The following is a 56,471-nucleotide window of genomic DNA, read 5'->3' as shown; positions in this document are numbered from 1 at the left end:
TCGTCGGCGCAAGGTTCGCCACCCTGCTGGCCCAGGTCCAGTCCGCTGCGCGAGAGCTCTCCCGGCTCGCCCGGCAGGACCCGCTGACCGGGGCGCCGAACCGGCGCAGCTGGGACCACGCGCTGCGCCGCGCCACCGACCGGGCCCGCCGGGACGGCCGGCCGCTCAGCGTCGCGATGCTCGACCTGGACCACTTCAAACGGTTCAACGACGAGCACGGCCACCTGGCCGGCGACACGCTGCTCCGCGAGGCGTTCACCGCCTGGCAGGACCACCTCGGCCCCGAGCACGTCATCGCCCGGTACGGCGGGGAGGAGTTCGCGCTGCTGTTCCCCGGGACCGACGTCTCGCAGACCCGCCGGCTGCTCACGCGGCTGCGCGCGGTCACGCCCCGCCAGCAGACCTTCTCCGCCGGGGTCGCGCGCTGGGACCCCCGGACCCCACCGACGACCGCCCTGGACGCCGCGGACGCCGCCCTGTACGAGGCCAAGCGCCGCGGCCGGGACCGGGTGGTGGTCGCCCGGACGTCGACGGACGACGTCGGCGAGCCGCCACCGTTCGAGATCGTCGTCCAGCCGGTGGTCGAGCTGGCCACCGGCCAGGTGGTGGGGTACGAGGCCCTCCCCCGGTTCGCCGCCGACGAGGACGCCAGCACCGCCGTCGCGGCCGCGCACGAGGCCGGCTACGGCGACCTGCTCGAGGCCGCGGTGCTGGGCGCCGCGCTAGCCCTCTCCGGCCGGCCGGAGGGCACCGACCTGTACGTCGCCGTCAGCGCCTCGGCCGTGGACTCGGCCCGGTACCACGAACAGCTGCCCGACCGCCTCGACGGCGTCGTCCTCGGACTCACCGCGGACGACGACGTCGTGGACTGGCCGGCCCGTGCGTCGCTGCTCGACGACCTGCGCCGTCGCGGGGCCCGCGTGGCCGTGAACGGCCTGGGTGACGGCGCCGGGGACCTGCAGCGGTTCCTCACCGTCCGCCCGGACGTCGTCCGGCTCGCCTCCCCGCTCGTCGCCGGCGTCGCCGGCGACCCCGGTCGGCAGCGGCTCGTGGCGGCGGTCGCGCGACTGGTGGCCGAGTCGGGTGCGGCGGTCTGCGCCGACGGGGTCGACACAGCGGAGGACCTCGCCGCCCTGCGTGCCACCCGGGTGGCGCTGGTGCAGGGGGACGCGCTCGGCCGGGCCGCGGTGCACTGGGCCACCGGGCGCGCGCGGCAACCGGCCGCTCAGGTCGGCCCCGGACGGGACGGACCGGTCCTAGCATCGGGCACGTGACGGCGGGACCCGGCCAGCGTCTGGTGAGCGAGCGTGCGGTGGGCGAGCGTGCCGTGGGCGAGCGTGCGGTGGGCGAGCTGCGCGCCGCCCTCCCGGCCGACGTCGTCCTGACCGACCCGGCGAGCACCGACGCCTACCGGCGGGACCACGCCGGGTTCGGCCCGGCCGGCGTCCCGCTGTGCGTGGTCCGCCCCACCTCCACCGAGCAGGTGCAGGAAGTGCTCCGCTGGGCCACCCGGCACCGGGTCCCCGTCGTGCCGCAGGGCGCGCGGAGCGGCCTGTCCGGTGGGGCGAACGCCGTGGACGGGTGCGTCGTCGTCTCGATGACCCGGATGGACCGCATCCTCGAGATCGACCCCGTGGACCAGGTGGCGGTCGTCGAGCCGGGCGTCGTCAACGCGGTGCTCTCGCGAGCCGTCCTCGAGGAGGGGCTGTTCTACCCGCCCGACCCGTCGTCGTGGGAGATCTCGACGATCGGCGGCAACATCGCCACCAACGCCGGAGGCCTGTGCTGCGTCAAGTACGGGGTGACCACCGACTACGTCCGCGGCCTCGACGTCGTCCTCGCCGACGGGCGGCTGCTGCGGACCGGACGACGGACGGCGAAGGGCGTCGCCGGGCTGGACCTCACCCGCCTCGTCGTCGGCTCGGAGGGGACGTTGGGTGTCGTCACCCGGGCCACGCTGTCCCTGCGCCCGGCGCCGCCGCCCGCCCTCACCGTCGCGGCCGTGTTCGGCGCCGTCCCCGCCGCGCTGGCCGCCGCCAACCGGATCATGTCCAGCGGCCTGTCGCCGTCACTGCTGGAGTACCTCGACGCGACGACCGTCGCGGCGGTGCAGGCCCTTCGCGACATGGGGCTGCCGCCGGACGCCCGCGCGATGCTCATCGCCCAGTCCGACCGGGCCGGGCTCGCCGAGCAGGACGTCGCCGAGATGGGACGCATCTGCGCCGACGAGGGCGCCGTGGACGTCGCGGTCGCCTCGGACGCCGAGGAGTCGGCGCTGCTGCTGACCGCCCGCAGGATGGCGATCACAGCGCTGGAGCAGATCGGCACGCTGCTCGTCGACGACGTGGCGGTGCCTCGCGCCAGGCTGGCCGACCTGCTCGCCGGTCTGGAACGGATCGCCGGGGAGCGCGACGTCCGGATCGCCTGCCCGGCGCACGTCGGCGACGGCAACACCCACCCCACGGTCGTGTTCGACCCGACCGACCCCGCGGCGGCCGAGCGGGCGCAGCTCGCGTTCGCCGACGTCATGCGGCTCGGGCTGTCTCTCGGAGGAACCATCACCGGGGAGCACGGCGTGGGGCAGCTCAAGCGCTCCCTGCTGCGCACCGAGCTCGGCGAGGTCTCCCACGACCTGCAGCGGAGCATCAAGGACCTGTTCGACCCCCTCGGCATCCTCAACCCCGGCAAGGCCCTCTAACCCCCGGCCCACTCCCCCGTGATCATGCAATCCCGCCACCCCACCCACCCCTTCCGTGATCATGCAATCCCGCCACGCCGTCCCTTCCGTGATCATGCAATCCCGCCACCCTGCAGCGTCACCAATTGGCTGCACAATGCTGAGTTGACGGCACGACACGCCGGAAAACTTGAAAGAAATCCAGCATTCTGCTGACGGACGCCGAGGCCTCCCCGCGAGTCCACCGGCTCACCTGGGTTGGTTGTCAGTTCCAGAATGATCCGACCGAGGCTACGGAGTGCGGCACGTACGGAATCAAGGCGTGGTCACCCCGGAGCCACCCGTGACGAGCTCGTCACGCGCCGTCCGCAGGAGGACAGCGTCCCGAGCAGCGGGACGTATGCGCCAAGACACTCGGCGGCGGGGGCGGACGCCGCAAGAAGCACCTGAGTCCCCTCCGGCCACTCAGGCAACCACGCCGCAAATGAGCAGGACCGAGAGCGTCTGACCATCACACTACAGAAACGTGCAGCATTTTACGATGCAAAGGTCGGGTACGGGTGGCGGAATTGCATGATCACGACGGGAAGGGGGTGGCGGGATTGCATGATCACGACGGGAAGGGGGTGGCGGGATTGCATGATCACCGAGGGGGCGGGCAGGGTGGCGGGATTGCATGATCACGGGGGGGGTGGGAAGGGGGTGGGAACGTGAAGGGCCCCGTCCGGCGGGGGGGACGCCAGGACGGGGCCTGTCCCGGGTCAGCGACCCGGGGAACCGAGGCCGGGGGGTCAGCCTCGGAGCTCGGGGACTCTCAGTCGCCCACCTTACCGGCAGCGGCCTCGGTCGCCTCAGCCGCGGCCTCGGCGGTCTTGGCGGCGGACGTCGCGGCGCCCTTGGCGGCCGTCCTCGTCGCGGCGGCGCGCTTGCGAGTAGTCCTCGCCGTGCGCTTGGCAGCGGCCTGGGTGCCCGTGGTGCCCGTGCGCGTGGTCCGCCGCGCCTGCTCGGTGGCCTCGCCGGCCTCCCGGGTGGCGGTCGTCACCGTGGCCTTGACGGCGGTCTCGACGTCCTCGGCGCCCCGACGCACTGTCGTCACGGCGGCCTTGGTGCGGGACACCGCCGTCTTGCCCTGGGCGAGCAGCTCCTGGGTGGCCCGCTGGCGGCGAATACGCTCGACGAGCCTCTTACCGCGCTCGGACAGGCCCTCGTAGGCCTCCTCGACCCGTCCCGCGGCCTCCAGGCCCTTGGCGACCGCGAACGTCGGCGCGTGCTGCACGCGGTCGGTCACCTTGCTGACCTCGAGCTCGGCCCGGACCTTCGCAGCGCGGGCCTGCGCCTCGCGCAGCCGCTCGACGGCCAGGTCGGTGACGCCTACGACGGCGTAGCCGGTGTCGGCGGCGGTCTTCTTGATCTCGTCGGTGATCGCCATGTCAGTTTCCTCCTTCGGACGCCGGACGCTTGGCCGGCGTGCGTGTACGGGTGGTGGCCGTCTTCGTCGGGGTCCGCTTCGTCGCAGCGCGCTTCGCCCCGGTCCGCGTCGTCGCAGCCGGTTTCGGGGTGACCCGCTTGGTCCCGGTTTGCTTCGTCCCGGTCTGCTTCGTCGGGGTCCGCTTCGTCGGGGTCCGCTTCGTCGGGGTCCGCTTCGTCGGGGTCCGCTTCGTCGCCGTCGCCCGCCCGCCCTGCTGCGTGGCAGCCGCTCCGGCCAGCGCCTCGTCGACGGCCTCGACGACGCCCTGCGACGCAGCACCCTCCCGCTCGTTCTCGGTCCGAAAGGTCGTGTAGATGTCGAGCAGGACCTGACGCTGTCGCTCGGTGAGGTGAGGGTCGGCGAGCACGGCGGTCTCCACCTGGATCCGGTCGCCGTGGTCCTCGAGCAGGCCGGCCCGGACGTAGAGCGCCTCGGCGGAGATGCGCAGCCCCTTCGCGATCTGCTGCAGCACCTCGGCACTCGGCTTGCGCAGCCCGCGCTCCACCTGGCTGAGGTACGGGTTGGACACCCCGGCGGCCTCAGCGAGCTGACGGAGGGACAACTTCGCGGACTCACGCTGCTCCCGCAGGTAGTCACCGAGCTGCTCGGTCACCCTCATCGCCGACATGCCCCCATGGTGCTACCTGTAGCAAGCAAATGCAAGCCAGCAGCAAGCACGACCGCGGTCAGCGCGTGCTCCCTTCGTGGGCTCACTGGCTGCGCACCGGGCGCTACCGACCGACGATTGGCGTCATCGCGGCATGGCCGGTCGGACCACGGTGCCGGGATGCTCGACGAGCAGGGCCGCGAGCCCCCCGCGCCACTGTTCCCCGGCAGGGCGCGGGGGTCTCGCACACCACAGCCGCACACCACAGCCGCGCACCGGACGCGTCTGCCAGGATTCGCCGCATGACCGGCACGCTCATCACCGTCGCCCCGACGGGGGCCGAGGTCGACAAGGCCCAGTGGCCCCAGCTGCCGACCACCCTCGAGGAGCTCGTCGCCGAGGCCCAGGCATGCGAGGCCGCCGGGGCGGCGATGGTCCACGTGCACATCCGGGACGACGAGCACCGCCCCACCCTGGACCTCGGCCGCCTGAAGGCCACCGTCGAGGCCCTCCGGGAGCAGACGTCCCTCGTCGTCCAGCTGTCCACCGGGGGAAGCGTCCACGACAGCCTCGACAGCCGCCTGCGGGTGCTCGACGCACTGCCGGACTCCTGCTCTCTGACCTGCGGCAGCGTGAACTTCGGCGACGACGTCTTCCTCAACCCCTGGCACCTCATGTCGGACCTGTACGTCCAGGCCCGGGAGCGGCAGATCGTGCCGGAGTTCGAGCTCTTCGACCTCGGTCACGTCGCCTCGCTGCGCCGCCTCATCGACACCCACGGCCTGCCGTTCGGGGGGCGCGTCCACGTCGACCTCGTCACCGGCGTCCCTGGCGGGATGCCGGGGACGACGCAGGCGGTGGTCGCCGCGGTGCAGATGCTGCCGCCGGAGGTCACCTCCTGGTCGGCCACCGGGATCGGACGCAGCCACCTGCCGGTGATGGCGGCAGCCCTGTCGCTGGGCGGGCACCTGCGGGTCGGCATGGAGGACAACCTGATGTACGACCGCGGCCGGCCGGTCGCCGGCAACGTCGAGCTCGTCGAGCGGGCAGCCCGGCTGTCCACCGAGATGCAACGACCACCGTTGTCGACGGACGAGGCGCGTACTCTGCTGGGTACCACCGACCGGAGGGGAACGTCGTGAGCGACGAGGTCACACTGGCTCACCGCCGCCTGGACCGGGTGCTGCAGCCCGGTCTGGTCGAGCGTGCCGGCTCGCTGGAGGACGCCGAGCTGCTGGCGCTGCGGGCCGAGGCGGCCGAGGAGGAGGACGAGCTGTCCTACCGTCGCCGTCTCCTGCAGGGCCGGCTGGACCTGCTGCGCGCCGAGCTCGACCGACGCCGCCACGGCACGGGCCACGCCGTCCGCGGGGGCAGTGACGCTGAGCTCGTCGCCGCGCTCAGCGCCGTCCTCGTCGACCGGGCACGCCGCAGCTCAGGGGCCCACCTCGCCGAGCCACGCCCGTCCACTGCGCCGCGGCGCCGCCGCGCCGACGAGGTGGCCGTGGACGACGTCCACCTCAGTCAGCCGGCCGACCTGACCGACGACGAGCTCACCGGCGCGGTCGAGCAGCTCGCCGCGCTGGAGAGGCATGTCTCGGCGGTCCGCCGCGAGGTCCAACAGGTCGCCGACGCCCTGGACGCCGAGGTGGAGCGCCGGGTCTCCGTCGGCGCCCTGTCCGCCGCGGACTGAACCACCCGGGGCACTGAACAGCCCCGGGCTACCATCGGCACATGCTCGAAGCCGTCTTCACCGCCCTCCTCGTGCTGGCGTCACTCGTCATCGGCTGGTTCGCCGTCTACACGGTGTACAAGCTGTACAAGGGCCAGAGCTGACGTGCCGATCGAGATCGGGCCGGACACGCCCCCCGCCCTGGTCCCCCTGGCCTGGCTGATCGGCCGCTGGGAGGGCGCCGGCGTCGTCGGCTACCCGACGATGGAGGAGCACCGCTTCGGGCAGGAGGTCGAGTTCTCCCACGACGGGCGGCCGTTCCTGCACTACCGCTCGCAGGCCTGGCTGCTGGACGACGACGGCAACCAGGTCCGGCGGCTGGCCTCCGAGACCGGGTACTGGCGGGTGCCGCAGCCGGCGGACGACGGTGCCCACCCCGAGCAGGCCGACCAGCCCGGCACCGAGATCGAGGTGCTGCTCGCCCACCCGACCGGGATATCCGAGATCTACCTCGGCCGGGTCCAGGGGCCGCGCATCGATCTCGTCACCGACGTCGTGGCGCGAACGAGCACGGCCAAGGAGTACACGGCGGCGCAACGGATGTACGGCCTCGTCGACGGGGACCTCATGTGGGTGATGGACATGGCGGCGATGGGCCAGGAGATGCAACCGCACCTGTCGGCCCGGCTCAAGCGCGTCTGACCAGCCCCAGCCATCCGCACAAGGCCTCCACCGGCCCCACCGTGGCGACGAGCCGGCGCTCGACCTGCCCCGCAGCGGCCGACCGGGTCGCCCAGCCTTGGGCGATTCCCGCCGGTCGTCGACCTGCCTCCATGTCCCCGCACTGCAGGTGGGCACCGGCCTGTCGCGCGCCGTCCGCACCCGCGAGTCCACCCGGACGGGTGACCCGGACAACTGCGCCCAGTACAGGTCGGCGGGTTCGGTGCCGATACCGGCGGGCAAGAAGGACGAGGTGGTCGGGTATGCCGAGCAGGACGGGGGACGTGCCCGTGCGGGGACCTGCCGGTGCGCTGGAGCGCGTGGGCGACTTCGGGCCGCTGCACCCGCTTGTGATGGTGGCGCACGGGCGCTACCTCGCCGGGGACCACGAGCAGGCTGCCGCTGCCTGTGCCCGGCTGCTCCCGGTCGCGCGCCTCGCCGGCGACGAGCGGACCCAGCGCTACCTGCACTACCTCGCCGCCATCGTCGCCCAGGAGCTCGGCCGGCTCGACGAGGCCGAGGAGCACGTGCACGCCGTGCTGGCCGGACCGGCGGACCCGCCGGACGCGCTGTGGCGGGCCAAGGGCCTGAGCCTGCTCGCCGAGGTGGACCTCGAGCGCGGTCACCCGGCCGAGGCCATGGTGTGACTTTCGACGGCAGATGGCGGGATCTGCGGGGACTAAGTGGCGGTGTCGGCCGGGCGTGCGGCTCCGGGAGCTGCGGTGAGTTCCTCGACAGCGCGCGCCGGTAGAGGCTGGTGCGAGCGATGCCGGTCTTGGCGACGATCTCGGCGATGGAGTGGCCGGTTTCGCGGAGGTGGGCGGCGTAGGCGATCTTGTCCGCGTCGACCACCGAGGTCAGAGCGGCGCACGCGCTGCCCCCTCCCCGCCGTCGGTCGGCGGCAGCCGGCCGTTCGCGAACCCGACGTCGTTCAACCCGTGGGTGCGCACGTCGAAGTACGGCATGCGGTTCCATCCCGTACTGGAGTACTGGCGTCTGCATGCAGGGATGGACCTGCGGGCCTACTGCGGCACCCCGCTGTACGCCGCAGCGTCCGGCACCGTGGAGTGGGCCAAGCCACGCAGCGGTTTCGGCAACCAGGTGATGATCAACCACGGCTACTAGAACGGCTCGTCGCTCATGACCAGCTACAACCACATGACCAGCTTCGCCGTCAGCGGCGGACAGTCGGTTCAGCAGGGTCAGCTGATCGGATACGCCGGCAACACCGGACTGTCCGGTGCACGCCACCTGCACTTCGAGACCTACCTCAATGGCGCGACGACGGATCCCGAGCCGATGCTGAACTAGGGCACCGTGCCCCGTCGCGCTACTGCGTCACGAAGGTGGTGAAGAAGACGTCGATGACCTCGCCGTGGTAGTCCGCCTGCAGCACAGCCGCGAGCTCGGCCTTCAGTGCTGCGCGTCCCTCGGCGCTGCTGACCTCCTCGATCGTGCGCCCCGAGAAGAGGGCGATCGTGCGGTCCAGGGCGATCGACGGGTCGATCTCGTCCTCGACCTCCACCGTGAGCTGTAGACCCAGGCCGACCATCAGGTAGCGGCCACCGGCCAAGTTGAGGCTGATCGGCTCGAGCTCCTGAACGACACCTGGCTCCGGCGCCGGCGGCTCGCTAGCCGCGCCTCGCTCGGCGCTGGCACCAGGACCCAGGAGGAACCAGTAAACCGCCCCGGCACCAAGGACTGCGGCGATCACCAGGAGGACGATCAGCTTCTTGCTGCGCCGGGCTGGCGATCCAGCGGCGCTCGACGGCTCGGCCGGTGCCGGTGCTGCGTCGGTTCGGGCGCCGATCTTCGGCTTGTTGGCGATGACGCGCTGCTCAGTCACATTGTGGCCGTATCTCTCGTCGGACGGCTCCACGATCACCGCCGAGCCCGTCCACCACATCGGCATGGCACCGCATGAAGTGAGCAGAGCGACGAAGCAGGTCCTCGTGGCAACTCGTACTACGCTCGACCGCCCAAGCACACCTCGAGACAGCGATTCCGCCCGTCCCCTGCCGGCGCGCCGCTGGGGCTAGCGCAACTCAATCACGAGAGTGACCACGTACCCCGCGACGATCAGCGCGAATGCGACGAGCGGCAGCACCAGACCGAGCCGAGAGGACCGACTTCTCGCTCCAGCCTCATCTTCATCGTTCATGAGTGACCGCCGGACGACGTCGACTTGGCCGCGCAGACGACTCCAGGACCGGGACGGCAGGTGCAGCAGCATCGTCGGAGCGCATACCAACGTGTGCGTTCCCGCCCGGCTCCGCGCTGCTGTCGTCGTCGCCCTCCGAGGGTTCCGCAACGGACCCGCGACCGGACTCCGACTGCTGCTGGCGGTCAAGCGCCGCCTGGGCCACCCGCTCGTTGCGGTCCGCGCTAATGATCTTGCGCATCGCAAACCAGAAGATCAGTCCGACTCCCACGCTCGGGGTCAGGGCACCGAGAACCTCGAGCACCTGCTGCATCGGCGACTTGACCCCCTTGATCGTGTCCCGGGGAGTGGTGTAGTTCGTTCGCGTGCTGCTCTGCGTCGCGGGTAACTATGCCGTCTTGATCGCGGTGCTCGCCTCCTTGATCGGTCGGGTGGGAAGTGCGGTGGGCTCGGGCGGGTTGAGCATCGCCATGGTGGCTTCGGACAGGTAGCGGCGGTCGGTGACCTGCCACTCGTCGTGGGCCTCGATCAGGACGCAGGCCGACAGGCGGTGCAGGGCGGCGGCGTTGGGGAAGATCCCGACGACCTCGGTGCGGCGTTTGACCTCCCGGTTGAGGCGCTCGAGGGGGTTGGTGGACCAGATCTTGCGCCAGTGGGCCTCGGGGAAGTCGGCGAAGGCGGTGATCTCCTCGCGGGCCGCGCGCAGCATGTCGGCGATGGCCGGGAGCTGGGGCTCGAGCATGGCCGCGACGGTCTCGACCTGCTCGCGGACCAGGGGCCCGGTGGGTTGGGCGAAGATCGTGCGGACCGCGGCGGCGACCATCTCGGTGTTGCCCTTGGTGACCTTGGACAGCACGTTGCGCATGAAGTGGACTCGGCACCGCTGCCAGGTCGCGCCGAACAGGATCGCCTCGATGGCGTTCATCAGGCCGCGGTGGTGGTCGGAGACGACCAGCTGGACCCCGCCCAGGCCGCGGTCGCGCAGCCCTCGCAGGAAGTCGGTCCAGAAGTCCTCGGTCTCGCTGTCCCCGACCGCGCTGCCCAGCACCTCCCGGCGCCCGTCGGCGGAGACCCCGGTGGCGATCACGACTGCCTGGGACACCACTCGGCCGCCCACGCGGGCCTTGCAGTAGGTCGCGTCCAGGAACACGTAGGGGAAGGTGACGTGGTCCAACGGCCGGGTGGCCCAGGCAGCCACGTCGGCGTCGAGCTGGGCGCAGATCCGGGAGACCTCGGACTTGGAGATCCCCGAGTCCACCCCGAGGGCCTCGACGACGTCGTCGACCTTGCGGGTGGAGACCCCGTGCACGTATGCCTCCATGATCACCGCGTGCAGGGCCACGTCGATGCGCCGGCGGGGGGCCAGCAGCGAGGGGAAGAACGAGCCCGTGCGGGTCTTGGGGATCTTGACCGTCAGGTCACCGGCCGTGGTCGCCACGACCTTCTCCCGAGTCCCGTTGCGCTGGGTGGTCCGCTCGGGGGTGCGCTGATGCAGGCCGGCACCGATGTGGGCGGTGGCCTCGGCGTCGACCAACGCCTGCAGCATCGCTCCGAGCATCAGCCGCATCAGGTCGCCGCCGTCGGCGGCGCGCAGTGCTTCGGACAGCTCGAGCAGGGCAGACTGGTTCAGGGTCATCGCGTGATTCCTCTTCTATGAGTCGCTTGGTCGCTTCTCACAGAGCCTCACGCGGTGGCCCGCTCACGTGATGGACCGACACGGCCACCAAGATCACGAACCCGAACTACACCACCCCACGGGACTCACCCGACGGGCCCGAGGACCTGACGACGCCCTACGGAACGCTGGTCGTCGCCAAGGTGCTGCTGACCGGAGGCCTGGCGCTCCTCGGCCTGGTGCATCGTCGGGCCGTGATACCTCGCCTCGGGCCGACAGCGTCGGGCCGAGCACCCGGGCTGTTCTGGCGCCTCGTGGCCGTCGAGCTCGCGGTCATGGGCGCTGTGTCCGGTGTCGCGGTCGGGCTCGGCAGCACCGAACCACCCGGCGCCGTGACGGCCAGCGGTAACCTCACCCCGGCCGAGGTCATCACCGGCCATCCGCTGCCGCCGGCCCCGACCGTCGAGCTGTGGCTGACGTCCTTCCGGTGGGACCTGATCATCGCGGCCGGCTGCGCCAGCGCCCTGGTCGTCTACCTGCGGTGGGTGCGCCGCCTGCGTGCTCGCGGGGACCGGTGGCCGCTCACCCGGACGGCGTGTGCCGTCACGGGGCTCGTGCTGCTGGGGTGGGTGACCTCTGGTGGCCCGGCGGTGTACGGGCACGTGCTGTTCAGCGCGCACATGATCCAGCACATGGTCCTGGTCATGGTCGTACCGATCTTCCTGGCCCTGTCGGCGCCTGTGACGCTCGCCGCACGTGCTCTTCCGGTGCGGCACGACGCCTCCTGGGGGCCCCGGGAGTGGCTGCTGCGACTCGTCCACTCGCCCTGGGCGCAGTTCTGGTCGCACCCGGTCGTGGCTGCGGTGAACTTCGCCGGGTCGATGGTGATCTTCTACTACACGCCGGCGTTCGAGTACGCCCTTCGGTGGCAGATCGGAACCGTGCTGATGGTGGCGCACTTCACGCTCGCCGGTTACCTGTTCGTCAACGCCCTGGTCGGCATCGACCCGGGCCCCCGGCGGCCCGCGTTCCCGATCCGCCTCCTGCTGCTCTTCGCGACCATGGTGTTCCACGCGTTCTTCGGCGTCACCTTGGTCATGCAGGAGACCCTCCTTGTCCCTGAGTGGTTTGGGATGCTGGGTCGACCGTGGGGGCCGTCCGCCCTGGACGACCAGCGGGCCGGTGGCGCGATCGCCTGGGGTATCAGCGAGGTGCCGATGCTCGCCCTGGCCATCGGGATCGCCCTTGCGTGGACCAAGGACGACGAGCGCACCGCGAAACGTCTGGACCGCGCCGCGGACCGCAGCGGCGACGCCGATCTGGCCGCCTACAACGCGATGCTCACTCGCATGGCCGAGCGCGCCGACGCCACCGACCCCGGGGGCACGGAGCAACCTGGGTCCCCCAAGCGCTCGGCGGGGACGCCGGTCGATTGAGCGGCTACCAGGTCAGGTCCGAGCACTCGTGCTGCTGCTGAGCCGTTTCCACCTGGAGCGTGGCATGGGCGATGCCGAAGCGATCACGGAGAACGTCCCGGGCACCGGCCAGGACCGCGGCGTGATCCGCGCCGCTGCTCGCGACGAGGTGAGCGGTGGCGACGTTCATCCCGGAGGTCAGCACCCACAGGTGAAGGTCGTGGATGGCGCTCACGCCGGGCACGGCGCTCAGCTCTCGGCTGACGGTCTCCGGGTCGATGCCGACGGGCGCGTGCTGGCCGAGTACCGCGAGGACCTGCCGCCCCAGCGTGATCGCACGCACGATGACGAAGACGGCGATCGCCAGCGCGACGACGAGGTCCCAGACCGGCCGCCCGGTGGCGATGATCAGGACACCGGCGACCATGACGCCGACGGAGCCCGCAGCGTCGGCCACCACCTCGAAGTAGGCGCCCCGGACGTTGAGGCTGTCCTTGGACCCGCTGCGCAGCAGCAGCATGGAGACAAGGTTGATCACCAGGCCCACGAAACCGACCACGAGCATCACGCCCGAGGGCAGGGACGGGTCCTCGCCGATCCGGCTGATCGCCTCGACCACCACGTACACCCCGACACCGAGCATGATCAGCACCGTCAGGCCGGAAGCGAACACTTCCGCGCGGTACGAGCCGTAGGTTCGCCGCCCCGTGGGGTCGGGGCGGGTGGCGATCCGGGTGGCGAGCAGGGCCGCCCCCAGTGCCACGACGTCGGCGGCCATGTGCCCGGCGTCGGAGATCAGCGCGAGCGAGCCGGAGACCAGCCCCGCTGCCAGCTCGACCGCGAAGAACGTCGCGGTCAGGAGGAACGCTCCGGCCAGGCGGCTGCGGTAACGCCCACCAGCGTGCTCCGCGACGGGGCCGTGACCGTGCCCGGCGCCCATCAGCGGCTGCCCTCGTGTCCGGTGTGCTCCCGGCACACGTCCAGCAACATCCGCACGTGGGCGTCGGCCAACCGGTAGTACACCCGTCGGCCCTCACGCCGGTTGTCCACCACCCCCGAGGCCCGCAGCAGACGCATCGTCTGGGACACCGACGCCTCAGGGACCTGCACCGCCGCGGAGATGTCGCACACACACAGCTCACCGGCCTCCAGCAACGCATAGAGGATCTTCGTGCGCCGTACGTCACCGAGGAGTCGGAACAGCTCGGCAAGCGACCCTGCCTCGGCGTCGTCCGGGACGCTGGCGCGGACCAGCGCCACGCGTTGCGACTGCGGATCGCCACCGATGCAGCCGTCCAGCGGCAGGACCCGACCCATGGGCATCTCCTCATCTGCGCGGATCTTCAGATAACGTCACCCTAGCGCGCTGTGGTCGCCCTCGCTTCGCGGCCCGGACGATGGCCTGCAAATCCATCTGGCCGTCGGAAGGAAGCGCACAGACTCGGAGGAGGAGCGGGTGCAGGACGACCCGGGCGTCACGGGGCCGGTGTGGCTGCCGAGCGCACCACCGTCCCTGGAGACGATGCTGGCCCCTACGCTGCAGCCCGTGCCGGTCCTTCCGGTGCTGGCCGCGGTGCTGCTGGTGCTGTACCTGGCGGGCGCGTGCCGGCTGTGGCTGCGAGGGCGGCGCTGGTCGATCGGTGCGACCATCTCGTTCACGGTGGGCTGTGTGGTGCTGGCGCTGGTGACCGGTGCGGGCATCGAGGGGTACGGGCTGCGGCTGTTCTCGGCGTTCATGTTCCAGCAGCTGACGTTGATGATGCTCGTCCCGCCGCTGCTGGTGCTGGGGCGCCCCGGCACGTTGCTGCTGCGCGCGACACCGCACCGGGGGGTGGGCACGGTGGTGCTGGTTACGGCGCGCCGGGCGCTGCGCAGCCGGGTCAGTCGGGTCGTCCTGCACCCGGCGGTGATGGTGCCGTTGTTCCTGCTGGCGTTCTACGGGTTGTACCTGGCCGAGCTCGCCGACCCGTTGCTGCGCACCTGGACCGGGCACCTGGCCCTGGAGGTGGGGTTCCTGGTGGCCGGGTTGCTGTTCACGGTGCCGGTGCTGTCCACCGACCCCTTGCCGATCCGGCAGACGCATCATGGGCGGGCACTGGACCTGGTGCTGGAGATGCCCCTGCACGCGTTCTTCGGGGTGATCGTTATGATGGCCACTGCGCCGATGGTCCCCTTGTTCGCTGCGCCGCCGGCCGGCTGGGGGATCGATCCCCTGCGGGACCAGCAGCTGGCCGGTGGGCTGGCCTGGTCCTACGGGGAGGCGCCGGGACTGCTGATGCTCCTGCTGATCGCCAGCAGGTGGCAGCGCAGCGACACCCAGCGGTCCAGGGCGCGGGACCGGCAGATCGACCGTGACGGCGGCGCCGACGCCGAGCTCGAGGAGTACAACGCCTACCTCGCGCGCTTGAACGGCTCGGGGCCCTCGGGGGCGCCACCTGCACAACTGTGATGGTCGAGATTCACGGGACCGTGGCATCGGACGTTGTCGACACCGCGGTGGTGGTCTTCTCGACGATGTCCTGCCCGAGCCGGACTCCGACGTAGGCCGCGACGGCCATCAGCACGAGGAACCCGACGATCAGGCGCCACTCCAGCCACGAGGGCCACACGCGGGTGACCCACACCCGGCCCGGCACCCGCAGGGCTCGCACCCGCTGGGCCCGCACCCGCAGCGTCGGGGCGTGGTCGTCGGCCGCGGGGAGCCGCCGCGGGAAGGGGCGGCGGCTGCGGTCACGGCCGGGTCGTCGACTGCCTGCCAGCGCACCGCTGACGACAGCGGCCGCCGCCAGGACGTAGACGGCGGTCTGCGGCGTGGTGCCCAGTCGCGCCGCCGGGGTGAGCGTGCTGCGCAGCGGCAGCGAGGCGATGAGCTCCTCATCGGTGAACAGGCCGGTGCGTGCGACGACCGTTCCGTCCGGCCTGATCATGGCGCTGACGCCGACGGTGGAGACCTGGACGGTTGACCTGCCGTGCTCCACCGCGCGGAAGCGGGACATCGCCAGCTGCTGGGTCGACTCCGGAGTGCGCCCGAACGAGGCGTTGTTGGTCGGGATGACGATCAGCTCTGCCCCGTCGAGGACCCCTTCGCGGATGAGGTCTGCGTAGGCGACCTCGAAGCAGATCCCGGTGGCCAGGCGCACGTCACGTCCAAGCGCGTCGATCCACACGTCCATGACGGCGGGGTCGCCGCCGGCTGCCATGTCCGTGGCGACCCGGTCGACGAGCGGAGTGAGCTGGCGGAAGAACGCGCGGAAGGGGACGTACTCCCCGAAGGGCACCGGGTGCTGCTTGGCGTAGGCGTCGCCACTCCCCGCACCGGCGGTCCAGGTGATGATCTCGTTGTAGCGGATGTCCTGCCCTTTGGGGAACCGCTGGGTCCCGAGCAGCAGTGGGGCGCCGACCGCTGCGGCGGCGCGGTCCACGGTCGAAGCCTGCGCCGGGTCGGTGCGGGGGTCGATGTCGGCGGCACTCTCCGGCCACACCACCAGGTCCAGCTGGCGCCCTCCGGCGGTCGCCGCGAGCCGCTCGGTGCCTTCTGCGTGGTTGGCCGTGACGTCGCGGGCCTGCTCGGCCCAGTCGGCGCCCTGCTGCGGGACGTTGCCCTGGACGGCTCCGATCAGCAGTGAGCCGCTCTCCTGGCCGGCGTTCAGGGGAAGCAGGCCCGGGGCGCCGACCAGGAGCGCCGCAGCGAGCAGCGCCCGAGCCGCGGCCGTCACCGCAGTGCGGCGCAGGTACTGCAGCGCAAGCGCCATCAGCGCCCCGGTCGCGGCGACGATCGCGGAGACCAGGACCTCCCCGCCGTAGGGCGCGAGTCGCAGCACGGGCGCCTCGGTCTGGGAGAAGGCCAGGAAGCCCCACGGGAAGCCCCCGAACGGCCAGGAGCCGCGGACCTGCTCGATGGCGACCCACAGCACGGCTGCGGTGGCTGCCTGGGCGAGCGGGCGGCCGGTGATCCAGACGGCTCTGCGCGCGTAGGCCCACAGTGCGCCGAAGGCGGCGACGTACAGCGCTTGGAACACGCTGAGCGCGACCCACGGCAGCACCGATCCGGTGGCCTGCAGTGCCCAGTGCACCAGCGGCAGGAAGAAGGCCAGGCCCCAGACCAGGCCGATGCCTGCGGCGCGGACCGGTGGTGCGCCGCGCATCGCCAGCAGCAGGCACGCCATGCCGGCGTAGGCCAGCGGCCACCATCCCCGGTCAGGAAACGCGAGACTCGTCGCCCAGCCACCCACGCCTGCTCCGACCAGCGCCAGCCCGGGCGCCATGCGGCCAGGTGGCAAGGCGCCACCGGCGCGGCGTTGCGCCTCGATGCGCTCGACCCCCCGGACGGGAGCGGCGTGAACACGAGGGTCCCCACCGGCCGCAGCAGCTGGACCAGACCCCCTGGCCGAGGAGGAGGCTCCGTAGGATCGTGTGCTCACCGGCGCGTCCCGGTTGGGTCGTCCCCCACCCTCCGGCTGCGCACCGGCATCGGCCGCTCCTCAGACGCCGGCATAGGAGTGCAGGCCGGTGATGAACAGGTTCACGCCGACGAAGTTGAACAGGAATGCGGCGTATCCGGCCAAGGCGAGCCACCCGGCCTTCCTTCCGCGCCACCCGGCGGTGGACTGGGCGTGCAGGTAGGCGGCGTAGAGCACCCAGGTGATGAAGGCCCAGGTCTCCTTGGGGTCCCAGCCCCAGTACCGACCCCAGGAGTCCTCGGCCCAGATCGCGCCGGCCAGCACGGCGAACGTCCACACCGGGAAGGCGAACACGTGGGCGGTATGAGCCACGCGTTCCAGGGCGGCGGCTGCGGGCAGTCGCCCGGCGTAGCCCCGGGTGGCCTCTCCGTCGGCGTCGCGCGCGGCAGCGTGGCGGCGCAGCAGGTACAGGCCGGTTGCGGCGGCCCCGACGGTGAAGACGCCACCGGCGATGATGGCCGCCGCGACGTGGACGACCAACCAGTAGGAGTTCAGCGCCGGGACCAGGTCCCCCGCGGGGGTGTACAGCACCGTCACGGCAAGCCCCAGGCACAAGGTGACCAGCGCGAGGATCCACACACCCAGGTCCCGCACCGGCTGGCGTCGCAGGAACACCAGATAGGCGGCCGTGGCGGCCAGTGTGGCGGCGGCCGTGAACTCGTACATGTTGCCCCACGGCGCGCGGCCCGCCGCCAGGCCCCGGGCCACGACCCCGGCCAGGTGCAGCACGAACGCGAGCGTGGTCAGTGCCGCAGCGATCCGCTCCGTGCGACGCGCGGCTGCATCGCGGATCCCAGGCGGGGCCGCGGAGGCCGGCGACTGGGGGGCGAGCACGGCGCCATGTCTGCCGGCGGCGACCGGCTCAAGGCGAGGCGCGTCGTCCGCTGCCGGGCGAGATCGGCGCGCGGCCTGGTAGGCGTAGGCGAGCATCGCCAACGCGTAGACCGCGATGGCGCTGTAGATGAGCCGGTCGCTCAGCTCGGCCAGGAGGGTGGGGGTGGGCATCTTCAATCCTCTCGGTCGTGCGGGGCAGTGCCGTTGCCGGCCGGTTCGGCGCCTGGCAGGGCGGCGAGCAGCGACGAGAGCTCGCCGGGGACCGGCTCACGTCGGGTCAGGGCGTAGCTGGCTGCCTCGACGGTCACGGGGCCGCCTGCGGACGCTGCGGTGACACGGACCCAGACCCGGCGTCGGCGGACCGCCAGTGAGGCCGTCAGGCCCAGCAGGAGGGCGACCGCGGCGACCAAGGAGAGCTCCTTGCCGGGGTCGTAAGCGATCTGAAAGTTCGCGAACCGCGAGACCGACTCGAACGTGAGGGTCCCCTGCCCGTCGGGCAACGTCATCGACTCACCGGGTCGCAGAGCGCGCGCAAACGGCTCGCCCCCGTCCATGACCTGGCTCAGATCGGTCTTGTCCAGGCGGAAGACCGACTGCGGTGCGCCGTCGCCCAGACCGAGGTCACCGGTGTAGGCGGTCAGCAGCAGCTGGGGATCGACCAGGTCCGGGTACAGCGATCGAGGCCCGGCCTCGGGGTCGACGGAGGCAGTGGGAAGGAAGAACCCTTCGAACCCCAGCTGGGTCGGCTGCCCGTCTGGGACCTTGATCACGCCCTCGGAGGACAGGTTTCCGTCGAAGGGCACGAACACCACCGGCCCGGAGAACACCGTCTGACCGCGGCCATCGGTGACGCTGACCACCGGGGCGTAACCGTGGCCAGTGAGGAACATCTTGGTCCCCTCCACCTGCAGCGGGTGGTTCACCTCGACGGTGACCTTCTGCGCGTCGCCGCCGGGCGTGCGCAGCACAGTCAGGTCGGCCTGGAACTCCCGGGCGCTACCGCGTTGGGGGCCGGCCGTCTCGAACCTGGCGGTGAAGTCGTCCAGCGTGACCGAGAACGGACTCAGCGTCTCGGCGTCAGTCAAAGGCCCAGGGGTGAACTCGTCGTACTGCAGCCGCGTGTTCGTGAAGGAAGCACCTTCCACGACGATCACCCGGCCCTCGAAACCGAAGAGCGACCCGATCGCGACACCGAAGAGCAGCACCAGCAGCGACAGGTGGAACACCAGGTTGCCGGCCTCGCGCAAGTACCCCTTCTCTGCCCGCACGGAATCGTCGTCGACAACGACGCGGAACCTCCGTGCCCTCAGGTGAGACGCGGCCGCCTGCAGGACCTGCGCCCGTTCGGCGGCCACGGTCGTACGACGGTGGCCGTCCAAGCGCGCGAGATTGGTCGGCGCCGGTGGGGGTTCGGCGCGTGTCGACCGCCACAGGCGCGCGGCGCGCGGCAGGACGCATCCAGTCATGGACACCATGAGCAGTAGGTAGATCGCGGCGAACCAGGGCGAGGAGTACACCTCGAAGAACCCCAGCCGGTCCAACCACGGACCTACCACCGGGTTGTCGGCCACGAAGCGGGTCACGGCGCCGGGATCGAACGCGACCCCCCGCTGGGGAAGCAGCGACCCGGGCACGGCGGCCAGGGCCAGAGCCAGCAAGAGCAGCACCGCGGTCCGCATGGACGTCAGCGTCCGCCACGCCCACCGGCCCCATGCCCGCAGCCCCTGCCCCGTCGGGCGCGGTGGCATCGCCATCACCCCAGTGCGCGCCGCCTCCTCAAGACGGTCACTGACCGCAGCATCCTCGAGCGCGTCCCCGATTGGCCGGGATCCTGCGGCCTCGGCGACGGCGCTGCCGGGCCAGGCGTCGATTGGCTCGGTCACTGGCCCGTCGACACGGCTTGCCGCGCGTCGAGCATGTCGTTGAGTACCGCGAGCTCGGCGGTCTGGGAGCTGACGATCGCCTGCGCCAGACGACGGACGTCGTCGTCCTCGACCAGGTCGAGCGCCGCCTGAGCCATGGCCACGCCGCCTTCATGGTGCGCCACCATGAGCCGCAGGTACAGCACCTCGGCGTCGACCCCTCCTGCGTCGGCGAGCCTGCCCAGGTCCGCATCGCTCGCCATCCCGGGCATAACCGTGTCGGACCCCGGCGCCGCGGTCGCGTCAGCACCGTGCTCAATGGGCCCCATGCCGGAGTCGGTTTCGCTCATCCATTGCATCGGCGCGGCCAGGCTGGCCTGCGGCATGTCCCACTGCTCCAGCCAGCCGTACATCTGCCCAGCCTGCTGCTGCTGGGTGAGCATGATGTCCAGCGCCAGGGACCGGACCTCGGGGTCCTCCGTGGCGTCACGCACCATGGTGGACATCTGCACCGCCTGGGCGTGGTGCGCCTGCATGTCGCGGGCGAACCCGGCCTCGGCTGACCCCTCGGCCGGCTGCGGGACAGGTTCCCCTCCACTGGTGAGGGCCGAGCCGGCGACCAGGCCGGCGACTCCGACTACGGCGGCCACGAGGATCACCACCGCAGCGGTCGGGATCCTGCGCGGCGCGGTAGCGTTCTCGCTCATCAGGCGTCCACCCCACCGGTGCACGGCGCACCTGGCTCCGGTGTCTGCTCACCCTGCTGGTACTTGACCAGGAACTGCTCCAGGCGCGGGTCATCCGCCGTCTCCAGCGCCAGCTGGGTCCCCCAGGCGCTGGCCACCACCGGCTCCTCGGGCAGCCCATCGAACGGACTGAGCAACACGTACGCGTTGCCGTCGGCCAGGTCGGCCAGCCGCTGCACCTGCTCGGCCGGCAGGTCCGAGCTGTAGGTGATCCACACGGCACCGTGCTCCAAAGAGTGCACCCCGAGCTCGCTGGGGATCGGCTCGGTGTACGTCCCGCAGTTCGCCCACGTGCCCGCGTGGTCGCCACCGACCGGAGGCGTCTGCTCGTACTGCACCGGCTGCTGGACGTGGCCGGCTGACAGGTCGCTGAAGGTCGCGACGCCTTCGATCTCCCCCGAGGCCGCGTCGGCGACTTCGGCGGCGCGCCGCTGCTCGCCGACGAGCACGATGGTCGTCGCTCCGATGAGGACCCCGGCCACGAGCACGCTCGTGCCGGTGATGACCGCCGTGCGGCGGCGTTCGGCGCGCCGCTGCTGCTCGCGGATCTCGGTCAGCCGGGCAGCGCGTTCAGCCGCTTCCTGCTTACGGTTCACCATCAGTGGGCGCCTTTCGTTTGTCGACGTCGTTCACAGAACTGTGGTGTAGCCCGAGATCGTGGACTGCAGGCCGCGCATGAGGTGGTCCCACACCCCGGTGGCCAGCAGCAGACCCGTGGTGATGAGAATGACCGCACCAGCGCGTTTGATCCCCACGGTGTGCCGGCGGGCCCAGTCGGTCGCGGTCAGTGCCCGGCGCATGCCCAGACCGACCGCGATGAACGGAAGGCCGAGACCGGCGGCGTAGACGCCGGCCAGCACCGCCCCCCGCCCGGCGCTGGCCTCGGTGAACGCCAAGGTCTGCACCGTGGCGAGGGTCGGGCCCAGACACGGTGTCCAACCCAGCCCGAAGGTGACACCCATCAGCGGGGCGCCGACCAGGCCCGACTTGGGACGCAGCCGCGGCAGCATCTGGCGCTGGGATCGGGGCAGCCAGCCTGCGAAGACCAGCCCCATGACCACGACCACGACGCCCAGGACACGGGTGAGCACCGCTTGCGAGGACTGCAGCGTCGCGCCCAGACCGCCGAAGAGGGCCCCGTAGGCGACGAAGACGGAGGCGAACCCCAGGATGAACAGGGCAGTACCCGCCACCACCGGACGTCGCCGCGTCGCGACGCCCTCATCGAGCAAGGGGCCGCCAGCGACGTAGGACACGTACCCGGGCACCACGGGCAGCACGCACGGGGACACGAAGGAGACCAGCCCCGCCAGGGCCGCGACGGCCATGGCCGCCAGCATCGGGCCGGTCGCGACCAGGTCCTGGACCGCGCTCACGACGACCCAGGGGTCGGCTCGGCCAGGACCGTGTCCACCAGCGCGGTCAGGGTCGACTCCTGCACCGCGCCGAGGACGCGCGCCGCCGGCCTCCCGTCACGGTCCAGGAGCAGGGTCACCGGGACCCCGGCTCCGGGGAGGTGCTCGGCCAGGCTCAGCAGGGCCTTTCCATTGCTGTCGTCGATGCTCGGGTAGCTGATCCCGTAGCTCTCCTCGAACGCGATCGCCGCGGCCGAATTGTCGCGCACGTTGATCCCGACGAACCGCACCCCCTGGTCCGCGTACGCAGCCGATGTGGCGGCCAGGATCGGTGCCTCCTCACGGCACGGCGCACACCACGAACCCCACACGTTGATCACCACGACATCACCGCGCCATGCGGCGATGTCGATCGCCTCACCAGTCAGCCCGGTTCCCGACAGCGTCACCGGTTCGCCTCGGTCCTCGGGCGCGTACTCCGTCACCGTCCTGTTGCCCGCAGCCACCGAGGGCCCTTCTGCCGCCGCGTCTTGGCCAGCCGACAGGAAGCCGGTGAGCTGGACCGCCACCACGCCTGCAGTGACGAGGACCAGGACCAGGAGGATCACCCGCGGGCCGGTCAGTGGCCGGCGCGGCCGTGCCCGTGCGGGCGATCCCTGGACCGGAGGTCCGCCGGCCGCGGTCGGCTCATCCACGAGCGGTGATCAGCTCGGACGGCTCCGCCCACAGACTCTCACCCGGTGCGGCGACGCCCAGGGCGTCCAGTAGCGCCGCGCCCTGGGAGGTCAGCCGGCACATGACCAGCTTGCCGTGCCGGCGGGAGGTCACCAGGCCGGCGCGGCGCAGAACGCGCAGGTGGTGCGAGACCAGGTTCGGCGCGGCGCCGACGACCCACGCCAGATCGCAGACGCACAGCTCGGCCCCGAGGGCCAGGGCCGTTGCCGTGCGAAGGCGCACCGGGTCCGCCAGTGCCTTGGCAGTAACCGCCATCGCCTGGGAGCGGTGCGCCTTCGGCAGGGCTGCGCGGACCGACTCGGCGCGCGCCACGTCCAGGCACAGCAGGTCGCACGCCTCGGCCGTCATGCGGTCATGGTAGCGAGCGTTGATGTGAGCACCGGCCGCCGATCGTGCTGGTGGTCAATACCGACGCGAGGCCCGCGCGAGTGCCACTCACCCGATCCCGCTCGTGCCGTCCCCGCTCGGTGTTGCGGGTGTCGGGTGGCGCAGGGTGACCAGCACCAGCAAAGCGACGCCGGTGACGATGGCGGTGTCGGCGATGTTGAAGGTCGGGAACCACCCGCTGTGCAGGTAGTCGGTGACGACCCCGTCCCCGGCCCGGTCCACGACGTTCGCGATCGCCCCACCCAGGACCAGGGCGAGGGCAGGCAACCGCCCGCGCGAAAGAGCGGCGCCGGTCCGCCAGGCGACCACACCGACCGCAGCGGTGACGAGCGCGGTGATAGTGAGCACGAGCCAGGTCGGGACGCCAGCCCCGACGGAGAATGCCACCCCCGCGTTGTAGGCCAACCTCAGCTCGACCGGACCCAAAGGGATGACCCGCTCCTGCAGCGAACCCACTGCCCAGGCCTTGACGCCCAGGTCGACAGCGGCCAACGCAGCAGCGCCCAGCCCTGCCGCCAGGCGCCGCCGCGTCGGGCTGGCCAAGCCCCGTTTCTCCTCCCTTGCGGTGCCAGCGGTCACCGCGTAGCCAGCGCCGGACGCTCGACGGCCGCAGCAGTCCCCGTGATGGCCTGCGGCAGTGGGCGAGGGCGGCCTGCGCGGACGCCGTTGGCGATCACTACGACCTCGGCCACCTCGTGCACGAGGACCACGGCGGCCAGGCCCAGGACACCGGTCAGGGCCAGGGGCATGAGCACGATGATGATCGCGAGGGACAGGCCGACGTTCTGGAGCATGATGCGCCTGGCCCTGCGGGCGTGGGCGAACGCCTGGGGCAGGTGACGCAGGTCCTCACCCATGAGCGCGACGTCGGCGGTCTCGATCGCCACGTCGGTGCCCATCGCTCCCATCGCGATGCCGAGGTCGGCGGTCGCCAGGGCGGGGGCGTCGTTGACGCCGTCGCCGACCATCGCGGTGCGGCGCTGGGTGCGCAGCTGGGCGACCAGTGCGGCCTTGTCCTCCGGGCGCAGGTCCGCGTGGACCTCGTCGATGCCCACTTCGCGGGCCAGGGCGGTCGCGGTCAGGGTGTTGTCGCCGGTGAGCATGGTGACGTGGTAGCCATCGCGGCGCAGCTGGGCCACGACCTGCGCGGCCTCGGGCCGGAGCTCGTCGCGCACGGCGACCGCGCCGAGCACCGTGCCGTTCTCCTCGATCAGGACGGCGGTCGCGCCGGCCTGCTGCATCCGCTCCACCTCAGCGGCCAACGACCCGGCGTGGACCCAGCCCGGTCGCCCGAGCCGGACCGGCCGACCCTCGAACGTCCCGGTGAGGCCCGCCCCCGGGACGGCCTGCACGTCGCTGGCAGGGCTGACCGCGGGGACGGCGGCCAGGATGGCCCGTGCCAGGGGGTGCTCGCTGCGTGCTTCGAGGGCGGCCGCGACCTGCAGGACGCGCTCCTGGGTGCGGCCGGGCGCGGCGACGACGGCCACGACGGTAGGGGCATTGCGGGTCAGGGTCCCGGTCTTGTCCAGGGCGACCCCGCGGATGGCACCGAGGGCCTCCACGGCCGCGCCGCCCTTGATGAGCACACCCTGCTTGGAGGCGGCCCCGACGGCGGCGACCACGGAGACCGGCACGGAGATCGCCAGGGCGCACGGGGACGCTGCGACGAGCACGACCAGGGCCCGCTCGATCCACGTGCCCGGGTCGCCCAGCAGGCTGCCGACGACGGCGATGAGCGCCGCGGCGATCATCACACCGGGCACCAGCGGCTTGGCGATGCGGTCCGCCAGGCGTTGGGCTTCGCCCTTGCGGGACTGCTCGGCCTCGACGATCCGCACGATCCGCGCCAGGGAGTTGTCCTGCGCGGTGGTGGTCACCTCCACCTCGAGGACGCCGGATCCGTTGATCGACCCCGCGTAGACGTTCTGCCCAGGTCCGGCCTCCACGGGCACCGACTCACCGGTGATCGCCGAGACGTCCAGGGCGGTGCGACCGGTGCGGATGATCCCGTCGGTGGCGACCCGCTCCCCGGGCCTGACCACCATCAGGTCCCCCATGCCCAGCTCAGCCGGAGCCACCGCGGTCTCTGCACCGTCGCGCAGCACCGTCGCGGTAGCGGGCACGAGGTTCAGCAGCGCCCGCAGGCCGCGGCGGGTGCGGGCCAGGGAGTACTCCTCCAGGCCCTCGCTGATGGAGAACAAGAACGCCAGCGCGGCCGCCTCGGCGACCTCACCGAGCAGCACCGCGCCGATCGCGGCGATCGTCATCAGGGTCCCGACGCCGATCTTGCCCTTGACCAGTCGCCCGATCGTGCTGGGGACGAACGTCCACCCGCCGACCAGCAGCGCCACCCAGTTCAGCACCGTCGCAACGGCGGACTGATCCCTGGACCCTGCGACCAGGCCCGCCACGAGCAGCACGCCGGCGACGGCGGCGAAGCGGAGCTCGCTGACCTCCCACAGCCGCTCGGCCTCGTGCTCCTCGGCTTCCTCGCCGCCGGGGGTGGTCTCGTCGTCGCTGCAGCCGCAGGCGTCGCTCATCGTGCACTCTCCTTGGCGATCGGGTCAGAGGTGGTGGGACTTGCGTAGGTGGGGCACAAGGCCACAGCGTTGCCGGTCGCGGCCAGCAGGCCCTCGGCCACAGCGAGAAGGTCCATCAGCTCCGGGCGGGTCAGGTGGTAGACCGACGCGCGTCCCTGCGCGCGGTAGTCGACCAACCCGCAGTCCCGCAGGCAGGCCAGGTGTGAGGACACGGTGGACTGGCTCAGGCCCAGCTCGGTGCACAGGTCCACGACCCGCGCCTCGCCCCTCGCCAGGCGGCGCACCAGCGCCAGGCGCGTCGGGTCGCCCAGGCCTCGGAACAACGCCCCTGCGGGCGCGAGCTCGGCCCGGCCACTTACATCAGGACTTGCGGTGATCATCGGCATGGGTCGATGCTAGCGCCTATCGGGTGTGGGTTCGACCCGGTCGGGCTCTGGAGGCTGCTGTGTCCGATCTATCGGCCGCCCCGGCCACAGCCGCGAGTAGCGCGCGGGCCTCGCACCGCAACCAACCGAAAGGCCCCTCGAAGGACTTGGCCGTAGCCGTCCTGCAGGCCGTCGGTCTGTTCCTCGTGACCAACATCGACGACATCATCGTGCTCTCACTGTTCTTCGCCCGCGGCGCCGGCGCCCCAGGCACCACCGCCAAGATCGTCGCCGGGCAGTACCTCGGCTTCGGCGCCATCCTCATCGCCTCCGTCCTGGTCGCACTCGGTGCCAACGCCTTCCTGCCTGAAGACGCCATCGCCTACTTCGGACTCATACCCCTGCTCCTGGGCCTCTACGCCGCCTGGCGGGCCTGGCGTGGCCGCGACGACGACGGTGACGACCCGGGCAAGGCCGTCGCCGTCTGGACCGTCGCAGCGGTCACCTTCGCCAACGGCGGCGACAACATCGGCGTCTACGTCCCGGTCTTCCTCACCGTCGGCCCCGCCGCGACCGCCGCGTACGCCGTCGTGTTCCTCGCCCTGGTCGCCGTGCTCGTCCTGGCCGCCAGGTACGTCGCCACCCGACGACCCATCGCCGAAGTCCTCGAACGCTGGGAACACGTCCTGTTTCCCCTCGTCCTGATCGGACTGGGCATCGTCATCCTCCTCGAGGGCGGCGCCTTCGGGCTGTAGAGCCGTTGGCCGTTCCCGGTGGCGGCGGAGAAGGTCATCGTCGGCGGGCGATTGCCGGTCACGGTTCTCGGCCGCCCCCTGGCCTGCTGCCGATGCGCGGACGGCGGTCGCGGCTCAGAGGTACCGACAGACGTCGGTCGGGTCGCAGGCCCCGGGGTCAGGTGCGGCGGCGGCGTCTCGCAGCTCGGTGACGTTCTCGCGGAGCGCCTGAAGGTCCGCGATCTGGCGGTCGAGCTGGTGGACGCGGCTGTCGAGCAGCTCGCGGACGTGGTGGCAGGGCGCCGCACCGGCGTCTCGTACGTGCAGCACCTCTCGGATCTGGGCCAGGGTCAGGCCGGCGGCCTGACCCTGGCGGATGAAGTTCAGTCGCTGGAGGGTCGCGGGCTCGTAGTCGCGGTAGCCGGTGGTGGTGCGCTCGGGCGCCGGGAGGAGCCCTGCCTGTTCGTAGTAGCGCAGCGTCTTGGTCGTGGTGCCGCTCGCCTGGGCCAGCTCTCCGATGCGCACGTCTTGTCCTCCCGCCACCCTGCCGGTCTTGACCTTCCAGTGCGCTAGAAGGTCCAGGCTGGCACCTGGACCGGGACCGACGACGAAGGATGTGGCATGAGCGCGGGCTATGACGTGGACCTGGCGGTGGTCGGCTCCGGTGGTGCGGCGATGGCGGCTGCGATCACCGCTCGGCAGGCTGGGCACACCGTGGTCCTGATCGAGCGCGGCGTTCTCGGTGGGACCTGCGTGAACATCGGCTGCGTGCCGTCCAAGACGCTCCTGGCGGCCGCCGGCGCCCGACACTCCGCCCTGACCAATCCCTTCGACGGCGCTCCCACGTCCGCAGGTGGCGTGGACCTACGAGCGCTGGTTCACCAGAAGGACGAGCTGGTCGAGCGCATGCGCAGTACGAAGTACGCCGACGTCGCCGCCGCCTATGCGTTCGAGGTCGTGCCTGGGCACGCCAGGTTCCTCGATCGCGACACGCTCGCGGTCGACGGCGAGCCGCTGCGCGCCCAGGCGTACGTGGTGGCCACCGGGGCCGCGCCGGCGGTGCCCGAGCTGGCGGGTCTGGACAGCGTGGACTGGTTGACGTCGACGACGGCCATGGAACTCGAGCAGGTGCCGAGGTCCCTGGTGGTGATCGGTGGCGGCTACGTCGGGCTCGAGCAGGCGCAGCTCTTGGCCCGTCTCGGTGCGAGGGTGTCCCTGGTCGGGCGCGTGGCCCCCCGGGCCGAGCCGGAGCTGGCCGAACGCCTGCGTGCGGTCTTTGCCGAGGACGGCATCGGTGTCCTCGAGGAGCACGCCGTCGCCGTCTCGGTCGACGGAGGCGAGGTCGTCGTACGGGCCGCCTCGGGTGCTGCCGTCCGCGCAGAACGGCTGCTGATCGCCACCGGTCGCACGGCCCGCACCGACGGGCTGGGGCTCGCCGCAGCCGGCGTCGACGTCGACGAGCGGGGTTTCGTCGTCACGGATGAGTTCCAGCGCACGACCAACCCGCGCGTCTACGCCGCAGGCGACGTGTCCGGTGCCCCGCAGTACGTCTACGTCGCCGCCGCCGCAGGCCGCGCCGCCGCCACCAACGCACTGACCGGCCCGGACGGTCCTGGGGCGCGGGTCGACTACACCGGCCTGCCCACCGTGGTCTTCACCAACCCCCAGCTCGCCTCGGCCGGGCTGAGCGAGAAGGAGACCCTCGAGCGCGGCCACGACTGCAGGTCCCGAGTACTGAACCTCTCAGAGGTCCCGCGCGCCCTGGTCAACCGCGACACCCGAGGGGCCGTGAAGATCGTCGCCGACGCCACAACAGGCAAGGTCCTGGGGGTGCACGCCCTCGCCGACGGTGCCGGCGAGATCATGCTCGCCGCGACCTACGCCATCAGAACCGGCATGACGGTCGACGACCTCGCAGACACCTGGGCGCCCTACCTGACCATGGCCGAGAGCCTGCGGATCGCCGCAGGGCTGTTCCGCAACCATTTGCCGACGTCCTGCTGCGCCTGACCGGTCCAGCGCCCTCGACGCCCCCGCTGTCATTCCGGCCGCGCTATGTGCTGACCGCACCAAACCCGGCACTGTCGCCCGCGACCCGGATGCTGTGGCCAGCTTCGGCCCCATGCCGCCGAGCTCAGCCACACGCCCGGTTCTACACCTGGCGGCGGCTGGGCGCTCTGGGCCGCCCGCCGTTCCGCGCTGAGCCGAACCAGGCGCTGCCGCCGACCGTCTCACGCCATCGCCGGAAACGAACGATTCCGCTACACGCGCCGGAGGGCCGGGCGGCGCGCGTCGTCGACGAGGCGCCTGATGTAGCGGAACTGCGTGCCGAAAACTACGGCGCGATACTTCCCGTGTCGGACGGGTTTCGCTACGGTCGACGCGTGGGGCATCTCCTGGGGTACGCGCGCGTGTCGACAACCGATCAGGACGCGTCGCTGCAGGTCGATGCGCTGACCAAGGCCGGGTGCTACCGGGTGTTCGTCGACACCGGCTCCGGGTCGCTGCAGCACCGGCCGGAGCTGGACAAGCTGCTGGACCAGCTGCGCCCGGGGGACACCCTGGTGGTGTGGCGGCTGGACCGGCTCGGCCGGTCGATCCGCCACCTGATCGACCAGCTGCAGGTCCTGGCCGACCGCGGCGTGGGGTTCCGGTCGTTGCAGGAGACCATCGACACCACCTCCCCAGGCGGACGGTTGGTGTTTCACGTCTTCGCGGCACTGGCCGAGTTCGAGCGCGACCTGATCCGAGAGCGCACCAACGCCGGCCTGGCGGCCGCTCGTGCTCGGGGCCGCAGCGGTGGGCGGCCGTCGGCGTTGTCCGCGGACCAGGTCCGGGCGGCCCGACGGATGTATGAGCAGAAGGACATGACCGTCGCCCAGATCGGGCAGGTGCTCGGCGTCTCCCGCACCACCATCTACCGGGCCCTGAACCGCGCGCCCGCCGCAGCGGCCCCGTCACGACGAGCCACGAGCGCCGTGTAGGCCGGCCGTGGACGCGGACGGGCGGTGGCGGATCCTGCGGCTGCATGTCGAGGACCAGGTCCCGCTCGCCGCGCTGGCCCGTCACCACGGCCTGGGAGTGCGCACGCTGGAACGCTGGCATGCCCGCTACCGCGCCGGCGGCCTGTCGGCCCTGGGCCGAGTGCCGCGGGCGGACGCGGGCGGGCATCACCTGCCGGCGGACCTCATCGCGCTAATCGAAGGGCTCGGGCTGACCCGGCCCCGCCCACCGATCGCCGCGATCCACCGGACGGTGGTGAAGGTCTGCGCCGGCACCGCGTGGCCGGTCCCGTCCTACGGCGTCGTCCGGTCGATCATCACCGCCCTGGACCCCGGCATGGTCACCCTCGCCCTCGAGGGAGCAGGCTCCTACCGGGACAAGTACGAGCTCGCGTTGCGGCGGACGGCCGACCGCCCCAACGCGATGTGGCAGGCCGACCACACCTTGCTGGACATCGTGCTCGTCGGCACGGACGGCAAGCCGGCCCGGCCGTGGCTGACCGTCGTGATGGACGACTGCTCCCGCGCGATCTGCGGCTACACGGTCTTCTTCGGTGCGCCGTCAACGATGCACACCGCCCTGGCGCTACGGCAGGCGATCTGGCCCAAGGCCGACCCCCGGTGGCCGATGTGCGGCATCCCCGACCTGTTGTACGTCGACCACGGGTCGGACTTCACCAGCGACCACCTGGCCCGCACCGCCGTCGACCTGCACATCCGCCTGATCCACTCCGCCGTCGCGCGACCCCAAGGGCGAGGCAAGGTCGAGCGCTTCTTCGGCACGGTCAACACCGAGCTGCTCACCACCCTGCCCGGACACCTCCACAGCGGCGCGGAGCGCTGGCCCGCGCCAGCCCTGTCCTTGGCTGACCTCGACGCCGCCGTCGGGGCGTTCGTCCTGGACTACAACGACCGCGCCCACGGCGAGCTCGGCGTCTCGCCGCGGTCGGCGTGGATCGCCGACGGCTGGCTGCCACGCCTTCCCGACAGCCTCCAGGCGCTGGACGGGCTGCTGCTGACCGTGGCCCGATCCAGGACGGTGCGCCGCGACGGCATCCACTTCCAAGGCATGCGCTACATCTCACCGACCCTCGCCGGCTTCGTCGGCCGCCCCGTGGTCATCCGCTACGACCCCAGAGACATCACCGAGATCCGCGTCTTCGACCACGACCAGTTCCTGTGCACCGCCGTCGATCAGGAACACCACGCCAAGCAGATCAGCCTCAAGGACGTCCAGGCCGCCCGCAACGCCCGTCGCCGCGCCCTGCGCCGAGGCATCAACGAGCGGATCGCCGTCGTCGCCGCCCACACCCCCGACGCCCCTGCCAGGCCCGTGCCGCCGCGCGTGCCGACCGTGGCGCGGCTCAAGGTCTACAAGGAGGACCTCAGGTGAGCGAACGCTTCATCGTCACCAAGGAGCACCGCCGCTTCACCGAGTTCGCCGACTCCGTCCGGCGCGGGCGCACCATCGGGCTGTGCTTCGGGCCGGCCGGGGTCGGCAAGACCGTCTCCGCACGCCGCTACGCCCACTGGGACCAAGCCCACGAGCTGCTCACCGACTGGGGCCCGCGCTGCGATGACGACGCCAAGATCTACGCCGCGCTGGCCAAGAACCGCACCGCCCTGTACACCCCCGGGGTCCTGACCACCCCGCGGCTGCTGCGCGAGGACCTGGACCGGATCATCACGCGCACCAGCATCTGCATCCAGCAGCACGTCGAAGCCCCCGACCGCATCCCCTTGGACCGGTGGGGCACCCGGCGCACCACCAACTACGTCCAGCTCGTCATCGTCGACGAGTCCGAACGCCTGAGCCCCACCGCGCTCGAGCTCCTACGGGACCGCTACGACCGCGACCAGATCGCCCTGATCCTCATCGGCATGCCCGGGCTGGAGAAGCAGTTCAGCCACTACCCCCAGTTCTACAGCCGCGTCGGCTTCGCCCACCAGTACCGGCCCCTGAGCACCGACGAGATGCTCTTCGTCCTCCAACGCCACTGGCGCTCCCTGGGCAAGACCCTCAACCCCGACGACTTCACCGACGCCCAGACCATCGCCGCGATCAGCCGCATCACCCGCGGCAACTTCCGCCTCCTGGAGCGACTCTTCCCCCAGATCGAACGCGTCCTGAAGATCAACGAGCTGCAGACCATCACCAACGACGTCGTCGAAGCCGCCGCCAGCACCCTCGTCATCGGAGTCAACTAACCGTGCCCCTGAGCGGCTGAAGACCGCCGCCACTCACCGGAGAAAGTCACACCATGGACCGGATCGCGGCGGCGACCCGGCTCGTCGAGGGCGCCCCGCTGACCTACCAGCACCTGTCCGCGACCCAGGCGATCGGTCTGGCGATGCGCCGGCTGCACCTGTACGAGCAGTCCGACGCGATGCAGATGAGCCTGGTGGGGCACCCCGGCGGCGGCCTGCTGCTGGACGCGATCGTGCTCGCCCAGGCGGCCCTGACCCGCACCCTGTGGGGTGTCGTCGTCGAGCTCACCGGTGACCACGAGCAGGCGCGTGCGCACTACCTGGTCAGCCTGAGCCGGGTGTACCGGCTGCGGCGCCTGGCCCGGCGCCTCGGCCACGACGAGCTCGCCCGCCGCGCGGACCTGCACGAGGGCGTCCTCCGCCACCGGCTGGGGGACGCCGACGGGGCCTGGTTGCTGCTCACGACCAGCTGGGACGGCGTCCCGCCGCGCGAGACCCTGCCGGAGACCCGGCTCGGGCACACCGCACTGGCTCTGCTGTCGGCCGAGGCCGGGGACGGCGAGACCGCGGCCGGGCACGTCGCCGCCGCCCGCGGGGGCACGACGGACGACGTCCTGCTGGCCTGGGCGTTCGCCGTCGCCGCGCAGGTCGCCGCCGCGGGCGGGCCGCTCACGGCGGCCGCCACGGAGTGGCGCGAGCTGGCCCGGTACGCCATCGGGGCGCTGCTGACCGACCGGACCGACCGCTACGAGTCGCTGCGGCACCGCATTCTGCTGGCCGAGCTCTCCGAGCAGAGCGCGACGGCGGTGGCCAGCGCCCGGCTCGACCCGTTGACCGGGGCGGGCAACCGGCGGCTGCTGGAGGACCGGCTGGCCGCCGGCGGCCGCTACAGCGCGGTGTTCGTCGACATCGACCACTTCAAGCGGGTCAACGACGAGCACTCGCACGCCGTCGGCGACGCCGTCCTGGTGCGCCTCGGCGAGCTGCTGCGCCGGCACTGCCGCGCCGACGACCTCGTCGTGCGCTACGGCGGGGACGAGTTCGTCGTCCTCGTGCCCGGGGAGCAGCGGGACGCCGAGCGGGTCGCCACCCGGGTGCTGGCGGCGGTGCGCTCGCAGGACTGGGCGGACTTCGCCGAGGGGCTGCGGGTGAGCGTGTCGATCGGGGTCAGCCGGCAGCGGTCGGTGGGCAGCGCGCTGCGGTGCGCCGACGGCGCCCTGCAGCAGGCGAAGCGCCGCGGCCGGGACCGGGTCGTCGTGGCCGCCGAGACCGGTCCGCGGGAGCCGTCACCCGAGGCCGGCTGAGCCCGACTCGAGCACGACTCGAGCACGACTGAGCCCGGTTGAGCGGCTCAGGCGCCGACGAGGACCTCCTGCGCGGCGGCGACCCCGTCGACCGTGAGCACGGCGTCCACCGGGGTGGAGCGCTTGACCAGCGCCAGCGCGACCGGTCCGAGCTCGTGGTGACGGGCGCTCGACGTGACGAACCCGACCGCTCGCTGCGGGCCGAGGACCTCGCTGCCGCGGGGCGGCAGGTGGTGCCCGGAGCCGTCGAGGTGCAGCAGCACGAGCCGCCGGGGCGGACGGCCCAGGTTGTGCACCCGGGCGACCGTCTCCTGCCCTCGGTAGCAGCCCTTGCGCAGGTGCACGGCGGTGCGCAGCCAGTCCACCTCGTGCGGGATCGTGCGGTGGTCGGTCTCGAACCCGAACCGCGGCCGGCAGGCGGCGACCCGCAGCGCCTCCGCCGCCCAGGTGCCGGCCAGGTCCCAGTCACCGACGTGGTCGACGAGCCGGTCGCGGGGCACGAGCACCTCCCGCCACGGCCGGGTGGCGCCGGGGTGGGCGTCGTCGTCCACCGGGTTGTACCGGGCGCTCACCGGCCCGGTCCGCGGCCACGGGTCCACCCAGGCCAGCGGCTCCCCGGGCGCCGACTCCCGGCGCACCGGCTCGCCGAGCACGGCCCACTGCGCGGTGACGTCGGCGACCTGCACCCGAAGCATGAACCGCATGGAGTCCAGCCAGCCGGCCAGCGCCGGCGCGGTGCCCGGTTCGACGGTGATCCACGTCGTCTCCCCGTCGTCGACGAGGTGCAGGGCGTGCTCGACGTGCCCCTTCGGGGACAGCACGAGGTCCTCGACGCTGGCGCGCGGGGGGAGGTCCGCGACGTGCTGGGTGGTCAGCGAGTGCAGCCACGACAGCCGGTCCGGCCCGGTGACGGTGACGACGCCGCGGTGGGACAGGTCGACGAAGCCGAGCCCCTGCTCGAGCAGCCGCTGCTCGCGCACCGGGTCGCCGTAGTGCCAGGCGACCCCGGCGTCCGGGCCCTCTCCCTCGACGGCGCCGTGCCGGTCGAGCAGCGGGCTGCGGTACTGGGTGGTGGTCTCGGTCACGTCGTCCTCAGCGTCGGGGGGACAGGTCGGATTCCCCGGGGGCGGGCCCGGGCTCGTGGGCGGCGGCGCAGTCGCTGCACAGCCCGTGCAGGGCGAGGTGCCGGACGTCGGTACGAAAGCCGTGCTCGCTGCGGATCCGCCGGGCGAGGGTGTGGCCGTGCTCGGCGGACGCCTCCTGGACCCGGCCGCACTGCCGGCACACGAGGTGCAGGTGCTCCCGCGGGCGGGTCGAGTGGTAGGTGGGGGCGCCGTGCTCGAGGTGGGCGTGGGTGACCAGGCCCAGGTCCTCGAGCAGCTCGAGGGTCCGGTAGACGGTCGCCAGGCTGACCTCCGGGCCGCGCCGCTGCAGGTGCGCGGCGACCTGCTCGGCGGTGGCGTGCCCGAGCTCGTCGACGGCGTCCAGGACGCACCGCCGCTGCGGCGTGCTGCGCAGCCCGCGGCTGCGCAGCGCCTCGGAGAGCACGTCAGCGGCCACACCCCCAGGGTAGGCCGCCCCGTGGGCGCCGGCGGATCAGTGGACGCCGGCGGTTCAGTGGACGCCGGCGGTTCAGTGCACGCCGAGGCGCCGGTAGCGGGCCAGCCGGTCGGCGTAGCGCTGACGCGGGTCCGCCTCGAGCAGCCGGACCAGGTCGTGCTGGAGCACCTGCCCGACCCGGCGGCAGAAGTCCTCCGGCTCGTCCGCGGCGTCCGGGTGCTCGGCGACCACCCGGTCGACGATGCCGGTGCGGAGCAGGTCCAGCGAGCGAACCCCCTGCTTGTCGGCCATCTCGGCGGCGTGCTCGACGTCCCGGTGGACGATGGCGCTGGCCCCCTCCGGCGGCAGCGGCGACAGCCAGGCGTGCTGGGCGGCGACCACCCGGTCGGCGGGCACGAGCGCGAGCGCGCCGCCGCCGGTGCCCTGGCCGAGCAGCAGGGAGATGGTCGGCGCGTCGAGGGTGACGAGCTCGGCGAGGCTGCGGGCGATCTCACCGGCCAGGCCGCCCTCCTCGGCCTCCTTGGACAGGGCGGCGCCGGGGGTGTCGATGACGGTGACGAGCGGCAGCCGCAGCTCACGGGCCAGCCGCATCCCGCGGCGTGCCTCGCGCAGCGCGGCCGGGCCGAGGGGGGACTCCGAGGTCTGCCCGCGGCGGTCCTGGCCGAGGACGACGCACGGGGCCCCGCCGAAGCGGGCCAGGGCGATGAGCAGGCCGGGGTCGGCCTCGCCCTCCCCGGTGCCGTTGAGCGGGACGACGTCGGACGCCGCGTACCGCAGCAGCCGGCGCACCCCGGGCCGGTCCTGGCGCCGCGAGCGGGTGACGGACTCCCAGGCGGGGACGTCGGGCAGGTCCTCCAGCGGCAGCTCGGGCACCTCCGGCAGGCCCTCGCGGGGGGACAGCAGCACGGTCAAGGCCCGGTCCAGGACGGCGGCCACCTCCTGCGGCGGCAGGACGGCGTCGACCAGGCCGCGGGCGAAGAGGTTCTCCGCGACCTGGACCCCGGGCGGGAACGGCTCCCCGTACAGGGCCTCGTACACCCGCGGGCCGAGGAAGCCGACGAGCGCGCCGGGCTCGGCGACGGTGACGTGGCCCAGGGAGCCCCAGGAGGCGAGCACGCCACCGGTGGTGGGGTGGCGCAGGTAGACGAGGTAGGGCAGCCCGGCGGACTTGTGCGCGGCGATCGCGGCGGAGATCTTCACCATCTGCAGGAAGGCGACCGTCCCCTCCTGCATCCGGGTGCCGCCGGACACCGGCGCCGCCAGCAGCGGCAGCCCCTCGGCGGTGGCCCGCTCCACCGCCTGGACGAGCCGTTCGGCGGCGGCCACGCCGATCGACCCGGCGAGGAAGGCGAACTCGGTGGCCATCACGGCGACCCGGCGGCCGTTGATCCGGCCCTCGCCGGTGACGACGGCCTCGTCCAGGCCGGTGCGCTCCCGGGCGGCGGCGAGCTCGGCGGCGTAGTCGTCGTCCACGGGCACCGCCAGCGGCGCGGCGTCCCAGCGGCTGAACGACCCGTCGTCCAGGACGAGGTCGACGAGCTCGAGCGCACCGAGCCGGCGCGCGGCGGCGGTCACAGCGACTCCACCCACGCCCGGACGGCGTCGGCGTCGCCGTCCAGCAGCGGCGGCGGGCGGTGGTCGGTGCGGGTCGTCTCGGTCTCGCCGTCCGGTCCCGGGGCGAAGAACCGCAGCGGCGGCCCGGGCAGGCTCACCCGGCCCAGCGTGGGGTGCTCGACGTCGACGAGCAGTCCCTGCGAGCGGGTCTGGTCCCACTCGTACACCTCGTCGAGGGTGCGGACCTTGCCCGCCGGGATCCCAGCCGCCGCGAGCCGGGGCAGCAGCCGCTCGGCCTCAGTGCCGGCGAACGCGTCCTCGACGAGGTCGATCACCCGCTGCCGGTTGGCGACCCGCTCGGCGTTGGTGGCCAGCCCGTCCGCGGCGGCGTCCAGGCCGAACTCCGCGCAGAAGCGCTGCCACAGGCCCTCGCTGCCGACGGCGATCTGCACCGCGCCGTCGGCGCAGCGGAACAACCCGTACGGGCAGATCGACGGGTGGTGGTTGCCCTGCGCCCGCGGCACCTCACCGGCCACGGTCCACCGGGTGCCCTGGAAGGCGTGGACGCCGACGATGGCCGCCAGCAGCGACGTCCGCACCACCTGGCCCCGCCCGGTGCGCTCCCGCTCCAGCAGGGCGGCCAGCACGCCGTAGGCCCCGTACATGCCGGCGAGCAGGTCGCCGATCGGCACGCCGACCCGCTGCGGGTCCTCCGGCCCGGACCCGGTCAACGACATCAGCCCCGCCTCACCCTGGGCGATCTGGTCGTACCCGGCGCGCCCGCCCTCCGGACCGTCGTGGCCGAACCCCGAGATCGACAGGACGACGAGACGCGGGTTCAGCTCAGCCAGCCGCCCCGTGGAGTACCCGAGCCGGTCCAGCACCCCGGGCCGGAAGTTCTCCAGCAGCACGTCGGCCTTGCGGATGAGCGCCTCGAGGACGCCGCGGCCGTCGTCGCTCTTGAGGTCCAGGGCGATCGACTCCTTGTTGCGGTTGCACGACAGGAAGTACGTCGACTGCCGCTCACCGCCGCCCGCCGGCTCGACGAACGGCGGCCCCCAGCCCCGGGTGTCGTCACCGGTGCCGGGCGTCTCCACCTTGATCACCCGGGCGCCCAGGTCGCCGAGCATCATCCCGGCGTGCGGACCCGCCAGCGCGCGGGTCAGGTCGACGACGACGGTGCCTGCGAGCGGGCCGGAGCGAGACATGCGGTGAAGCGTAGGGACCGCGCTGCGGCGCGCGGGCCGTCACGACTCGACGGTTCTCGCGGCGCCGATCCGGCAGTTCTGCCCCGTCCTGGGCCGCAGTCGTCGCCAGGTCAGCCGCAGTTGCCGCCAGGTCAGCCGCAGTGATCGCCAGATGAGGAGGAGGAAGATGAGGAGGAGGAGGATGAGGTGAGGAGCGGAGGGCTCCGTCGCCCGCCACCGCCCGCCGAGGGTTCGCGCCCGTCGTGGTGGTGGTCCGGCCCTGAAACCGCCGTTCCGGCAGCCGCTGGAGGCGCGAACCCCGCAGGCAGGGAGCCGCAGGGAGCCGCAGGGCCGGGCCGGGGGTGCGGACGACGCGCCGGGCGTACGACGTCCGGGCGGTTCAGTCCTCCCCCGGTGGCGATCAGGACCTTGGTCACCAGTTCGTCGTGGCGTGGCATACCCGCCCGACCCCGGCGGTTGACGCGCACGTGAGCCCCAGCCCGCCCGCGCGCCCCGCAGGCGGTGCCCGCCGTCGTCCGGTCGCGCGGTGCCCGCTGCGTCCGGGCGAGCCGTGCACGCTGTGCGTCCCGGGCGCGACCGGACCGCAGGACTGCGGGCTGGTCTACCTCGTCATGGACGACGACGAGCTGCGCGAGGAGCTGACCCGCACCCGGCTCGGTCGCTCCGGCTGAGCCGCCGGCGCTCTGGCTGAACCTCAGGCGCTCCGGCTGAGCCGCGGGGGCACCGGACGAGCGGTCCCCGCCGCCGAGATGCGGACCGGGTCGAAGCGGCCATAGTGGACACCACGCACCTGTCGCCTCGGGAGGGGGCTCGACGTGGAGTCCATCGAACCGGCGTACGGGACCGGGCCGCTGCTGCTCGTCGCCGCGTCCGCCGTCGCCGTCCTGCTGTTCCTCATCATGCGGCTGCGGCTGCACGCGTTCGTCGCGCTCGTCCTGGTCAGCCTGCTCACCGCGCTGGCCACCGGGATCCCGGTCGGCGACATCGTCGACATCCTGCTGGCGGGCTTCGGCTCGACGCTCGCCTCCGTCGCGCTGCTCGTCGGCCTCGGCGCGATGATCGGCAAGCTGCTCGAGGTCACCGGCGGGGCGAACGTGCTCGCCGACACGCTGATCAACCGGTTCGGGGAGAAGCGCGCGCCGCTCGCCCTCGGGGTGACCTCGCTGCTGTTCGGCTTCCCGATCTTCTTCGACGCCGGCTTCGTGATCATGCTGCCGATCATCTTCAGCGTGGCGCGGCGCCTCGGCGGCTCGCTGCTCACCTACGCCCTGCCCGCGGCCGGGGCGTTCGCCGTCATGCACGCCTTCACGCCGCCGCACCCCGGTCCGGTCGGCGCCGCCGGGATCCTCGGCGCGGACATCGGCCTCGTTCTCGTCGTCGGCCTGCTCATCGGGCTGCCCACCTGGTACGTCGCCTCCTACCTGTTCGGCCTGTGGGCCGGCGGGCGGTACGTCCTGGCGCTGCCGGAGGACTCGCCGTTCGGCGGCCGGGACGACGCCGACCGGCCGGACGACGTCCCGCCGGCGTCCGCAGGGGGCGTGGCCGTGACCGAGCGGACCCAGGTCCGCCGTCCGGCGTTCGGGACCGTGCTGGGGCTGCTCCTGCTGCCGCTCGTACTGATCCTGCTCAACACCGGCCTGAACACGCTTGCCACGGCCGGCGTCATCGACGGCGAGTCCACCGCCGTCCAGGCCCTGCGGCTGGTCGGCCAGACCTCGGTTGCCCTGCTCATCACGACGCTCGTGGCGATGTGGGTGCTTGGGCGGGAGCGGTTCAGCCGCGGCGAGGTCGAGTCGATCGTCAACTCCTCGCTCGGACCGGTCGCCACGGTCATCCTCGTCACCGGAGCCGGCGGCATGTTCGGCGGCGTGCTGCGCTCCTCCGGAATCGGCGAGGCGCTGGCCGGCAGCCTGGACGCGATCGGGCTGCCGGTGATCCTCGCCGCGTTCCTCGTCGCCACCGCGCTGCGGGTGGCCCAGGGGTCGGCCACCGTGGCGCTGACCACGACGGCGGGCCTGATGTCGCCGGTCGTCGCGGCGTCGGACCTGTCGTCCGTGGCCGTCGCGCTGATCGTCGTCGCGATCGCCGCCGGGTCCACGGTGCTGTCGCACGTCAACGACTCCGGCTTCTGGCTGGTCGGCCGCTTCCTCGGCATGGACGAGAAGACGACGCTCAAGACGTGGACGGTGATGGAGACGCTGATCGGCCTCGTCGGCTTCGCCCTCGCCGCGCTGGTGTACGCGTTCGTGTAGGCCCGCCTGCCCCGCCGCCCACCGCCGCCGTCCCGCTGTCTGCCCCGCCGGCTACTCCGCCGTCTCCCCCGGCCTGGACGACGACAGGCTCGGCCGGCGCCGTCCGTGGCCGGTGGCCTGCTCGTAGGCGTACCCGACCTCGAGCACCCGCCGGTCCCCGCGCGGCGGCCCGACGACCTGCAGCCCGACCGGCAGCCCGTCCGGGGTGAACCCGGCCGGCACCGACAGCGCCGGCAGGGTCGTCGCCGAGACGAGGGTGCACGAGCGCATCCACTGCAGGTAGTCCTCCTGCACCTGCCCGTCGATCTCGGTCGGGTACTCCTGCTCGACGGGGAACGGCACCACCTGGGTGGTGGCGGCGACGAGGACGTCGTACCGGTCGAAGAAGTCGAGCACTCGCTGGTACAGGCGGGTCCGCAGCACGTGGGCGCGTCCGACGTCCTCGGCGGTGAGCTCCCGGCCGCGCTCGACGTTCCAGCGGACGGCCGGCTTGACCTGGTCGGGGTGCTCGCGGACGAGGTCCCCGTAGGTGGTGACGAACTGCCACGCGCGCAGCGTGGCGAACACCTCGTCGGCCCCGTCGAGGTCCAGGCAGTCCTCGGTCACCTCGGCGCCGAGCTCTTCGAGCACCGCCGCCTGGCCGGTGAGGACGTCGCGCACCGCCCGGTCCAGCGGGACCCGGCCGCCGAGGTCGGGGGCGAAGGCCACCCGCAGCCCGCGGGTGGGCGCCTCCAGCGGCGGGGCGAAGGAGGCACCCGGCTCCTCCAGGGAGATCGGCGAGCGCCGGCTCGGGCCCGCCATCGCGGCCAGGGCCAGTGCGACGTCCGAGACGGTGCGGCCCATCGGGCCCTGGACGCTGAGGTCTGCCCACGCCATGAGCTGCGGCGCCGAGGGCACCCGGCCCGGGCTGGGACGCAGCCCGACCACGTTGCAGAACGCGGCGGGGTTGCGCAGCGAGCCGCCCATGTCGCTGCCGTCGGCGAGCGGCACCAGCCCGGCGGCCAGGGCGGCCGCGGACCCCCCGCTCGACCCGCCGGCACTGCGGTCGGTGGCATACGGGTTGCGGGTGGCGCCGAACACCGGGTTGAAGGTGTGGGACCCGGCCGCCCACTCCGGGGTGTTGGTCTTGCCGACCCGGACGCCGCCGGCCAGGCGCACCCGCTCGACCACCAGCTCGTCGTCGTCCGGGACGAAGTCGGCCCGCAGCGGCGAGCCGAAGGTCGTGCGCATGCCCCCGGTGAGGTGGGTGTCCTTGTGCGCCACCGGCAGCCCGTGCAGCGGCCCCGTCGTGCCGCCGCGAGCGGTGACCTCGTCGGCTGCCGCGGCCCGGCGGCGGGCGTCCTCGGCGTCCAGGGTGACGATCGCGTTGACCACCGGGTTGACCCGCTCGATCCGGTCCAGGTGCGCCTCGAGCAGCTCACGGGCGGAGACCCGCCGGTCGCGGACCATCGCCGCGAGCTCGGTGGCCGGGGTGAAGCACAGCTCGTCGGACATGTCCGCCAGCCTGCCACCGGCCTCAGCGTGCAGTGTGTGGCGCTTCCTGCCACGCCGTGCGGTTCGTCGACGGCAGATGTCACCTGCCGTGCTGGCTCAGGGGCCGGACGTCGTGGACCCGAGCGGTGTCGTCGGGGAGGTGGGCGGGCCGCCGGTCGTCGGCGCCGTCGTAGCCGAGCGGGACGTGACGGGCGCGGTGGCGGTGGGCGCCGGTGACGTCGGCTCGGCGGTGCGTGTCACGGTGATCGTGCGGGCCGGCTCCGGAGGCTGCGTGACGACGACGGTCCGGGTCGTCGGCGGCGGCACCGCCTGGAGCACGACGACCGTCCTGGTCGTGGTGCTCGGCGCTGGAGCCGGGGCGCGGTCCGTGGGCTGGGGAGCGGGTGCGGTGACGGTCCGCGGCGGAACCGGGGTGGCGGTCACCGGGACCGGGGAGACGACGGTGTCGACGTCCGGTGGCGGGGTGCCACCGAGGGCGTTCCCGACGTCCGTCGTGGCACCGACGACCGCGCCGCTGACGGCCGCGGCGAGCAGGAGGACCACGCCGGCCCGGGTCCGCAGCAGAGACCCGTCGACCGGGACGTTGCTCATGGCGCCTCCACCCCCGGAGTGCCGACCTGCTTCGTCGTCCAGGCTGCTCCTGGCACGCCGCGACCACCACCTGATCGCCAGGACCGTGCCCGGACCGATACCTTACGCCGTATGCGCACCTTTGACGGTGACCCCGCAGCGGACGGCGGGTCGGTGCACGTGCTCACCTACGCCGGCACGACGCGGGTCGTCCTGTCCGGTGAGGTCGACGTGGCCCTGCGGGCTGAGCTGGAGGAGGCCGCCGAGGCGGTCCTCGACCTGGGCAACCCGGTGGAGATCGACGCCCAGCACGTGCGGTTCCTCGACTCGACGGCGATCGCGTTCCTCGCGCGGGTGCTGGCGCGGTCCCCGCGCCCCACCCGGGTCCTGAACCCGCCGCCGATGATGACGTTCCTGCTCGAGTCCACCGGTCTGGGCGACCTCGTCACGGTCGTCGGCCCCGGCGTCCCGGACCCGCCCGTCGCCGGCGGTGTCCCGGATACGCCTGCCGCCGGCGGCGACCCGGACCCGCCCGTCGCCGGCGGCGACCCGGCCGGTCCCGAGCGCGGCGCCACTCCGGAGCCTGCCTGACCCCGGCCCAAGCGGTCGGAGCGGGCGGCGCGGTCGGGTGACCCTGACCGCCACCGACCGCACCCTGCGCCACGGGTTCGCGACGTCGGAGCGACAATGAGCGACGTGACAACTGCGACGAGGCACCGAGGGGGCCCGCTGTCGCGCGAGGTCATCGTCGACGCGGCGATCGGCTACCTGGACGACCACGGCCTGCCGGCCTTGTCCATGCGCCGGCTGGGCGAACGGCTCGGCGTCGAGGCGATGTCCCTGTACCGCTACGTCAACGGCCGGGAGGACCTGCTCGAGGCGGTCGTCGACCGGCTCGTCTCCCGCCTCCACCTCGAGGACGGGACCCGGTTCGGCCCCGCAGACGGCTGGCAGGCCTACCTGCAGTGGCTCGCGCACGCCGTCCGGGACCTCGCGGACGAGCACCCGAACGCGTTCCCGCTCGTCGCCACCCGGCACCCGGCCGCCCCGTGGCTGCGTCCCCCGCTGCGGTCGCTGCGGGTCGTGGAGGAGTTCCTGGAGAACCTCACCTCCCGCGGCTTCGGGGACGAGGCCGCGGTGACCGCCTACCGCCAGTTCTCCAGCTTCCTGCTCGGTCACCTGCTGCTGGAGGTCGCCGGCCGCGGCGGCTCCACCCCGGCCGGCGCCGAGGAGCTCGACCAGGGGGACGGCGACGTCGGCGGGCGGGACGCCGAGGTGGACGTCGCGGACTACCCGCTGCTGGTGCGGATGCGGCCGATGCTGTCCCGGTACGAGGCCGACGCCGAGTTCGAGGCAGCCCTCGAGGACGCCCTCGACCGGATCGACCGGCTCGTGTCGCGCTGAGCCGCGGCGCCGGGTAGCCCCGGCGGGCTCAGGAGAACAGGCGGCCCAGCACGTAGACGAGCAGCCCCGAGGCCGCCACCGGAGCGACCGCGCGCGCCGTCGCCGCCTGCACCTGCCCGGCCGTCGGCAGGTGCGCGAGGAGTCGGTCGAAGGTCGCGACGACGACCCCGACGGCGAACCCGACGAGGGCCCCGGTCACGGCCCGCTCGTCGGGCAGGAGCGCACCCGTGAGCGCGCCGAGACTCAGCGCACCGAGCAGTGCGAAGGGCCCGGTGATCCGCTGCGGCCACGGCAGGCCGGTGGCCAGCCCAGCGGCCAGGGCCCCCGCGGAGCCGAGCAGGACGACGCCGTCCCCGCCGTCGTCGTGCAGGGCCGCCAGCCACCCGGCGCCGAAGGCGACGACCACGACGCCGGAGACCACCCCGGTCACCGACTCGACGAGACGCGGGCGCATGTCCCGCCGCAAGAGCTGGTGGGCGAACTCGACGAGCACCGTTACCGCCAGGACGCCGGGCAGCCAGCGCAGGTGCGCGGAGCCGTCGGTCAGCGCGGCCGCTGCGGTGGCCACAGCGCCGCCGAGGGCGATCACCGCCGTGCTGCCCCGTGGGGTCGGCAGGTTGAGCAGGGCGGCCCACCCGCCGGCCACCGCCACGGTGCCCAGGAGGAGGGCGGCCACGAGGGTTGCCGTGCCGGCGTACGCGGCGACCCCGACGAGCACCGCGGACGCTGCGGTGATGAGGGCGGGGGCCGGCCGGGTCACCGCGGCATCCTGGCACGAGGCGCCGCCTGGACGGCCACCCGGCGCGCTCCGCGTACACTGCCGCGCACATCGTGCGACGGCGCCGGTCCTCCCGGGCCGGCTGCGGGTGAGGAGGCACCGCTTTGACCCAGATCCTCCTGCTGACGAACGCCCTCGCGCCGTCCGCCGAGGTCCTGCCCGCGCTCGCCCTGCTGCCCCACCACGTCCGGGTGCTGCCCGCCGAGCCCACCGCCCTGGTCGACGTCCCGCCGGCGGACGTCGTCCTGCTCGACGCCCGCCGCGACCTCGCTGCCGCCCGGTCGACGTGCCGGCTGCTGCGGACCACCGGCCTCGGCGCCCCGCTCATCGCCGTGCTCACCGAGGGCGGGCTCGCTGCGGTCGCCGCCGACTGGGGGATGGACGACGTCCTGCTGGACACGGCCGGGCCGGCGGAGGTGGAGGCGCGGCTGCGGCTCGCCGCCGGGCGAACGGCCACCCCCCTGCGGACGGACGACGACCCCGGCGGGGAGACCCGGGTGGGCGACCTCGTCGTGGACGAGAACGCCTGGACCGTGCGGGTGCGCAACCGGCCGCTCAACCTCACGTACAAGGAGTTCGAGCTGCTGCGGTTCCTGGCGCAGCACCCGGGCCGGGTGTTCACCCGCGCTCAGCTGCTCCAGGAGGTGTGGGGGTACGACTACTTCGGGGGGACGCGCACCGTGGACGTGCACGTGCGGCGGCTGCGCGCCAAGTTGGGCGCCGAGCACGAGCAGCTCATCGGCACCGTGCGCAACGTCGGCTACCGGTTCGTCCCGCCACCCACGGCGGCGCCGTCGCGCGCCGACCAGGCGGTCCCCTGACCCGCGGCCCTGCGGCGGGTTCGCACACCCAGTGGCGGCCCTGCGGCGGGTTCGCACACCCAGCGGCGGTCAAGAAGCCTCCGACGGCCGGGTTTGACCGCCACTGGGTGTGCGAACCCCCGGCCTGTGGATGACGCCCGACGGGCAGGCGCGCGCCGAGGCACCCTGCCCGCGTGGACCCTGAGCTCGCAGCCCTCGCGGCAGAGCACCACGGCGTCGTCACCCTCGCGGACGCCGAGCGGCGCCGGCTCACCCGGGCGGGCGTGCGCTGGGCGGTCGAGCGCGGCGACCTGATGCGTCTCGCGACGGGGGCGTGGTGCCCGCGGGAGGTGTGGGAGGCGTCCGACGAGCGCCAGCGCCACCTCCTGCGGGTGCGTGCCGCCCAGAGTCGCCGCCCCCGCGCGGTGGCCTGCGCCGAGTCGGCAGCCGTCGTCCTCGGCCTGCCCCTGCAGACGGTGCCGCCGGATGCCCGGCTCACCGTGGCGCGCCAGCCGCCCCGGCACGGCGGTTCGGGACGCCGCGGGTCGGCGCGCGGGCGGCGGGCGTGGCTCGACGACGACGAGGTGGTCGTCGTCGACGGCGTACGGGTCACCACGCCAGCGCGCACGGTGGTGGACCTGAGCCGCCACGCGTCGTTCCCGTGGGCGCTGGCAGCCGGGGACGCCGCGATGTGGCTCCTCGGGATCAGTGCCGACCAGTTGCGTGAGGCGGCCGACCGCAATCCGTGCGCCCCGGGGCACCCGAGGGCCGTCCTGGTCGCGCGGCACGCCGACAAGCGGGCGGAGTCGGCGTTGGAGTCGGTGGCCCGCGGCGTGATGATCCACCTCGGCCTGCCCCCGGCCGAGCCCCAGGTGGTGCTGCAGCAGGACGGCCTGCGCTACCGGGTCGACCTCTTGGTGCGGACGTGCTGGACCGTCGTCGAGGCCGACGGCAAGGTGAAGTACCGCGACGATGACCCGACCGCAGCTCAACGGGTCTGGCTCGACAAGCGGCGGCGCGACGACCTGCACGACTGGGGGCACGAGGTGGTGCGCTTCGTCATGGCCGACGAGCGCCACCCGGTCGCCTGGGGGCGCCGGTGCGTGCGGTCGTTCAACCGGGCCTACGAGCGCCGCGGCCTGACCACCCCTGACTGGGGTTCGCGCCTGTCGTGGTGGTGATCGCGGCAGGCGACGCCTCGGCCCCCTCCCTCGGCCCCCGAGGGTTCGCACACCCAGTGGCGGTGGAACACCCGGTTTCGGGGCCAGACCACCGCCACCCGGTGCGCGAACCCCCACCGCGCCAGCCACCCGGTGCGCGAACCCCCACCGCGCCAGCCACCCGGTGCGCGAACCCCCACCGCGCCAGCCACCCGGTGCGCGAACCCCCACCGCGCCGGCCACGCAGTGTGCGAACCCCGGTGAGGAGCAGGGCCGAGCCGTCACCGTTCCGCCACCTCGTAGCGGTCCGGCATACACGGGGACGCCAAACGACGTCGCCACGCTACTCGGCATGAACCGACGCAAATACCTCATCCCGACCCTCGCCGTCCTGCTGGCCACCGGCACGGCGCTGGCCCCGGCCCACGCGGCCGAACCGCCCTCACGGCCGGGTGGCGACGACCGGCCCGGGTACGGCAGCGACCGCTTCGACCTCCAGGCCCACCGCGGCGGCCTGGGCCTCGTGGTCGAGAACACGCTGCCCGCGTTCGCCAACGCGCTCGAACTGGGCGTCACGACGCTCGAGCTCGACGTCCAGATCACCAAGGACGGGTACGCCGTGGTCACCCACGACCGCGACCCCTCGCCAACGAAGTGCGTCGACACCGAGCCCGCGTTCGAGGGGGACCCGCAGTTCCCCTACGTGCCGGGCACCACGTACATCAAGGACCTCACGCTCGAGCAGGTGCGCACGATCGACTGCGGCTCGCAGCGGCTGCCGCAGTACCCGGAGCAGCAGCTGGCGCCGGGGGCGCGGATGCCGCTGCTCAGCGAGGTGTTCGACCTGGTGCAGCGCTACCGGGCGCACCGGGTGATGCTCAACGTCGAGACGAAGGTGGAGGCGGGCGCGCCGTGGCAGACGGCCCCGCGGGAAGAGTTCGTCCAGGTGGTCGCCCGCGAGGTGCGCGAGGCCGGGATGGTCGACCAGGTCACGATCCAGAGTTTCGACTGGGGCGCGCTGATGCGGATGCGCGAGGTGGAGCCGCGGCTGCCGATCGTCGCGCTGACCAACGGCCAGCAGTTCCTCCAGGTGGGCGAGCCAGGGGCGTCGCCGTGGCTGGGCGGCATCGACATCGACGACTTCGACGGCTCGCTCGTGGATGCCGCAGCGTCCTTCGGTGCGGACGCGATCTCCCCGGTGCACGGCTCGCCGCAGGGCGGTTCGGTACTCGACCCCGGCTACGAGCCGTTCACCACCGCGTCGCTGGTCGAGGAGGCGCACGCCGCGGGCATGGACGTCGTCCCGTGGACGGTCAACGACACCGCGACGATGACCGCCCTGCTGGATGCCGGGGTCGACGGGATGATCACCGACCGGCCGGACGTGCTGCGCGACGTGATGGCCGAGCGCGGGCTGAAGCTGCCGAAGGCGTTCCCGGCGCCGCGTCCCTGACGGACGACGGAGGGCCCGCGGTGCTGCACACGCTCGGCGCCCCGGACGAGGGGCCGGGCGGGCTGCCGGTGCTCGGGGTGGACGCCGACGGCTGGCTCGGCGACCTGCTCTCCGGCGAGGCGGAGCGGCGGCTGGAGCCGGTGCCCGCCCCGGAGGGGTTCGTCGGCACCCTGCGCCCCTACCAGGAGCGGGGCCTGTCGTGGCTGTCGTTCCTCGAGTCGGTCGGCCTGGGCGGCCTGCTGGCCGACGACATGGGCCTGGGCAAGACGGTGCAGCTGCTCGCGCTCGTCGTCCGGGACGCCGGCCGGCCGGGCACGGGGCCGACGGGGCCGACGGGGCCGACGGGGCCGACGGGGCCGACGGGGCCGACGGGGCCGACGGGGCCGACGGGCCGACCCTCCTGGTGTGCCCGATGTCGGTGGTGGGCAACTGGCAGCGCGAGGCCGCGCGCTTCGCCCCCGGGCTGCGGGTGCACGTGCACCACGGCGCGGAGCGCCCCCGCGGCACGGCGTTCGAAGAAGCGGTGGCCGGCTCGGACCTCGTCGTCACGACGTACGCGATCCTCGCCCGGGACGCGGCCGCGCTGCGCCAGGTCGCCTGGCACCGCGTCGTCCTGGACGAGGCCCAGGCGATCAAGAGCGCGGCCACCAAGGCGCCCGCGCAGTTCCGGCAGCGGTTCGCCGTCCCGGTGGAGCGCCACGGGGACGCCGAGGCCGCGGCCAGGCTGCGTGCCCTCACCCAGCCGTTCGTACTGCGCCGGCTGAAGACCGACCGGTCGATCATCACCGACCTGCCGGAGAAGGTGGAGATGGACGTCGTGTGCTCGCTGACCCGGGAGCAGGCGGCGCTGTACCAGTCGGTGGTCACCGACATGCTGGAGCGGATCGCGACGACCGCGGGGATCGAACGCCGCGGGCTGGTGCTGGCGACGATGACCAGGCTCAAGCAGGTGTGCAACCACCCGGCGCAGTTCCTGCGCGACGGCAGCGCGCTGGCGGGCCGCTCCGGCAAGCTGGCGCGGCTGGAGGAGGTGCTCGAGGAGGTGCTCGCCGCCGGTGAGAGGGCGCTGCTGTTCACCCAGTACGCCGAGTTCGGCGACATGCTGCGCACGTACCTGTCGGCGAGGTTCGGCCGGGAGGTGGCGTACCTGCACGGCGGGGTGAGCAAGGCCGGGCGGGACGCGCTGGTGTCGCGGTTCCAGGACGGCGGCCGGTCCGGGCCGCCGCTGATGGTCCTGTCGCTGAAGGCCGGGGGCACCGGGCTGACCCTGACGGCGGCCAGCCACGTCGTCCCGCCGGGTTCCACCAGCGGTCGACGTGGAGCATCGTCGGCACCGGGGAGGGCTGGTTGACCGAGCTGTCCACCGCGCAGCTGCGCGAGCTGTTCACCCTCGAGGCCGGGTCGGTGGTGGAGTGAGCCCGTCGCGCTGGTCCGGCTTCCCGCCGCCGGCCGCGCCCCGGCCGGTGAGCGGCGGGGTCGTGGCCCGCAGCACCCGGGGCCGGATCGGCGAGCAGTGGTGGTCGCGGCGCTTCATCGAGGTGCTGGAGTCCTTCGCGCTGGGGTCGCGGCTGACCCGTGGCCGCGCCTACGCCCGCAAGGGCCAGGTGGTGTCGCTGGACGTGGGGCCGGGCGAGGTGCGCGCCTCGGTGCAGGGGACCCGCCGGACGCCGTACCGGGTCCGGATCGGGCTCGCCCGTTCCCGGAGCTGGTGTGGGCGAAGGTCGAGGTGACGCTAGCCGAGCAGGCGATCCACAGCGCCCGGCTGCTCGCCGGGGAGATGCCCACCGACCTGGACGACGTGTTCGCCGCCGCGGGTACCCCGCTGTTCCCGCAGCGGGTGGGCGACCTGTCGATGTCGTGCTCGTGCCCGGACGCCGCAGTGCCGTGCAAGCACATCGCGGCCACGTTCTACCTGCTGGCCGAGGCCTTCGACAGCGGGCTGTACGGCCGGATGGCGGCAGAGGGCTCGGACCGCTGAGCGCGGGTCTCCGGCGCGGCGGCGCCGAACGCCGTCAGGCCCCCCGTTGGGCCGACGATGAGCGGTCCCGAGTGGCTCCCCGTGTCGCTTGGGCCGGCTTGGCCGCGGCGATGGCGCGCACCGCGGGGCTCGCCTGCCCGATCCCCCGCTGAGCCCGCTTCACGATGAGACGGGCCGCCCGCACCTGAGCGCGGTTCGCCGTCAACGTCTTGGCCATCTACTCGACCTCCAGCACGGTGTCACCGTCATCGTAAGGCGGGCCGGGTCAGGGCTTCACGTGCCGCGGCTGCCAGCTGAACACGCCCGAGGTCCGGGGGTCGATGGTGAGGGCGAGCCAGTCGGAGGCCGTGTCGCCGAAGGTCTCGAGTCGGGTCAGGTTCGGCACGCCGGCGTAGCCGAGCTCGACCTCGTAGCGGTGCTCGTCGCCGTGCACGAGCAGCACGGGCCGACCGAAGGCCGCCGCCCGCTCGGCGATCAGCGCCCGCTCGGCGGCGAAGCCGGGAGAGGCGACGGGCTCGGCCTGCATGAGCAGCAGGACGCCGGCGGCGTCGGCTCGGGCCGCCTCGTCGAACGTGGCGTCGATCCAGTCGAGGTTGGCGGCGCGGCGGGCCTCGAACTCGGCGAGCCGTTCGGTGGGCTGGTCGCCGCCGGGCAGCTGCGACCAAGGCTCGAGGTCGTTCTCGCTGCCGACCACGTGCACGGTGGCGACGACGACCTTGCTGCGGGTGAAGCGGACGTTCTCGACGTAGTCGGCGTGGGCGGGCTGCTCGACCGACTGCACCGCGGCGGTGAGGGTGCGCCGTCCCAGCGACTGGCCCGGCTCGGGGTAGAACAGCTCACGGAAGGCGGCGAGCCGCTCGGTGGGCAGGTAGCCGCCGGCGGCGGTGCGGTGGCAGTCGGTCCACTCGTTGTCCCCCGGCGTGATCACGAACGGGTCGGCGAACGTGTCGTACAGGGCGGCCAGGTCAGCCAGCCGGGCGTCGTCGCACGTCGACCCGCCGCTCTTGACGTCACCGGCGTGCAGCACGGCGCGCACCTTCGGGTCGGCGTTGACGTCGTCCACGAGCGCGGGGAACGCCTGACGCTGGGCGTCCCCGTACGGGGTGTCGCCCAGCACGGCGAACGTCGTGGGTCCTTGGCCCATCGGGCCTCCCGGCGCCGCCACGGCCGGGGCGGCGAGCAACGGGACGGCGACGAGGACGGCGGTGGCGAGGGCAGGTAGTCGGCGCATGACGGAACTGTCGGCCGGGGTCGGTGAACGCTGCACCTCACCGCCGGCTACGACAGCGTGAACATCCGCCGCTGCCCGGCGAGCCCGGCCAGATCAGCGGGTGTAGTCGTCGTCGAGCCGCTCGATGTCGGCCTCGTCGAAGTCGCCGAAGGCGATCTCCAGCACTCGGCCGGGCCGGCTCTGGCTGTTTCCCAGGCGGTGCAGACGCCCAGAGGCGACGAGCACCTGCTCGCCCACGTCGGCGGTCCACGATCGCCCGTCGACGGTGACGTCCATCGGCACGTCAAGCACGTGCCACAACTCGGCGCGGTGGCCGTGGCGCTGGAGGCTCAACCGGTGGCCCGGCTCGACCGTGATGACCTTCACCGTGACGTGCTGGTTCTCGACGAACTGCTGGAACTGGCCCCAGGGCCGTTCGCTGACCCGGATCTGCGCGAGCGCGTCACCTTCGACCGTGTGCATGCGATGTCCCCGTCTTCCGTGGCCCCGGTGCTGCCGGCAGGCTATCCCAGGCCGACAGATCGCAGACAGACGTTGAGCTGACGCCAGAGGAAGGAGGGCATGACCGGGCGACCTGACCGAGACGCTGACCGACTCACTTGCGCACCGACTCTCTGTTCGACTGGTACCAGGCGACTGTGCCGCGGATTCCGTCTTCGAGGTCGAGCCTCGGCCGCCACCCTGATGCAGTAAGGGTCGACACGTCGAGCAGCTTGCGGGGGGTGCCGTCCGGCTTGGAGGTGTCCCAGCGGGTCTCGCCTTCATAACCGACCGCGCTCGCGACCATTGCGGCGAGCTGGGCGATCGTCACATCCTTGCCGGTGCCGACGTTGACCTGGGACGGCCCATCGAAGTGCTCAAGCAGGTGCAGGCAGGCGTCCGCCATGTCCGCGACGTGGAGGAGCTCGCGCCGTGGCGTGCCCGTTCCCCAGTTCGTGACAATAGGCTCGCCAGTGCGCTTCGCCTCGTCGTAGCGACGGATGAGGGCGGGTAGGACGTGCGAGCCCTCGGCTGAGAAGTTGTCCTCAGCACCGTAAAGGTTGGTGGGCATGGCGGAGATCCACGGCAAGCCGTACTGCCGCCGGACGGCCTGTACGTGAAGGATGCCCGCAATCTTGGCGATGGCGTAGGCGTCGTTGGTCGGTTCGAGGTGCCCGGTGAGGAGGTACTCCTCCTTGATGGGCTGTGGAGCCATCTTGGGGTAGATGCAGGAGGAACCGAGGAACAGCAGGCGTTCGACGCCGTGCTGGAGAGCAGCGTCCAGGACGTTCGTCTGGATCTGGAGGTTCTCGGAGAGGAAATCCACCGGATAGGTGTTGTTCGCCATGATGCCGCCGACCTTGGCCGCGGCGAGCACCACGTACCGGGGTCTGGTGTCGGCGAAGAAAGCGAACACGTCGTCGCGCCGCCTGAGGTCGAGCTCCTTCGAGGTGCGACCGACCAGTCCGGAGAAGCCGGCCTTGCGCAAGGCCCGCCAAATCGCAGAGCCCACCAGCCCGCGGTGCCCCGCTACGTAGAAGGTCGAGTCCCGCTCCAGTGGCTGTGGGTCGTAGTTGCCGGCCATCATGGTGCGCTCACTGTCGGGGTCCACGAGGGAAGCGCGACCGCGTCTATCCACGGGCGTCCCTCGTGGGCAAGTGCCTCGACGTCGGCGTCCACCATGATGCGGGCCAACTCGTGCGGCATGACACGCGCGCTCCATCCGAGTTGTTCGCGCGCCTTGGACGGGTCCCCGATGAGGGCGTCCACCTCCGTGGGCCTCAGGTACCGTTCATCGAAGCGCACGTGCTTCTCCCAATTGAGCCCCGCGTGGCTGAACGCAGCGACAAGGAAGTCCTTGACCGTGACCCCAACCCCGGTGGCCAGCACGTAGTCCTCGGGCTCCTCGGCCTGAAGCATGCGCCACATGCCTTCGACGTACTCCGGCGCGTATCCCCAGTCGCGGACCGGATCAAGGTTCCCCAGGTAGATGTACTCATCCAATCCCGCCTTGATCCGGGCGACCGCGCGGGTGATCTTCCGGGTCACGAAGGTTTCACCGCGTCGTGGCGACTCGTGGTTGAAGAGGATCCCGTTTACGGCGAACATGCCGTATGCCTCACGATAGTTCTTCGTCACCCAGTACGCATAAACTTTCGCAGCACCGTACGGAGACCGGGGATAGAATGGCGTCTCTTCGTTCTGTGGTGGCGGAGTGGCCCCGAACATCTCCGAACTCGATGCTTGGTAGTAGCGGCATTCCATGCCGCTCATCCGCACCGCCTCGAGCAGCCGCATGGCCCCGATACCAGTGGTGTCCCCCGTGTGCTCCGGCTCCTCGAAACTGACCCGCACGTGTGACTGGGCGGCGAGGTTGTACACCTCATCTGGGTTCACCTCATGGAGGAGCGTCACTAGCCGGGCACCATCCGAAAGATCCCCGTAGTGAAGAAACAGTTTTGCGCCCGGATCATGCGGATCCCGATATAGGTGATCAATGCGGTGCGTGTTGAACGTCGAAGCTCGGCGTATCAACCCATGGACCTCGTACCCCTTCGACAGAAGGAACTCGGTCAGGTACGAGCCGTCCTGCCCGGTTATGCCGGTAATGAGCGCTCGCTTAGTCATTCCAGTCTCCCGTGTTCTAGCTCAAGGGCAGAGTACCAAAGCAACCGGTCGAGTCTAGCTGTCGCGTGTCGGACTTAGTGGCAGGGCGCGCTTCTTGCGGGTCTGACCTGCGAAGGAGTCTGATTGATCATGGCGAGGCCGCCGGCGTTCCCGGCTGGGGAGAAGGTCCGGATCGTGTTGTCGGTCCTGGCCGGCGAAGTGAGCGTGGCCGAGGCCGTCCGCCGGGCGAAGGTGTCGCTTGCCAGCGTGATGGGACCACCTCGTTGCCACGAGGATGGGACCACCTGGAGGTGTCACTGAGCATGGCGGGCCTCCGTCTGGTCGTCAACGCCGACGCGCCGGCGTTGGCGGTAGGAGGGGCCCTCGATGACGAGGGTGTGGGCCCCTGAGGTGAGTCGGTCGACGGCGGACTGGGCGAGTAGGGCGTCGGTGGTCATGCCGAGCCACTCGGACGGTTCGCGGTTGGACACCCAGATCGTCGAGGCTCTGCGGTGGCGTTCGACCACGATCTCGTAGAAGTCGTTGGTCTGGGTCGCATCTAGCGGGCGGAGGGCGAAGTCGTCGATGATCAGGACGTCGACGCCGGTGAGGCGGCGGATCTCGGCCTCGAGAGTGTTGTCCAGGCGGGCGGCGCGCAGGCGGGTGAACAGCTTGTCGGCCCGGTAGAACGCCACGGTCATCCTGCGCCGGATCGCGGTGTGCCCGAGGGCGGTGGCCAGGTGGGTCTTGCCGACTCCGACGGGTCCGAGGATGAGGACACCGGTTCCGACCTCGGCGAAGCGCAGCGAGGTCTGAGGGGGTGACGCGTTCCCGGACAGCGACATTGGCTGGTTCAGGCGGCAAGTGTGGCGTGTTGGTGGTACTCGTTGGTGACCTCGAGCGGGGTCCTGTAGCCGAGTGCCGAGTGGAGACGTTGCCGATTGTAGAACACTTCGATGTATTCTGCAATGGCCTGTCGGGCCTTGTCTCGGGTGGGGAAGACGGTGCGGTACACGAGCTCGTTCTTCAACGCCCCGAAAAAAGATTCGGCCATGGCATTGTCCCAGCAGATCCCGGTTCTTCCCATCGAACCGGTGAGCCCGTGCTCGGCGAGGTGGCGGGCGAATTGGGCGCTGGTGTATTGGGCAGGTTCAGGGGGTCGTAGCAACACCAGCCTGTAACGAGGACTCTAACTCGGTTTGGTAGACCTCAGCAGGGGTCCGCCAGTTCAGGCTCTTGCGTGGCCTGTCGTTGAGGGTGGCCACGACGGCCTGGAGCTCTTCGTGGCTCCAGCGCGACAGGTCGGTGCCCTTGGGGAAGTACTGCCGCAGCAGCCCGTTGGTGTTCTCGTTCGTCGGACGCTGCCACGGCGAGTGCGGCTCGCAGAAGTACACGTCGATCCCGGCGTCGATCGCGAGCTGGGCGTGCTGGGCCAGCTCGCCGCCCTGGTCCCAGGTCAGCGACTGGCGCAGCAGCTTGGGCAGGCCCCCGATCTGGGCGGTGATCGCGTCGCGGACAGCGACCGCACCGTGGCCGGCCAGCGGCGGTCCGTTCTTCACGTACGGGGTGGCGCCGAAACCCTCCATCGGGGGCAGGTGCAGCAGCATCGTGTACCTGCTGGACCGCTCGACGAGTGTGCCGATCGCGGACTTCTCCAAACCGGTGATCAGGTCGCCTTCCCAGTGCCCCGGCACGGCTCGGTCATCGGCCTCTGCGGGGCGTTGGCTGATCTTGAGCTCGTCGCTCACGAACGTCCTGCCGCTGCGTCCGGTCCGCGCCCGCGGCTCGCGCAGCGCACGGCCGGTGCGCAGGCACGCCGACAGCTCACGCTTGAGCGCGCCGCGGCCTTGGACGTAGATCGACTGGTAGATCGTCTCGTGGCTGATCCTCATTGACTCATCCTCGGGAAGTCGACCCGCAGCCGGTTGCTGATCTGCTCCGGACTCCACGCGGTGCCCCAGCGGCGGTCCTGGCGGCGTCCGTGGCGACGCCCGGCCCAGGGAACGTTTGGACCCGCGATCGGGCGCCCCCGCGTGTCGGTGACATCGCCGGCGAGCTTGTGCTCGACGTACTCGCGCAAGCGTGGGTTCTCGACGAGCTTGGCGACCTTGGGTCGCTTCGCGGCCTGCTGCGCTTTCCACTGCGCGACCCCGGCCCGGTAGCCCCTTTGCCCGGCCCGAGTCGCTGCGTTGCGGCGTAGCTCACGCGAGATCGTCGACGGGTCACGCCCGATCCGTCGGGCGATCTCGCGGACCCCGATGTTCTGGGCGTTGAGCAGTGCGATCTCCTCACGTTCGTCGAAGCAGAGATAGCGCCCGGTGGGCTCGCACAGGCTGATCGGCGGCATCCCGCCAGCGTGTCGAAACCACCGCGACGCGACCGGCATCGACACACCGATCTCAGCGCCTGCTGCCTCGCTGGTCAGGCCCTGCGCGATCAGACGCCAAAAAGCGCGCTGCACCGCACGCGAGGGCTCGGGGCGCCCCGGTGAACGCATCGCAGGCCGTAGCGCCGGGTCCGCGGCCCACTGCCGCCGCCCACCCTGCGGCGCCTTCGGCACCTGTCTCCTCGACCGACCCACCCAACACCTCCGTGATCAAGGTGTTGCGACGACCAGTTGAATCCGCCCTGGCTTCCCCGGTCGGAGTGGAAGACCGCGCCCTCGGAGAACGTCACGTTCGTGGCGGCCATATCCAGGGCGTCACAGATGAGGTCGGTGCGCATGTGGTCGGCCATCGACCACCCGACGACGGCCTTGGCGTGGCAGTCGATCACGGTCGCCAGGTACAGCCAGCCCTGCCAGGTGGGCACGTACGTGATGTCGCCGACGAGCTTGTGGCCGGGCGCGGTGGCGGTGAAGTCCCGGCCGACGTGGTCGGCGATGACGGGTTCAGCGCCGGGGTCACGCACCGTGGTGGTCCGGTAGGCCCGCGGCTGGCACGCGCGCAACCCGTTCTCCTGCATGATGTCTCGCACGATCCGCAGCGACGCGCCCGCCACGTCGGCGTCGTCGCTGCGCCCGAGCACCGCGTGCACCCGGCGCACCCCGTAGGTGCCGCGGCCGGCGGCGAACGCGGCCTGCACGTGCACCCCGATCTTGGCTCGCCGCACCTGCCGCGCGCTGGCCTGCCCGGTCAACCAGTCGTAGAACGCCGAGGTCGACACCGCCAGCACCGTGCACATGAGCACCACGCTGAACGGGCTCCTGCGGTCGGCCTTCTCCGCGGCAATGAGCGCGTACTTGTCGCTCACTGCTGCTCCCTGGCGAAGAAGGCTGCTGCTTTTTTTAGGAACTCCGCCTGCAACCTGAGCTCACGGTTCTCCCGCTCCAGCTCCCGTAACCGGCTCCGCTCGGGCAGGTTCAACTCCTCACTGACCGGGTGCTCCCGCCGGTACTTGTTACACCAGTTCCCCAAGGTGCCCTCGTTGATGCCCAGCTCCCGGGCAACCTCGGCGATCGGCCGACTCGACTCGATCACCAACCTAACCTCGGCGTTTCACGCGGGTGGGTCGACACGGGGCGGTAGATGGACGGAAGTGCCCGTCTGGTGCGGGAAACTGGGCTTGTTGATGGTCCAG

52 protein-coding genes and 6 pseudogenes (1 of these 58 running past the window's edge) are annotated in these 56,471 nt (G+C 72.2%); 24 read left to right on the top strand and 34 right to left on the bottom strand.

Annotated features, from left to right (window positions below):
- Positions 1–1,274, top strand: partial view of a GGDEF domain-containing protein gene (locus ACFP6A_RS03305; protein WP_379601537.1) — the 3' portion only. It extends 904 nt beyond the left edge of the window; only the last 1,274 of its 2,178 coding nucleotides appear in the window; its start codon lies off the left edge, out of view; the stop codon is at positions 1,272–1,274.
- Between the two features lie 20 nt (positions 1,275–1,294).
- Positions 1,295–2,698, top strand: a complete 1,404-nt coding sequence (locus ACFP6A_RS03300; RefSeq protein ID WP_379602141.1) for an FAD-binding oxidoreductase — start codon at positions 1,295–1,297, stop codon at positions 2,696–2,698.
- Between the two features lie 793 nt (positions 2,699–3,491).
- On the opposite strand, the gene ACFP6A_RS03295 is transcribed toward ACFP6A_RS03300, so the two are convergent.
- A complete protein-coding gene (locus ACFP6A_RS03295) occupies positions 3,492–4,106 on the bottom strand; it encodes a hypothetical protein (protein WP_379601536.1) in 615 nt (204 codons plus the stop codon).
- A gap of 1 nt (position 4,107) precedes the next feature.
- Complete coding sequence (locus ACFP6A_RS03290) at positions 4,108–4,773, bottom strand: helix-turn-helix domain-containing protein (protein WP_379601535.1); 666 nt, start codon at positions 4,771–4,773, stop codon at positions 4,108–4,110.
- Between the two features lie 281 nt (positions 4,774–5,054).
- Here ACFP6A_RS03290 and ACFP6A_RS03285 point away from each other — a divergent pair, with 281 nt between their 5' ends.
- The 5 genes and pseudogenes from ACFP6A_RS03285 to ACFP6A_RS03265 all read left to right on the top strand — a co-directional run bounded on the left by ACFP6A_RS03285 (position 5,055) and on the right by ACFP6A_RS03265 (position 8,452).
- On the top strand, positions 5,055–5,894 hold the full coding sequence (locus tag ACFP6A_RS03285; RefSeq protein WP_379601534.1) for a 3-keto-5-aminohexanoate cleavage protein: 840 nt from the start codon (positions 5,055–5,057) through the stop codon (positions 5,892–5,894).
- Positions 5,891–6,442 carry an aerial mycelium formation protein gene (locus ACFP6A_RS03280; protein ID WP_379601532.1) on the top strand — a complete coding sequence of 184 codons (552 nt, stop codon included), beginning with the start codon at positions 5,891–5,893 and terminating at the stop codon, positions 6,440–6,442. Before ACFP6A_RS03285 ends, ACFP6A_RS03280 begins: the two co-directional genes overlap by 4 nt.
- 144 nt (positions 6,443–6,586) lie before the next feature.
- On the top strand, positions 6,587–7,123 hold the full coding sequence (locus ACFP6A_RS03275) for an FABP family protein (RefSeq protein ID WP_379601531.1): 537 nt from the start codon (positions 6,587–6,589) through the stop codon (positions 7,121–7,123).
- Between the two features lie 281 nt (positions 7,124–7,404).
- Positions 7,405–7,788 carry a hypothetical protein gene (locus ACFP6A_RS03270; RefSeq protein ID WP_379601529.1) on the top strand — a complete coding sequence of 128 codons (384 nt, stop codon included), beginning with the start codon at positions 7,405–7,407 and terminating at the stop codon, positions 7,786–7,788.
- A gap of 316 nt (positions 7,789–8,104) precedes the next feature.
- Positions 8,105–8,452 (top strand): annotated as a pseudogene (locus ACFP6A_RS03265) (M23 family metallopeptidase).
- A gap of 19 nt (positions 8,453–8,471) precedes the next feature.
- On the opposite strand, the gene fliL reads toward ACFP6A_RS03265, so the two are convergent.
- Together fliL and ACFP6A_RS03255 are read right to left on the bottom strand one after the other, a co-directional pair.
- Positions 8,472–9,053, bottom strand: a complete 582-nt coding sequence (fliL, locus tag ACFP6A_RS03260; protein ID WP_379601528.1) for a flagellar basal body-associated protein FliL — start codon at positions 9,051–9,053, stop codon at positions 8,472–8,474.
- Between the two features lie 637 nt (positions 9,054–9,690).
- Entirely contained in the window at positions 9,691–10,938 is a 1,248-nt protein-coding gene (locus tag ACFP6A_RS03255) for an IS256 family transposase (protein ID WP_379601526.1), read from the bottom strand.
- 92 nt (positions 10,939–11,030) lie between these two features.
- Here ACFP6A_RS03255 and ACFP6A_RS03250 point away from each other — a divergent pair, with 92 nt between their 5' ends.
- Entirely contained in the window at positions 11,031–12,353 is a 1,323-nt protein-coding gene (locus ACFP6A_RS03250) for a cytochrome c oxidase assembly protein (RefSeq protein WP_379602139.1), read from the top strand.
- Positions 12,354–12,357: 4 nt separating this feature from the next.
- On the opposite strand, the gene ACFP6A_RS03245 is transcribed toward ACFP6A_RS03250, so the two are convergent.
- The gene (locus ACFP6A_RS03245; protein ID WP_379601524.1) at positions 12,358–13,272 is read right to left on the bottom strand and encodes a cation diffusion facilitator family transporter; all 915 of its coding nucleotides are present in this window, start codon (positions 13,270–13,272) and stop codon (positions 12,358–12,360) included.
- A complete protein-coding gene (locus ACFP6A_RS03240) occupies positions 13,272–13,649 on the bottom strand; it encodes a helix-turn-helix transcriptional regulator (RefSeq protein WP_225753215.1) in 378 nt (125 codons plus the stop codon). Before ACFP6A_RS03240 ends, ACFP6A_RS03245 begins: the two co-directional genes overlap by 1 nt.
- A gap of 139 nt (positions 13,650–13,788) precedes the next feature.
- On the opposite strand from ACFP6A_RS03240, the gene ACFP6A_RS03235 reads away from it, so the two are divergent.
- Entirely contained in the window at positions 13,789–14,781 is a 993-nt protein-coding gene (locus ACFP6A_RS03235; RefSeq protein WP_379601522.1) for a cytochrome c oxidase assembly protein, read from the top strand.
- Between the two features lie 10 nt (positions 14,782–14,791).
- On the opposite strand, the gene lnt is transcribed toward ACFP6A_RS03235, so the two are convergent.
- From lnt to ACFP6A_RS03180, 11 genes are all read right to left on the bottom strand, one after another.
- On the bottom strand, positions 14,792–16,597 hold the full coding sequence (gene lnt, locus ACFP6A_RS03230) for an apolipoprotein N-acyltransferase (protein WP_379601520.1): 1,806 nt from the start codon (positions 16,595–16,597) through the stop codon (positions 14,792–14,794).
- 216 nt (positions 16,598–16,813) lie between these two features.
- Positions 16,814–17,797, bottom strand: coding sequence for a c-type cytochrome biogenesis protein CcsB (ccsB, locus tag ACFP6A_RS03225; protein ID WP_043601953.1), 984 nt, complete (start codon positions 17,795–17,797; stop codon positions 16,814–16,816).
- A gap of 2 nt (positions 17,798–17,799) precedes the next feature.
- Complete coding sequence (locus ACFP6A_RS03220) at positions 17,800–19,509, bottom strand: cytochrome c biogenesis protein ResB (RefSeq protein WP_379601518.1); 1,710 nt, start codon at positions 19,507–19,509, stop codon at positions 17,800–17,802.
- The gene (locus tag ACFP6A_RS03215; RefSeq protein WP_379601517.1) at positions 19,506–20,195 is read right to left on the bottom strand and encodes a DUF305 domain-containing protein; all 690 of its coding nucleotides are present in this window, start codon (positions 20,193–20,195) and stop codon (positions 19,506–19,508) included. The genes ACFP6A_RS03220 and ACFP6A_RS03215 overlap by 4 nt, the downstream gene beginning before the upstream one ends.
- A complete protein-coding gene (locus ACFP6A_RS03210; RefSeq protein WP_043601961.1) occupies positions 20,195–20,833 on the bottom strand; it encodes a DUF3105 domain-containing protein in 639 nt (212 codons plus the stop codon). Before ACFP6A_RS03210 ends, ACFP6A_RS03215 begins: the two co-directional genes overlap by 1 nt.
- Positions 20,834–20,863: 30 nt before the next feature.
- On the bottom strand, positions 20,864–21,610 hold the full coding sequence (locus tag ACFP6A_RS03205) for a cytochrome c biogenesis CcdA family protein (protein ID WP_379601515.1): 747 nt from the start codon (positions 21,608–21,610) through the stop codon (positions 20,864–20,866).
- On the bottom strand, positions 21,607–22,158 hold the full coding sequence (locus ACFP6A_RS03200) for a TlpA family protein disulfide reductase (protein ID WP_379601513.1): 552 nt from the start codon (positions 22,156–22,158) through the stop codon (positions 21,607–21,609). Before ACFP6A_RS03200 ends, ACFP6A_RS03205 begins: the two co-directional genes overlap by 4 nt.
- A 118-nt stretch (positions 22,159–22,276) precedes the next feature.
- Positions 22,277–22,672, bottom strand: a complete 396-nt coding sequence (locus tag ACFP6A_RS03195) for a helix-turn-helix transcriptional regulator (protein ID WP_149203535.1) — start codon at positions 22,670–22,672, stop codon at positions 22,277–22,279.
- An 87-nt stretch (positions 22,673–22,759) separates the two neighbouring features.
- Entirely contained in the window at positions 22,760–23,254 is a 495-nt protein-coding gene (locus ACFP6A_RS03190; RefSeq protein WP_013882300.1) for a signal peptidase II, read from the bottom strand.
- Positions 23,255–23,286: 32 nt separating this feature from the next.
- Positions 23,287–25,251: a heavy metal translocating P-type ATPase gene (locus ACFP6A_RS03185; protein ID WP_379601510.1), complete on the bottom strand. Its 1,965-nt coding sequence runs from the start codon at positions 25,249–25,251 to the stop codon at positions 23,287–23,289.
- A complete protein-coding gene (locus tag ACFP6A_RS03180; RefSeq protein WP_013882302.1) occupies positions 25,248–25,637 on the bottom strand; it encodes a metalloregulator ArsR/SmtB family transcription factor in 390 nt (129 codons plus the stop codon). Before ACFP6A_RS03180 ends, ACFP6A_RS03185 begins: the two co-directional genes overlap by 4 nt.
- Positions 25,638–25,783: 146 nt before the next feature.
- On the opposite strand from ACFP6A_RS03180, the gene ACFP6A_RS03175 reads away from it, so the two are divergent.
- The gene (locus ACFP6A_RS03175; RefSeq protein WP_379601509.1) at positions 25,784–26,371 is read left to right on the top strand and encodes a cadmium resistance transporter; all 588 of its coding nucleotides are present in this window, start codon (positions 25,784–25,786) and stop codon (positions 26,369–26,371) included.
- Between the two features lie 114 nt (positions 26,372–26,485).
- On the opposite strand, the gene ACFP6A_RS03170 is transcribed toward ACFP6A_RS03175, so the two are convergent.
- Positions 26,486–26,875 (bottom strand): heavy metal-responsive transcriptional regulator, encoded by a 390-nt coding sequence (locus ACFP6A_RS03170; protein WP_379601508.1) that lies wholly within the window; start codon positions 26,873–26,875, stop codon positions 26,486–26,488.
- 96 nt (positions 26,876–26,971) lie between these two features.
- Between ACFP6A_RS03170 and merA the strand changes: the two genes are divergently transcribed.
- From merA to ACFP6A_RS03145, 5 genes are all read left to right on the top strand, one after another.
- Positions 26,972–28,360, top strand: a complete 1,389-nt coding sequence (merA, locus tag ACFP6A_RS03165) for a mercury(II) reductase (protein WP_379601507.1) — start codon at positions 26,972–26,974, stop codon at positions 28,358–28,360.
- Positions 28,361–28,734: 374 nt separating this feature from the next.
- On the top strand, positions 28,735–29,334 hold the full coding sequence (locus tag ACFP6A_RS03160) for a recombinase family protein (protein ID WP_147794727.1): 600 nt from the start codon (positions 28,735–28,737) through the stop codon (positions 29,332–29,334).
- Positions 29,335–29,341: 7 nt separating this feature from the next.
- The gene (locus tag ACFP6A_RS03155; RefSeq protein ID WP_379601506.1) at positions 29,342–30,745 is read left to right on the top strand and encodes a Mu transposase C-terminal domain-containing protein; all 1,404 of its coding nucleotides are present in this window, start codon (positions 29,342–29,344) and stop codon (positions 30,743–30,745) included.
- Positions 30,742–31,560, top strand: a complete 819-nt coding sequence (locus ACFP6A_RS03150; protein WP_147794725.1) for an AAA family ATPase — start codon at positions 30,742–30,744, stop codon at positions 31,558–31,560. The genes ACFP6A_RS03155 and ACFP6A_RS03150 overlap by 4 nt, the downstream gene beginning before the upstream one ends.
- 53 nt (positions 31,561–31,613) lie before the next feature.
- Positions 31,614–32,864 (top strand): GGDEF domain-containing protein, encoded by a 1,251-nt coding sequence (locus ACFP6A_RS03145; protein WP_379601504.1) that lies wholly within the window; start codon positions 31,614–31,616, stop codon positions 32,862–32,864.
- 47 nt (positions 32,865–32,911) lie between these two features.
- Here ACFP6A_RS03145 and ACFP6A_RS03140 read toward each other — a convergent pair whose 3' ends face one another.
- The 4 genes from ACFP6A_RS03140 to ACFP6A_RS03125 form a co-directional block, all read right to left on the bottom strand.
- Entirely contained in the window at positions 32,912–33,949 is a 1,038-nt protein-coding gene (locus tag ACFP6A_RS03140; protein WP_379601503.1) for a YgfZ/GcvT domain-containing protein, read from the bottom strand.
- Positions 33,950–33,956: 7 nt separating this feature from the next.
- Entirely contained in the window at positions 33,957–34,424 is a 468-nt protein-coding gene (locus tag ACFP6A_RS03135) for a Fur family transcriptional regulator (RefSeq protein WP_379601502.1), read from the bottom strand.
- A 72-nt stretch (positions 34,425–34,496) separates the two neighbouring features.
- A complete protein-coding gene (locus ACFP6A_RS03130; RefSeq protein ID WP_379601501.1) occupies positions 34,497–35,999 on the bottom strand; it encodes a carboxyl transferase domain-containing protein in 1,503 nt (500 codons plus the stop codon).
- Positions 35,996–37,186: a CaiB/BaiF CoA transferase family protein gene (locus tag ACFP6A_RS03125; protein WP_379601500.1), complete on the bottom strand. Its 1,191-nt coding sequence runs from the start codon at positions 37,184–37,186 to the stop codon at positions 35,996–35,998. The genes ACFP6A_RS03130 and ACFP6A_RS03125 overlap by 4 nt, the downstream gene beginning before the upstream one ends.
- 467 nt (positions 37,187–37,653) lie before the next feature.
- Between ACFP6A_RS03125 and ACFP6A_RS03120 the strand changes: the two genes are divergently transcribed.
- Both ACFP6A_RS03120 and ACFP6A_RS03115 read left to right on the top strand, forming a co-directional pair.
- Positions 37,654–37,857 (top strand): DUF6767 domain-containing protein, encoded by a 204-nt coding sequence (locus ACFP6A_RS03120; RefSeq protein WP_379601498.1) that lies wholly within the window; start codon positions 37,654–37,656, stop codon positions 37,855–37,857.
- Positions 37,858–38,001: 144 nt separating this feature from the next.
- Positions 38,002–39,438, top strand: coding sequence for a GntP family permease (locus ACFP6A_RS03115; protein WP_379601496.1), 1,437 nt, complete (start codon positions 38,002–38,004; stop codon positions 39,436–39,438).
- A gap of 51 nt (positions 39,439–39,489) precedes the next feature.
- Here the strand turns inward: ACFP6A_RS03115 and ACFP6A_RS03110 are convergent, their stop codons facing one another.
- Both ACFP6A_RS03110 and ACFP6A_RS03105 read right to left on the bottom strand, forming a co-directional pair.
- A complete protein-coding gene (locus ACFP6A_RS03110) occupies positions 39,490–40,932 on the bottom strand; it encodes an amidase (RefSeq protein ID WP_379601494.1) in 1,443 nt (480 codons plus the stop codon).
- Between the two features lie 96 nt (positions 40,933–41,028).
- Positions 41,029–41,523: a hypothetical protein gene (locus tag ACFP6A_RS03105; protein ID WP_379601493.1), complete on the bottom strand. Its 495-nt coding sequence runs from the start codon at positions 41,521–41,523 to the stop codon at positions 41,029–41,031.
- 111 nt (positions 41,524–41,634) lie between these two features.
- On the opposite strand from ACFP6A_RS03105, the gene ACFP6A_RS03100 reads away from it, so the two are divergent.
- Together ACFP6A_RS03100 and ACFP6A_RS03095 are read left to right on the top strand one after the other, a co-directional pair.
- Positions 41,635–42,093, top strand: a complete 459-nt coding sequence (locus ACFP6A_RS03100; protein ID WP_379601491.1) for an STAS domain-containing protein — start codon at positions 41,635–41,637, stop codon at positions 42,091–42,093.
- 96 nt (positions 42,094–42,189) lie between these two features.
- Entirely contained in the window at positions 42,190–42,906 is a 717-nt protein-coding gene (locus ACFP6A_RS03095; protein ID WP_379601489.1) for a TetR/AcrR family transcriptional regulator, read from the top strand.
- Positions 42,907–42,934: 28 nt separating this feature from the next.
- On the opposite strand, the gene ACFP6A_RS03090 is transcribed toward ACFP6A_RS03095, so the two are convergent.
- Positions 42,935–43,666: a hypothetical protein gene (locus ACFP6A_RS03090; RefSeq protein ID WP_379601488.1), complete on the bottom strand. Its 732-nt coding sequence runs from the start codon at positions 43,664–43,666 to the stop codon at positions 42,935–42,937.
- Positions 43,667–43,788: 122 nt separating this feature from the next.
- Here ACFP6A_RS03090 and ACFP6A_RS03085 point away from each other — a divergent pair, with 122 nt between their 5' ends.
- The 5 genes and pseudogenes from ACFP6A_RS03085 to ACFP6A_RS03065 all read left to right on the top strand — a co-directional run.
- On the top strand, positions 43,789–44,505 hold the full coding sequence (locus ACFP6A_RS03085) for a winged-helix domain-containing protein (RefSeq protein WP_379601487.1): 717 nt from the start codon (positions 43,789–43,791) through the stop codon (positions 44,503–44,505).
- 173 nt (positions 44,506–44,678) lie between these two features.
- Complete coding sequence (locus tag ACFP6A_RS03080) at positions 44,679–45,665, top strand: type IV toxin-antitoxin system AbiEi family antitoxin domain-containing protein (RefSeq protein WP_379601485.1); 987 nt, start codon at positions 44,679–44,681, stop codon at positions 45,663–45,665.
- 331 nt (positions 45,666–45,996) lie between these two features.
- The gene (locus tag ACFP6A_RS03075) at positions 45,997–47,097 is read left to right on the top strand and encodes a glycerophosphodiester phosphodiesterase family protein (RefSeq protein ID WP_379601484.1); all 1,101 of its coding nucleotides are present in this window, start codon (positions 45,997–45,999) and stop codon (positions 47,095–47,097) included.
- Between the two features lie 32 nt (positions 47,098–47,129).
- A pseudogene (locus tag ACFP6A_RS03070) lies at positions 47,130–48,513 on the top strand (DEAD/DEAH box helicase); the annotation flags it as partial.
- Positions 48,510–49,072 (top strand): annotated as a pseudogene (locus ACFP6A_RS03065) (SWIM zinc finger family protein); the annotation flags it as partial. The pseudogenes ACFP6A_RS03070 and ACFP6A_RS03065, both read left to right, overlap by 4 nt.
- A 268-nt stretch (positions 49,073–49,340) precedes the next feature.
- On the opposite strand, the gene ACFP6A_RS03060 reads toward ACFP6A_RS03065, so the two are convergent.
- From ACFP6A_RS03060 to ACFP6A_RS03020, 9 genes and pseudogenes are all read right to left on the bottom strand, one after another.
- Entirely contained in the window at positions 49,341–50,306 is a 966-nt protein-coding gene (locus ACFP6A_RS03060) for a metallophosphoesterase (protein ID WP_379601482.1), read from the bottom strand.
- Positions 50,307–50,399: 93 nt separating this feature from the next.
- Entirely contained in the window at positions 50,400–50,768 is a 369-nt protein-coding gene (locus tag ACFP6A_RS03055; protein ID WP_379601481.1) for a phosphomannose isomerase type II C-terminal cupin domain, read from the bottom strand.
- Between the two features lie 133 nt (positions 50,769–50,901).
- Entirely contained in the window at positions 50,902–51,873 is a 972-nt protein-coding gene (locus tag ACFP6A_RS03050; RefSeq protein WP_379602137.1) for a GDP-L-fucose synthase family protein, read from the bottom strand.
- Positions 51,870–52,913 carry a GDP-mannose 4,6-dehydratase gene (gene gmd, locus ACFP6A_RS03045; RefSeq protein WP_379601479.1) on the bottom strand — a complete coding sequence of 348 codons (1,044 nt, stop codon included), beginning with the start codon at positions 52,911–52,913 and terminating at the stop codon, positions 51,870–51,872. The genes ACFP6A_RS03050 and gmd overlap by 4 nt, the downstream gene beginning before the upstream one ends.
- A 293-nt stretch (positions 52,914–53,206) precedes the next feature.
- Positions 53,207–53,704, bottom strand: a pseudogene (locus ACFP6A_RS03040) (ATP-binding protein); the annotation flags it as partial.
- A gap of 41 nt (positions 53,705–53,745) precedes the next feature.
- Positions 53,746–54,036: pseudogene (locus ACFP6A_RS03035) on the bottom strand (integrase core domain-containing protein); the annotation flags it as partial.
- A 7-nt stretch (positions 54,037–54,043) separates the two neighbouring features.
- Positions 54,044–55,389, bottom strand: a pseudogene (locus ACFP6A_RS03030) (IS30 family transposase).
- Positions 55,329–56,144, bottom strand: a complete 816-nt coding sequence (locus ACFP6A_RS03025; protein ID WP_379601477.1) for an IS3 family transposase — start codon at positions 56,142–56,144, stop codon at positions 55,329–55,331. Before ACFP6A_RS03025 ends, ACFP6A_RS03030 begins: the two are co-directional and overlap by 61 nt.
- A complete protein-coding gene (locus ACFP6A_RS03020) occupies positions 56,141–56,371 on the bottom strand; it encodes a transposase (protein ID WP_379601475.1) in 231 nt (76 codons plus the stop codon). The genes ACFP6A_RS03025 and ACFP6A_RS03020 overlap by 4 nt, the downstream gene beginning before the upstream one ends.
- Positions 56,372–56,471 lie beyond the last annotated feature (100 nt).

The sequence above is a fragment of the Quadrisphaera sp. GCM10027208 genome, from assembly GCF_042658805.1.
Taxonomy (GTDB): Bacteria; Actinomycetota; Actinomycetes; order Actinomycetales; family SCSIO-59966; genus SCSIO-59966.
This window is presented reverse-complemented; position numbering and strand designations above follow the sequence as displayed.

Coding starts and splice junctions, on each gene's coding strand:
- ACFP6A_RS03215 (WP_379601517.1), bottom strand. CDS start 20,195: ATGAGCGAGAACGCTACCGCGCCGCGCAGGATCCCGACCGCTGCGGTG.
- fliL (WP_379601528.1), bottom strand. CDS start 9,053: ATGCCGATGTGGTGGACGGGCTCGGCGGTGATCGTGGAGCCGTCCGAC.
- ACFP6A_RS03075 (WP_379601484.1), top strand. CDS start 45,997: ATGAACCGACGCAAATACCTCATCCCGACCCTCGCCGTCCTGCTGGCC.
- ACFP6A_RS03180 (WP_013882302.1), bottom strand. CDS start 25,637: ATGCCGATGATCACCGCAAGTCCTGATGTAAGTGGCCGGGCCGAGCTC.
- merA (WP_379601507.1), top strand. CDS start 26,972: ATGAGCGCGGGCTATGACGTGGACCTGGCGGTGGTCGGCTCCGGTGGT.
- ACFP6A_RS03105 (WP_379601493.1), bottom strand. CDS start 41,523: ATGAGCAACGTCCCGGTCGACGGGTCTCTGCTGCGGACCCGGGCCGGC.
- ACFP6A_RS03285 (WP_379601534.1), top strand. CDS start 5,055: ATGACCGGCACGCTCATCACCGTCGCCCCGACGGGGGCCGAGGTCGAC.
- ACFP6A_RS03100 (WP_379601491.1), top strand. CDS start 41,635: ATGCGCACCTTTGACGGTGACCCCGCAGCGGACGGCGGGTCGGTGCAC.
- ACFP6A_RS03125 (WP_379601500.1), bottom strand. CDS start 37,186: ATGTCTCGCTCCGGCCCGCTCGCAGGCACCGTCGTCGTCGACCTGACC.
- lnt (WP_379601520.1), bottom strand. CDS start 16,597: ATGGCGCCCGGGCTGGCGCTGGTCGGAGCAGGCGTGGGTGGCTGGGCG.
- ACFP6A_RS03110 (WP_379601494.1), bottom strand. CDS start 40,932: ATGTCCGACGAGCTGTGCTTCACCCCGGCCACCGAGCTCGCGGCGATG.
- ACFP6A_RS03145 (WP_379601504.1), top strand. CDS start 31,614: ATGGACCGGATCGCGGCGGCGACCCGGCTCGTCGAGGGCGCCCCGCTG.
- ACFP6A_RS03050 (WP_379602137.1), bottom strand. CDS start 51,873: ATGATGGCCGGCAACTACGACCCACAGCCACTGGAGCGGGACTCGACC.
- ACFP6A_RS03290 (WP_379601535.1), bottom strand. CDS start 4,773: ATGTCGGCGATGAGGGTGACCGAGCAGCTCGGTGACTACCTGCGGGAG.
- ACFP6A_RS03255 (WP_379601526.1), bottom strand. CDS start 10,938: ATGACCCTGAACCAGTCTGCCCTGCTCGAGCTGTCCGAAGCACTGCGC.
- ACFP6A_RS03060 (WP_379601482.1), bottom strand. CDS start 50,306: ATGCGCCGACTACCTGCCCTCGCCACCGCCGTCCTCGTCGCCGTCCCG.
- ACFP6A_RS03295 (WP_379601536.1), bottom strand. CDS start 4,106: ATGGCGATCACCGACGAGATCAAGAAGACCGCCGCCGACACCGGCTAC.
- ACFP6A_RS03055 (WP_379601481.1), bottom strand. CDS start 50,768: ATGCACACGGTCGAAGGTGACGCGCTCGCGCAGATCCGGGTCAGCGAA.
- ACFP6A_RS03210 (WP_043601961.1), bottom strand. CDS start 20,833: ATGGTGAACCGTAAGCAGGAAGCGGCTGAACGCGCTGCCCGGCTGACC.
- gmd (WP_379601479.1), bottom strand. CDS start 52,913: ATGACTAAGCGAGCGCTCATTACCGGCATAACCGGGCAGGACGGCTCG.
- ACFP6A_RS03095 (WP_379601489.1), top strand. CDS start 42,190: ATGAGCGACGTGACAACTGCGACGAGGCACCGAGGGGGCCCGCTGTCG.
- ACFP6A_RS03245 (WP_379601524.1), bottom strand. CDS start 13,272: ATGGGCGCCGGGCACGGTCACGGCCCCGTCGCGGAGCACGCTGGTGGG.
- ACFP6A_RS03240 (WP_225753215.1), bottom strand. CDS start 13,649: ATGGGTCGGGTCCTGCCGCTGGACGGCTGCATCGGTGGCGATCCGCAG.
- ccsB (WP_043601953.1), bottom strand. CDS start 17,797: ATGCCCACCCCCACCCTCCTGGCCGAGCTGAGCGACCGGCTCATCTAC.
- ACFP6A_RS03195 (WP_149203535.1), bottom strand. CDS start 22,672: ATGACGGCCGAGGCGTGCGACCTGCTGTGCCTGGACGTGGCGCGCGCC.
- ACFP6A_RS03270 (WP_379601529.1), top strand. CDS start 7,405: ATGCCGAGCAGGACGGGGGACGTGCCCGTGCGGGGACCTGCCGGTGCG.
- ACFP6A_RS03185 (WP_379601510.1), bottom strand. CDS start 25,251: ATGAGCGACGCCTGCGGCTGCAGCGACGACGAGACCACCCCCGGCGGC.